The organism is Streptomyces sp. BBFR51 (assembly GCF_044591655.1).
Lineage (GTDB): Bacteria > Actinomycetota > Actinomycetes > Streptomycetales > Streptomycetaceae > Streptomyces.
The window spans coordinates 2,757,384-2,813,989 of record NZ_CP172448.1; the positions used below are offsets into that span (position 1 = coordinate 2,757,384).

Annotated in this window: 48 protein-coding genes and 1 pseudogene (1 of these 49 only partly in view); 26 read left to right on the forward strand and 23 right to left on the reverse strand. The window is 72.3% G+C overall.

Features of this window, described 5'->3' with window-relative positions; all coding sequences use genetic code 11:
- Positions 1-14 precede the first annotated feature (14 nt).
- The 4 genes from dnaG to ACGH7X_RS12610 all read right to left on the reverse strand — a co-directional run bounded on the left by dnaG (position 15) and on the right by ACGH7X_RS12610 (position 5,577).
- Positions 15-1,949 (reverse strand): DNA primase, encoded by a 1,935-nt coding sequence (dnaG, locus tag ACGH7X_RS12595; protein ID WP_399884704.1) that lies wholly within the window; start codon positions 1,947-1,949, stop codon positions 15-17.
- 47 nt (positions 1,950-1,996) lie between these two features.
- A complete protein-coding gene (locus ACGH7X_RS12600) occupies positions 1,997-3,262 on the reverse strand; it encodes an NAD(P)/FAD-dependent oxidoreductase (RefSeq protein WP_399884706.1) in 1,266 nt (421 codons plus the stop codon).
- Between the two features lie 171 nt (positions 3,263-3,433).
- Positions 3,434-4,705: a deoxyguanosinetriphosphate triphosphohydrolase gene (locus ACGH7X_RS12605; RefSeq protein WP_399884708.1), complete on the reverse strand. Its 1,272-nt coding sequence runs from the start codon at positions 4,703-4,705 to the stop codon at positions 3,434-3,436.
- A gap of 38 nt (positions 4,706-4,743) precedes the next feature.
- Positions 4,744-5,577: a sirohydrochlorin chelatase gene (locus tag ACGH7X_RS12610; protein WP_399884710.1), complete on the reverse strand. Its 834-nt coding sequence runs from the start codon at positions 5,575-5,577 to the stop codon at positions 4,744-4,746.
- Between the two features lie 164 nt (positions 5,578-5,741).
- On the opposite strand from ACGH7X_RS12610, the gene ACGH7X_RS12615 reads away from it, so the two are divergent.
- From ACGH7X_RS12615 to ACGH7X_RS12635, 5 genes are all read left to right on the forward strand, one after another.
- Positions 5,742-6,428 carry a vancomycin high temperature exclusion protein gene (locus ACGH7X_RS12615; protein WP_399884712.1) on the forward strand — a complete coding sequence of 229 codons (687 nt, stop codon included), beginning with the start codon at positions 5,742-5,744 and terminating at the stop codon, positions 6,426-6,428.
- Between the two features lie 103 nt (positions 6,429-6,531).
- Complete coding sequence (locus ACGH7X_RS12620; protein ID WP_399884714.1) at positions 6,532-8,640, forward strand: molybdopterin oxidoreductase family protein; 2,109 nt, start codon at positions 6,532-6,534, stop codon at positions 8,638-8,640.
- Between the two features lie 363 nt (positions 8,641-9,003).
- A complete protein-coding gene (locus ACGH7X_RS12625) occupies positions 9,004-10,206 on the forward strand; it encodes an IS110 family transposase (protein ID WP_399882081.1) in 1,203 nt (400 codons plus the stop codon).
- Positions 10,207-10,261: 55 nt separating this feature from the next.
- Complete coding sequence (locus ACGH7X_RS12630) at positions 10,262-11,914, forward strand: M4 family metallopeptidase (RefSeq protein WP_399884716.1); 1,653 nt, start codon at positions 10,262-10,264, stop codon at positions 11,912-11,914.
- A gap of 100 nt (positions 11,915-12,014) precedes the next feature.
- A complete protein-coding gene (locus ACGH7X_RS12635) occupies positions 12,015-12,944 on the forward strand; it encodes a LysR family transcriptional regulator (protein ID WP_399884718.1) in 930 nt (309 codons plus the stop codon).
- Here the strand turns inward: ACGH7X_RS12635 and ACGH7X_RS12640 are convergent.
- From ACGH7X_RS12640 to ACGH7X_RS12650, 3 genes are all read right to left on the reverse strand, one after another.
- Complete coding sequence (locus ACGH7X_RS12640; protein WP_399884720.1) at positions 12,893-13,636, reverse strand: SDR family oxidoreductase; 744 nt, start codon at positions 13,634-13,636, stop codon at positions 12,893-12,895. The two genes, ACGH7X_RS12635 and ACGH7X_RS12640, sit on opposite strands and share 52 nt — an antisense overlap.
- Before the next feature lie 58 nt (positions 13,637-13,694).
- Positions 13,695-14,471, reverse strand: a complete 777-nt coding sequence (locus ACGH7X_RS12645) for an SDR family oxidoreductase (protein ID WP_399884722.1) — start codon at positions 14,469-14,471, stop codon at positions 13,695-13,697.
- Positions 14,472-14,606: 135 nt separating this feature from the next.
- Complete coding sequence (locus ACGH7X_RS12650) at positions 14,607-15,194, reverse strand: NADPH-dependent FMN reductase (RefSeq protein WP_399884724.1); 588 nt, start codon at positions 15,192-15,194, stop codon at positions 14,607-14,609.
- A gap of 291 nt (positions 15,195-15,485) precedes the next feature.
- On the opposite strand from ACGH7X_RS12650, the gene ACGH7X_RS12655 reads away from it, so the two are divergent.
- Together ACGH7X_RS12655 and ACGH7X_RS12660 are read left to right on the forward strand one after the other, a co-directional pair.
- Positions 15,486-16,022 (forward strand): hypothetical protein, encoded by a 537-nt coding sequence (locus tag ACGH7X_RS12655; RefSeq protein WP_399884726.1) that lies wholly within the window; start codon positions 15,486-15,488, stop codon positions 16,020-16,022.
- A gap of 119 nt (positions 16,023-16,141) precedes the next feature.
- On the forward strand, positions 16,142-16,771 hold the full coding sequence (locus ACGH7X_RS12660; protein WP_399884728.1) for a class F sortase: 630 nt from the start codon (positions 16,142-16,144) through the stop codon (positions 16,769-16,771).
- Here the strand turns inward: ACGH7X_RS12660 and ACGH7X_RS12665 are convergent.
- Positions 16,709-17,098, reverse strand: coding sequence for a winged helix-turn-helix transcriptional regulator (locus ACGH7X_RS12665; RefSeq protein ID WP_399896975.1), 390 nt, complete (start codon positions 17,096-17,098; stop codon positions 16,709-16,711). The genes ACGH7X_RS12660 and ACGH7X_RS12665 overlap by 63 nt on opposite strands.
- Before the next feature lie 116 nt (positions 17,099-17,214).
- Here ACGH7X_RS12665 and ACGH7X_RS12670 point away from each other — a divergent pair, with 116 nt between their 5' ends.
- Entirely contained in the window at positions 17,215-18,123 is a 909-nt protein-coding gene (locus ACGH7X_RS12670; RefSeq protein WP_399884730.1) for an NAD(P)-dependent oxidoreductase, read from the forward strand.
- Between the two features lie 14 nt (positions 18,124-18,137).
- On the opposite strand, the gene ACGH7X_RS12675 is transcribed toward ACGH7X_RS12670, so the two are convergent.
- A complete protein-coding gene (locus ACGH7X_RS12675) occupies positions 18,138-18,719 on the reverse strand; it encodes a TetR/AcrR family transcriptional regulator (protein ID WP_399884731.1) in 582 nt (193 codons plus the stop codon).
- Positions 18,720-18,835: 116 nt separating this feature from the next.
- Here ACGH7X_RS12675 and ACGH7X_RS12680 point away from each other — a divergent pair, with 116 nt between their 5' ends.
- Complete coding sequence (locus tag ACGH7X_RS12680) at positions 18,836-19,933, forward strand: saccharopine dehydrogenase NADP-binding domain-containing protein (protein WP_399884733.1); 1,098 nt, start codon at positions 18,836-18,838, stop codon at positions 19,931-19,933.
- Between the two features lie 37 nt (positions 19,934-19,970).
- Here ACGH7X_RS12680 and ACGH7X_RS12685 read toward each other — a convergent pair whose 3' ends face one another.
- Positions 19,971-20,753, reverse strand: coding sequence for a sulfite exporter TauE/SafE family protein (locus ACGH7X_RS12685; protein WP_399884735.1), 783 nt, complete (start codon positions 20,751-20,753; stop codon positions 19,971-19,973).
- A 177-nt stretch (positions 20,754-20,930) separates the two neighbouring features.
- Here ACGH7X_RS12685 and ACGH7X_RS12690 point away from each other — a divergent pair, with 177 nt between their 5' ends.
- The 5 genes from ACGH7X_RS12690 to ACGH7X_RS12710 all read left to right on the forward strand — a co-directional run bounded on the left by ACGH7X_RS12690 (position 20,931) and on the right by ACGH7X_RS12710 (position 26,667).
- Positions 20,931-22,166, forward strand: a complete 1,236-nt coding sequence (locus tag ACGH7X_RS12690) for an NAD(P)/FAD-dependent oxidoreductase (RefSeq protein WP_399884737.1) — start codon at positions 20,931-20,933, stop codon at positions 22,164-22,166.
- Entirely contained in the window at positions 22,166-24,814 is a 2,649-nt protein-coding gene (nirB, locus tag ACGH7X_RS12695) for a nitrite reductase large subunit NirB (protein WP_399884739.1), read from the forward strand. Before ACGH7X_RS12690 ends, nirB begins: the two co-directional genes overlap by 1 nt.
- On the forward strand, positions 24,811-25,179 hold the full coding sequence (nirD, locus tag ACGH7X_RS12700; RefSeq protein WP_399884741.1) for a nitrite reductase small subunit NirD: 369 nt from the start codon (positions 24,811-24,813) through the stop codon (positions 25,177-25,179). The genes nirB and nirD overlap by 4 nt, the downstream gene beginning before the upstream one ends.
- A gap of 59 nt (positions 25,180-25,238) precedes the next feature.
- Positions 25,239-25,823, forward strand: coding sequence for a TetR/AcrR family transcriptional regulator (locus tag ACGH7X_RS12705; RefSeq protein WP_399884742.1), 585 nt, complete (start codon positions 25,239-25,241; stop codon positions 25,821-25,823).
- Positions 25,824-25,899: 76 nt separating this feature from the next.
- Positions 25,900-26,667, forward strand: coding sequence for an SDR family NAD(P)-dependent oxidoreductase (locus ACGH7X_RS12710; protein ID WP_399884744.1), 768 nt, complete (start codon positions 25,900-25,902; stop codon positions 26,665-26,667).
- 10 nt (positions 26,668-26,677) lie between these two features.
- Here ACGH7X_RS12710 and ACGH7X_RS12715 read toward each other — a convergent pair whose 3' ends face one another.
- Positions 26,678-27,610: an oxidoreductase gene (locus ACGH7X_RS12715; RefSeq protein ID WP_399884746.1), complete on the reverse strand. Its 933-nt coding sequence runs from the start codon at positions 27,608-27,610 to the stop codon at positions 26,678-26,680.
- A 183-nt stretch (positions 27,611-27,793) separates the two neighbouring features.
- On the opposite strand from ACGH7X_RS12715, the gene ACGH7X_RS12720 reads away from it, so the two are divergent.
- Positions 27,794-28,252 carry an LAETG motif-containing sortase-dependent surface protein gene (locus ACGH7X_RS12720; protein ID WP_399884748.1) on the forward strand — a complete coding sequence of 153 codons (459 nt, stop codon included), beginning with the start codon at positions 27,794-27,796 and terminating at the stop codon, positions 28,250-28,252.
- 31 nt (positions 28,253-28,283) lie between these two features.
- Here the strand turns inward: ACGH7X_RS12720 and ACGH7X_RS12725 are convergent, their stop codons facing one another.
- Together ACGH7X_RS12725 and ppdK are read right to left on the reverse strand one after the other, a co-directional pair.
- The gene (locus ACGH7X_RS12725) at positions 28,284-29,495 is read right to left on the reverse strand and encodes an acyltransferase family protein (protein ID WP_399884750.1); all 1,212 of its coding nucleotides are present in this window, start codon (positions 29,493-29,495) and stop codon (positions 28,284-28,286) included.
- Between the two features lie 248 nt (positions 29,496-29,743).
- Positions 29,744-32,488, reverse strand: a complete 2,745-nt coding sequence (ppdK, locus tag ACGH7X_RS12730) for a pyruvate, phosphate dikinase (RefSeq protein WP_399884752.1) — start codon at positions 32,486-32,488, stop codon at positions 29,744-29,746.
- Positions 32,489-32,968: 480 nt separating this feature from the next.
- Here ppdK and ACGH7X_RS12735 point away from each other — a divergent pair, with 480 nt between their 5' ends.
- Positions 32,969-34,852, forward strand: coding sequence for a CDP-alcohol phosphatidyltransferase (locus tag ACGH7X_RS12735; protein ID WP_399884754.1), 1,884 nt, complete (start codon positions 32,969-32,971; stop codon positions 34,850-34,852).
- A gap of 48 nt (positions 34,853-34,900) precedes the next feature.
- Here ACGH7X_RS12735 and dusB read toward each other — a convergent pair whose 3' ends face one another.
- On the reverse strand, positions 34,901-36,067 hold the full coding sequence (gene dusB / locus ACGH7X_RS12740; protein WP_399884756.1) for a tRNA dihydrouridine synthase DusB: 1,167 nt from the start codon (positions 36,065-36,067) through the stop codon (positions 34,901-34,903).
- Positions 36,068-36,174: 107 nt separating this feature from the next.
- On the opposite strand from dusB, the gene ACGH7X_RS12745 reads away from it, so the two are divergent.
- The gene (locus tag ACGH7X_RS12745) at positions 36,175-37,620 is read left to right on the forward strand and encodes an MFS transporter (protein ID WP_399884758.1); all 1,446 of its coding nucleotides are present in this window, start codon (positions 36,175-36,177) and stop codon (positions 37,618-37,620) included.
- Between the two features lie 48 nt (positions 37,621-37,668).
- Here the strand turns inward: ACGH7X_RS12745 and ACGH7X_RS12750 are convergent, their stop codons facing one another.
- The 4 genes from ACGH7X_RS12750 to ACGH7X_RS12765 all read right to left on the reverse strand — a co-directional run bounded on the left by ACGH7X_RS12750 (position 37,669) and on the right by ACGH7X_RS12765 (position 44,583).
- Positions 37,669-38,235 (reverse strand): hypothetical protein, encoded by a 567-nt coding sequence (locus ACGH7X_RS12750; RefSeq protein WP_399884760.1) that lies wholly within the window; start codon positions 38,233-38,235, stop codon positions 37,669-37,671.
- A 112-nt stretch (positions 38,236-38,347) separates the two neighbouring features.
- Complete coding sequence (locus tag ACGH7X_RS12755) at positions 38,348-42,868, reverse strand: HAD-IC family P-type ATPase (protein WP_399884762.1); 4,521 nt, start codon at positions 42,866-42,868, stop codon at positions 38,348-38,350.
- A gap of 9 nt (positions 42,869-42,877) precedes the next feature.
- Positions 42,878-43,591, reverse strand: coding sequence for a hypothetical protein (locus ACGH7X_RS12760; protein ID WP_399884764.1), 714 nt, complete (start codon positions 43,589-43,591; stop codon positions 42,878-42,880).
- Positions 43,592-43,677: 86 nt separating this feature from the next.
- Positions 43,678-44,583 carry a helix-turn-helix domain-containing protein gene (locus ACGH7X_RS12765; RefSeq protein WP_399884766.1) on the reverse strand — a complete coding sequence of 302 codons (906 nt, stop codon included), beginning with the start codon at positions 44,581-44,583 and terminating at the stop codon, positions 43,678-43,680.
- 101 nt (positions 44,584-44,684) lie between these two features.
- Here ACGH7X_RS12765 and ACGH7X_RS12770 point away from each other — a divergent pair, with 101 nt between their 5' ends.
- Both ACGH7X_RS12770 and ACGH7X_RS12775 read left to right on the forward strand, forming a co-directional pair.
- Entirely contained in the window at positions 44,685-46,115 is a 1,431-nt protein-coding gene (locus ACGH7X_RS12770) for an MFS transporter (protein WP_399884768.1), read from the forward strand.
- 110 nt (positions 46,116-46,225) lie between these two features.
- Positions 46,226-47,299: a chitinase gene (locus ACGH7X_RS12775; RefSeq protein ID WP_399884770.1), complete on the forward strand. Its 1,074-nt coding sequence runs from the start codon at positions 46,226-46,228 to the stop codon at positions 47,297-47,299.
- Between the two features lie 103 nt (positions 47,300-47,402).
- On the opposite strand, the gene ACGH7X_RS12780 is transcribed toward ACGH7X_RS12775, so the two are convergent.
- A complete protein-coding gene (locus ACGH7X_RS12780) occupies positions 47,403-48,785 on the reverse strand; it encodes a glycine--tRNA ligase (RefSeq protein WP_399884772.1) in 1,383 nt (460 codons plus the stop codon).
- Positions 48,786-48,945: 160 nt separating this feature from the next.
- Here ACGH7X_RS12780 and ACGH7X_RS12785 point away from each other — a divergent pair, with 160 nt between their 5' ends.
- From ACGH7X_RS12785 to ACGH7X_RS12800, 4 genes are all read left to right on the forward strand, one after another.
- Entirely contained in the window at positions 48,946-49,929 is a 984-nt protein-coding gene (locus tag ACGH7X_RS12785) for a metal ABC transporter substrate-binding protein (RefSeq protein WP_399884774.1), read from the forward strand.
- Positions 49,930-49,952: 23 nt separating this feature from the next.
- Positions 49,953-50,726: a metal ABC transporter ATP-binding protein gene (locus ACGH7X_RS12790; RefSeq protein ID WP_399884776.1), complete on the forward strand. Its 774-nt coding sequence runs from the start codon at positions 49,953-49,955 to the stop codon at positions 50,724-50,726.
- 13 nt (positions 50,727-50,739) lie between these two features.
- Positions 50,740-51,642 carry a metal ABC transporter permease gene (locus ACGH7X_RS12795; protein WP_399884778.1) on the forward strand — a complete coding sequence of 301 codons (903 nt, stop codon included), beginning with the start codon at positions 50,740-50,742 and terminating at the stop codon, positions 51,640-51,642.
- Between the two features lie 62 nt (positions 51,643-51,704).
- Entirely contained in the window at positions 51,705-52,124 is a 420-nt protein-coding gene (locus tag ACGH7X_RS12800) for a Fur family transcriptional regulator (protein WP_399884781.1), read from the forward strand.
- A gap of 77 nt (positions 52,125-52,201) precedes the next feature.
- On the opposite strand, the gene ACGH7X_RS12805 is transcribed toward ACGH7X_RS12800, so the two are convergent.
- Genes ACGH7X_RS12805 through ACGH7X_RS12820 form a run of 4 tightly spaced genes read right to left on the reverse strand, consistent with a single transcriptional unit; the run spans position 52,202 to position 54,258 of the window.
- A complete protein-coding gene (locus ACGH7X_RS12805) occupies positions 52,202-53,032 on the reverse strand; it encodes an isoprenyl transferase (RefSeq protein ID WP_399884783.1) in 831 nt (276 codons plus the stop codon).
- Positions 53,033-53,061: 29 nt separating this feature from the next.
- The gene (recO, locus tag ACGH7X_RS12810; RefSeq protein ID WP_399884785.1) at positions 53,062-53,811 is read right to left on the reverse strand and encodes a DNA repair protein RecO; all 750 of its coding nucleotides are present in this window, start codon (positions 53,809-53,811) and stop codon (positions 53,062-53,064) included.
- 22 nt (positions 53,812-53,833) lie between these two features.
- Positions 53,834-54,055, reverse strand: a complete 222-nt coding sequence (locus ACGH7X_RS12815) for a hypothetical protein (protein WP_399884787.1) — start codon at positions 54,053-54,055, stop codon at positions 53,834-53,836.
- Positions 54,052-54,258 (reverse strand): hypothetical protein, encoded by a 207-nt coding sequence (locus tag ACGH7X_RS12820; protein ID WP_229892006.1) that lies wholly within the window; start codon positions 54,256-54,258, stop codon positions 54,052-54,054. The genes ACGH7X_RS12815 and ACGH7X_RS12820 overlap by 4 nt, the downstream gene beginning before the upstream one ends.
- Positions 54,259-54,372: 114 nt before the next feature.
- Between ACGH7X_RS12820 and ACGH7X_RS12825 the strand changes: the two are divergent.
- The 3 genes and pseudogenes from ACGH7X_RS12825 to ACGH7X_RS12835 form a co-directional block, all read left to right on the forward strand.
- Positions 54,373-55,066: pseudogene (locus ACGH7X_RS12825) on the forward strand (Scr1 family TA system antitoxin-like transcriptional regulator).
- Positions 55,048-55,281 carry a DUF397 domain-containing protein gene (locus tag ACGH7X_RS12830; RefSeq protein WP_399884789.1) on the forward strand — a complete coding sequence of 78 codons (234 nt, stop codon included), beginning with the start codon at positions 55,048-55,050 and terminating at the stop codon, positions 55,279-55,281. Before ACGH7X_RS12825 ends, ACGH7X_RS12830 begins: the two are co-directional and overlap by 19 nt.
- Positions 55,282-56,240: 959 nt before the next feature.
- Positions 56,241-56,606, forward strand: partial view of a cupin domain-containing protein gene (locus tag ACGH7X_RS12835; RefSeq protein WP_399884791.1) — the 5' portion only. Its footprint extends 114 nt past the window's final position; the window shows 366 of its 480 coding nt (coding positions 1-366); the start codon lies at positions 56,241-56,243; its stop codon lies off the right edge, out of view.

Here is a 56,606-nt window from a genome sequence, read left to right on the forward strand (position 1 = left end):
CGGCGCGGCCGCCTCTAGAGCGCGGCGGCGCCGTGTTCGCGCAGGGTCTGGTCGTACTGCTGGAGGACCCACAGCTCGTTCTGTACGGCGGCCAGTTCGGCGGGGTCGCCGTGGCCGGAGAGGCGGGTGAGGCGGCCGGTGATGTCGCGGATGCGGCGCTCGACGGCGCGGCGGCGGACGGTGACCAGCTGGGCGCCCGCGTAGACCTCGTCGACGTCCTTCACGCCCCGGTGGAGCATGATCGCCTCGACCGCGAGTTCGGTGACCATGGCGCGGACGGCGTCGTCGGGGGCGGCGTCGCGGACCCGGACCAGGTAGTCGTGCGGGTCCTGGACGCCGAACTCGGCGCCGCCGGCCTCCAGGATCGCCTCGCGTACGGCGGTGTAGGGCGGGGCGGTGAACTCGTCGACGCCGTACGCGTCGAAGGCCGGGGAGACCAGCTCGGGGCGCTGGAGGGCGAGCTTGAGCAGCTCGCGCTCGGTGGCGAAGACCGGGTTGCGGAGGTTGAGCGCCGGGCCGCCCCGGGGGCCGGGACCGGCCTGGCCGGCGTACTGCTGCGGGGCGCCGCCGCTGCCGCGCTGCTGCCGGTCGGGGGCGGGGCCCTTGCCGCCGCGGTCGCGGGCCCAGCGGGCCAGCTGGCCGATCCGCTTGACCACGAACTGGGTGTCGAGGATGCCCAGCATGCCGGCGAGCTGCACGGCCACCTCGTGCTGCGCCCCGCTGTTCTTGATCCGGGCGACGACCGGGGCGGCCTCGTCCAGGGCGGAGGCGCGGCCGGCCGGGGTGTCCAGGTCGTACCGGCCGACGATCTGGCGCAGCGCGAACTCGAAGAGCGGGGTGCGCGGCTCGACCAGGTCGGCGACCGCGTCGTCGCCCTTGGCCAGGCGCAGGTCGCAGGGGTCCATGCCGTCGGGCGCGATGGCGATGTAGGTCTCGGCGGCGAACTTCTGGTCGTCCTCGAAGGCGCGCAGGGCCGCCTTCTGGCCGGCCGCGTCGCCGTCGAAGGTGAAGATCACGCGGGCCGAGCCGTTGTCCATGAGCAGGCGGCGCAGGATCTTGATGTGGTCGCCGCCGAAGGCCGTGCCGCAGGTGGCGATGGCCGTGGTGACGCCGGCCAGGTGGCAGGCCATGACGTCCGTGTAGCCCTCGACGACCACGGCGCGGGACGCCTTCGCGATGTCCTTCTTCGCGAGGTCGATGCCGTACAGGACCTGGGACTTCTTGTAGATCGCCGTGTCGGGGGTGTTCAGGTACTTGGGGCCGTTGTCCGACTCGTAGAGCTTGCGGGCGCCGAAGCCGACGACGTCGCCGCCGATGTCGCGGATGGGCCACATCAGCCGGCCCCGGAACCGGTCGATGGGGCCGCGGCGGCCCTCCTGGGCGAGCCCGGAGAGCAGCAGCTCCTTGTCGCTGAAGCCCTTGCCGCGCAGGAAGCGGGTGAGGTGGTCCCAGCCCTGGGGGCTGTAGCCGACGGAGAAGTGCTCGGCGGCGGCCTGGTCGAAACCGCGGTCGGCGAGGAAGGCGCGGCCGGTGTCGGCCTCGGGGCCGCTCGCCAGCTGCTCCGCGTACCACTGGGCGGCGATCTTGTGGGCCTCGACCAGGCGGATGCGCTCACCGCGCTGGTGGGCGGGGTTGTACCCGCCCTCCTCGTAACGCAGGGTGATGCCGGCCTGGCCGGCCAGGCGCTCGACCGCCTCCGAGAAGGTGAGGTGGTCGATCTTCATCACGAACGTGATGGTGTCGCCGCCCTCCTGGCAGCCGAAGCAGTGGAAGAACCCCTTGCTCGGACTGACCTGGAAGGACGGCGACTTCTCGTCGTGGAAGGGGCACAGCCCCTTCAGGTTGCCGCCCCCGGCGCCTCGCAGCTGGAGGTACTCCGAGACGACGGCGTCGATCGGGACCGCGTCCCGTACCGCCTTCACGTCCTCGTCGTTGATCCGTCCTGCCACGCGTGAAGTCTACGGGGCGGCACCGACATGCTCGGACGGACCGACAGCTATGCGACGAGGCTTTCGAGGGATACGCGCGGGTTCGCCAGTGCCTCCGTGTCCACCGGGGACTTCGAGCGGATCAGCTGCTGGATCGGCTCCGTGACGTCCCACACGTTGACGTTCATCCCGGCCAGCACCCGGCCCTCCTTGACCCAGAAGGCGATGAACTCCCGCTTCGCCGCGTCCCCGCGGATCACCACCTGGTCGTACGATCCCGCCGGCGCCCAGCCGGAGTACTCCATGCCCAGGTCGTACTGGTCGGTGAAGAAGTAGGGCACGCGGTCGTGGGCGAGATCCTTGCCGAGCATCGCGCGGGCCGCGGCCGGGCCGCCGTTCAGGGCGTTGGCCCAGTGCTCCACGCGCAGGCTGGTGTCGAAGAGTGCGTGGTGGAAGGAGGCCACGTCGCCTGCGGCGTAGACGTCGGGGTCCGAGGTGCGCAGGTTCGCGTCCACGACGATGCCGCTGCCCTGGGCGCGGTCGGCGATCTCCAGCCCGGCGGCCTGGGCGAGCGCGGTGCGCGGTGCGGCGCCGATCGCGGCGAGCACGTCGTGCGCGGGGTGCTCCTCGCCGTCGTCGGTGCGGGCGGCCAGCACCATGCCGTCCTGGCCGACGATCTCGGTCAGCTTCACGCCGAAGCGGAACCGGACGCCGCGCGACTCGTGCAGCTCGGCGAAGACGGAGCCCAGCTCCGGGCCGAGGACGCCGTGCAGCGGGGTCGGTCCCGGCTCGATGACGGTGACCTCCGCCCCGTACTCGCGGGCCGCCGCCGCGACCTCCAGGCCGATCCAGCCGGCGCCGGCGATCACGAGGTGGCCGTTGTCCCGGCCGAGGGAGGAGAGGACGCCCTTGAGGCGTTCGGCGTGGGCGAGGCGGCGCAGGTGGTGGACGCCGGCGAGGTCGGTGCCGGGGACGTCGAGGCGCCGGGGCTCGGCGCCGGTCGCGATGAGCAGCTTGTCGTACCTGACGTGGGTGCCGTCGTCGCCGTAGTGGACGGTCTTGGCGGTGCGGTCGATCGCGACGACGGTCTGGCCGAGGTGCAGCTCGATGTCGTGCCGCGCGTACCAGGCGGGTTCGTGCACGAAGACGCTGTCGCGTTCCTCCTTGCCGAGGAGGTAGCCCTTGGACAGCGGCGGGCGCTCGTAGGGGTGGTCGCGTTCGTCGCAGATGAGGATCACCCGGCCGGTGAAGCCCTCCGTGCGGAGTGTCTCGGCCGCCTTCGCGCCGGCCAGGCCGCCTCCGACGATGACGAATGTCTGATCCGCGTCGACCACTTGTTTGCCTCCTCGTCAGGGTTCCGCCACATGCGAGCGTCCCGCACGTGGCGTGGTGCGGGAAGGGGGAGTGACCCGATCAGGCCACGGAGTGGCGCGTTTCGGCGCGCACGTGCCGCGTTCGGGGCCCCTGGGGCCTGTCGGATCACACCCGTCCCGTCGCCAGTGTCATCAATGCCCCGTCAGCCGGGCGTGAAGCGAGCGGGCCGAGGCGTCGGTGAGGGAGCCGATCTGGTCGACGATCACCCGCTTGCGGGCCCGGTCGTCGCCGGCCGCGTCGAACAGGGCGCGGAACTGCGGGTCGAGGCCGTCGGGGGCGCGGGCGGTGAGCGCCTCGGCCAGTTCGGCGACGACGATCCGCTGGTCGGCGCGGAGCGCCTCCTGCTCGGTGCGCTGCATGACGTACCGGACGGCGACCGCCTTGAGGACGGCGCACTCCAGGTGCGTCTCCCGGGGGACGACCAGCTGGGCGGTGTACCGGGTGAGCCGGCCGCCACCGTAGGCGGCTCTGGTGGCGGCCTCGGCGGCGAGGCAGAAGCGGCCGATGAGCTGGCTGGTGGCGTCCTTGAGCCGGGCCTGGGCGACGGCCGAGCCGTCGTACCCGTGCGGCCACCAGTCCTGGGCGAGGAGCCGGTCGAGGGCGGCGGCGAGTTCGGCGTGGTCGGTGCCGACGGGGACGTACCGGCCGACGGCGGCCTCGAAGACCGCCTCGCGCTCGGGGTCGGCGAGCAGGCAGTTCGGGTCGATGTGGCCGGCGTGCAGGCCGTCCTCGACGTCGTGCACCGAGTACGCCACGTCGTCGGCCCAGTCCATGACCTGGGCCTCGAAGCAGGTGCGGGCACCGGGGGCGCCCTCGCGGAGCCACTCGAAGACGGGCCGGTCGTCGTCGTAGACCCCGAACTTGGGCGAGGCCGGGTCGGTGGGGTGGGCGCCGCGGGGCCAGGGGTACTTGGTCGCGGCGTCGAGCGTGGCCCGGGTGAGGTTGAGGCCGACGGAGCCGTCCTCGGTGAACCGCTTGGGCTCGATGCGGGTGAGCAGCCGCAGCGACTGGGCGTTGCCCTCGAAGCCGCCGCAGTCCTCGGCGAACGCGTTGAGCGCCTGTTCGCCGTTGTGCCCGAAGGGCGGGTGTCCCAGGTCGTGCGCGAGGCAGGCCGCCTCGACGAGGTCCGGGTCGCAGCCGAGGGCGGCCCCGAGTTCCCGGCCGACCTGCGCGCATTCCAGGGAGTGCGTGAGGCGGGTGCGCGGGCTGGCGTCCCAGAGGGGGCTGCCCTCCCCCGGCGTCACGACCTGCGTCTTGCCGGCGAGGCGGCGCAGGGCGCCGGAGTGCAGGATGCGGGCGCGGTCGCGTTGGAAGGCGGTGCGACCGGGGCGTTTGTCCGGTTCCGGGGCGTAGCGGGCGACTGACGTGGGGTCGTACGGGGTGGGGGGTGCGGCGCCTTCCATGTCATGAACAGTAAGCGGAAGGTGTGACAGGTGGGGGCCTACGCGTGTGCCGGGCGGGGTTGTCGGGCGGGTGCGGGGCCCGCCGTGGCTGGTCGCGCCCGCTCGGCGGAGCCGCGATTCGAGACCGCCCGCGCCCCTTCGGCAGCGCTGTCGTAGCGGTGCAGCAGCAGGCGTGCCATCGCCGGATGGGTGCCCAGGGGGGCCGACGCGATCCACGGGGCCGCTGCCGCGCACTCCGTCGCGAAGCGGCCCGGGGCCGTGAAGCAGGAGGCGACGGCCACGCGACGGTGGCCCCGGGCCGTGAGGGCGCGTACCGCCTCCGGGACCGTCGGGGACGACGCCGAGGCGTAGGCCGGGAGTACGGGGACGCCCAGGCGGGCGGCGAGGAGGGTGGCCGTGCGGGCGGTGTCGGCCGCGGAGTCCGGGGCCCGGGAGCCGGCGGAGGCGAGGACGACGGCGTGGTCCGGCCCCGCGTGGGCGGGCCAGCCGGCCTCCAGGAGACGGTCCTGGAGGGCGTCCACGAGGAGGGGGTGCGGGCCGAGCGGGGCGGCGACGCGGGTGCGGGCCGGGGACTCGGCAGCCATCTCGGGGATGTCGCGTCCCACGTGGTGACCGCGGCTGAGGAGGAGCGGGACCAGGACGGCCTCCCCGTCACCGAGGGCTGCCAGCGTGTCGGGCAGCAGGGGCGCGTTCAGCTCGATGTGCCCGAGGTGCACCGGCAGGGCGGGGCGCAGGGCGCGGACCCGGTCGAGGAGGGCCCGTACGGTGCTCAGCGCGCGTGGGTCGCGGCTGCCGTGGGCGACGAGGACCAGGGCGGGTGTGCCGCCGGTGGCCGCTGTGCTCCTCTTGCTCATCACTGTCGTCGCCGTCATGCACCGAGGGTGGCGGTGGCACGTTGCCTTTGCGTTGCGTGGATGTCACGGGGATTTTCCGTCGGGCCGCGGTGCGAGGTCCGCCGCGTGTGAGCGTACGGCGAACCGGACGGCGCGCCCGGACGTCCCTGGTGGCAGGAGACCGACCGGGGAGGGACCGTCCGATGCGCCGCCCGAGCTTTCGCAGACCGCGCCTGCCGCGCACCCGCAGGGGGCGGCGGAGGCTGGTCCAGGTGGTCGTGGCCGGGTGCGTGCTGGCGCTGTTGCCGGCGACGTGGATGCGCCTGGTCACCGGCGACCGGCTGCGCACCACGGCCGACGTGCCCCGTACCGAGGTCGCGGTCGTCTTCGGCGCCGGGCTGTGGGACGGGGAGCCCTCGCCGTACCTCGCGCACCGGCTGGACGCGGCGGCCGAGCTGTACCGCGCCGGGCGCATCGAGGTGGTGCTCGTGAGCGGGGACAACAGCCGCGAGGAGTACGACGAGCCGGACGCCATGCGCGCCTACCTCGTGCGGCACGGCGTGCCCGACGGGCGGATCGTCAGCGACTACGCGGGATTCGACACCTGGGACTCCTGTGTCCGCGCGAAGAAGATCTTCGGGGTGGACCGGGCGGTGCTGATCAGCCAGGGCTTCCACATCCGGCGGGCGGTGGCGCTGTGCCAGGAGGCGGGGGTGGCGTCGTACGGCGTCGGGGTCGACGACAAGCACGACGTGACCTGGTACTACGGCGGCGCCCGGGAGATCCTCGCGGCGGGCAAGGCGGTGCTGGACGTGGTCTTCGAGCCGGATCCGCACTTCCTCGGGCCGAGGGAGCCGGGGGTCGCGCGGGCGCTCGCCGACGCGGGGTGACGCGGTCCTCACCGCGGCCCGGCGGCGGCGGGGAGGTCGTCGTCCCCGCCGTGTAACAGGGCGCCGCCCGGTCGCGTAACACGGAAGCCGCAGGCTGGGCGGCATGCAGAACACCGGCCCGCGCAATCCCGCCACCACCCCCACGCACTGCCCGTACTGCGCCCTGCAGTGCGGGATGAATCTGACGCCCGCCGCCGAGGGGACCGTCGAGGTGAGCGAGCGGGCGGACTTCCCGGTGAACCGGGGCGCGCTGTGCGGCAAGGGGCGTACGGCTCCCGCGGTGCTCGCGTCGGAGGCGCGGCTGACCTCGCCGCTGGTGCGTTCCGGCGACGGGGAGCTGGTGCCGGCCTCGTGGGACGAGGCGCTGGACCGGGTCGCCCGCAACCTGGCCCGCACGCGGGCGGCGCGCGGCGCGGACGCGCTCGGGGTGTTCGGCGGGGGCGGGCTGACCAACGAGAAGGCGTACACGCTGGGCAAGTTCGCCCGGGTGGTGCTGGGCACCTCGCAGATCGACTACAACGGGCGGTTCTGCATGTCGTCGGCCGCGGCGGCCGGGACGAGGGCGTTCGGTCTCGACCGGGGGCTGCCGTTCCCGCTGGAGGACATCCCGAGGACCGGCTGCGTGATCCTCGTCGGGTCGAATCCGGCGGAGACGATGCCGCCGTCCCTCAGGTACTTCACGGAGCTGCGCGAGAACGGCGGCACGCTGATCGTCGTCGACCCGCGGCGGACGAAGACCGCGGAGCAGGCCGACCTGCACCTGGCGCCCCGGCCCGGCACCGACCTGGCCCTCGCGCTGGGCATGCTGCACCTGGTGGTCGCCGAGGGGCGGGTGGACGAGCCGTACGTCGAGGAGCGCACGAGCGGCTGGGAGGAGGCGCGGGCCGCGGCGATGGCGCACTGGCCGGAGTACGTGGAGCGGATCACGGGGGTGTCCGTGCCCGAACTGCGGGAGGCGGTGCGGCTGTTCTGCGCGCCCGAGGCGGCGATGGTGCTGACCGCGCGCGGGCCCGAGCAGCAGGCCAAGGGCACGGACACGGTGGGCGCGTGGATCAACCTGTGCCTGGCGACCGGGCGGGCGGGGCGTCCGCTGTCGGGGTACGGCTGTCTGACCGGGCAGGGCAACGGGCAGGGCGGACGCGAACACGGGCAGAAGGCCGACCAGTTGCCCGGCTACCGCAAGCTGACCGACCCGGCGGCGCGGCGGCACGTCGCCGAGGTGTGGGACGTGGACCCGGACTCGCTGCCGGGTCCCGGGCGCAGTGCGTACGAGCTGCTGGACGCGCTGGGCACGGACATCGGGTCGTTGCTGGTGATGGGCTCCAACCCGGTGGTGTCGGCGCCCCGCGCGGCGCACGTCGAGGAGCGGCTGCGGTCGCTGGACTTCCTGGCCGTGTGCGACGTGGTGCTCTCCGAGACGGCGGCGCTGGCGGACGTCGTACTGCCGGTGACGCAGTGGGCGGAGGAGTCGGGGACCACGACCAGTCTGGAGGGGCGGGTGCTGCTGCGGCGGCGCGCGATCACCCCGCCCGAGGGCGTCCGCAGCGACCTGGAGGTGCTGCACGAGCTGGCCGCCCGGCTCGGCGTGGAGAAGGGCTTCCCGACCGAGCCCGAGGAGGTCTTCGAGGAGTTGCGCCGGGCGAGCGCGGGCGGACCGGCGGACTACTCCGGGATCGACTACCGGCGGCTGGCGCGGGAGAACGGGGTGTTCTGGCCGTGCCCGGCGGCCCCGGACGGGGAGGCCGTGTCCCATCCGGGCACCCCGCGCCTGTTCCTCGACCGGTTCGCGACCGGCGACGGGCGGGCGAGGTTCGTGCCCGTCTCGCACCGGCCGAGCGCCGAGGAGCCGGACGACGTGTACCCGGTGCTGCTGACCACGGGGCGGGTGGTGGCGCAGTACCAGTCCGGCGCGCAGACCCGGCGGGTGGACGAGCTGAACGCCGCCGCACCCGGCCCCTTCGTGGAGCTGCACCCGAGGCTGGCGGCGCGGCTGGGGGTGGCCGAGGGCGATCGGCTGGCCGTCGTCTCCCGGCGCGGCCGGGCGGTGGCGCCGGCCCGCATCACCACCGGCATCCGTCCCGACACCGTGTTCATGCCCTTCCACTGGCCGGGCGAGGGACGTGCCAACACCCTGACCAACCCGGCGCTCGACCCGACCTCGCGGATGCCGGAGTTCAAGGTGTGCGCGGTGCGGGTGGAGGCGGCGCGGTAGCCGTCGCCTCGCAGGGTCATCCTCTCCCCTCATGATCTCCACGCCGGCGCTATGGACTTGTCATGTCCGGGGCCTTTGAATCCGAGTCAGTAACCAGGCCCCCGTTATGTTTTCCGCGGTCCTGCAAGAGGGCCGCTGGCCTCCGAGCCCGGCATGACTGTGTCCCCCTGTTGAACCGTATGACCTGGGGGGTGGTGTTCACCGGGCCCGAGAGGTGCCGTCGGAGACGCTGATGAGAGGTCCGGCCACCGTCCGGTCCGGTGCAATACCGGGCAGTTCACGGGCGGCAGGTCTGCATAACGTGGATGCGCGCGTACGACACCGATGCCCAGGCCAGCCGTGCCAAAGGAAGTGGAGAGCACGATGTTCGACACCGGCGACGTGGACGTCTTCCTCGGCCTGGACGTCGGCAAGACCGCCCATCACGGCCATGGACTGACCCCGGCCGGCAAGAAGGTCTTCGACAAGCCCCTGCCCAACAGCGAGCCGAAGCTGCGGGCCGTCTTCGACAAGCTGGCCGCGAAGTTCGGCACCGTCCTGCTGGTCGTGGACCAGCCCGCCTCTATCGGAGCCCTGCCGCTGACCGTCGCAAGAGACGCGGGCTGCAAGGTCGCCTACCTGCCGGGCCTGGCGATGCGGCGGATCGCCGACCTCTACCCGGGCGAGGCCAAGACCGACGCGAAGGACGCCGCGGTCATCGCGGACGCCGCCCGCACCATGCCCCACACCCTGCGGTCCCTGGAACTCACCGACGAGATCACCGCCGAGCTGACCGTCCTCGTCGGCTTCGACCAGGACCTCGCGGCCGAGGCCACCCGCACCTCCAACCGCATACGCGGTCTGCTCACCCAATTCCACCCCAGCCTGGAACGCGCCCTCGGCCCACGCCTGGACCACCAGGCCGTCACCTGGCTGCTGGAACGCTACGGCTCCCCCGCCGCACTGCGAAAAGCCGGACGCCGCAGGCTCGTTGACGGAATCCGGCCCAAGGCCCCGCGCATGGCCCAGCGGCTGATCGACGAGATCTTCGACGCGCTCGACGAGCAGACCGTCGTCGTTCCCGGCACCGGCACGCTCGACATCGTCGTCCCGTCGCTGGCCCGCTCGCTCGCGGCTGTTCACGAACAGCGCCGAGCTCTGGAAGCACAGATCGGGCAGCTGTTGGAGAAGCACCCTCTTTCCCAGGTCCTGATCTCGATGCCGGGGATCGCGATCAGGACCGCTGCCACCTTGCTGGTCACCGTCGGCGACGGCACCAGCTTCCCCACCGCCGCCCACCTGGCCTCCTACGCCGGCCTCGCACCCGCGACAAAGTCGTCGGGAACCTCGATCCACGGCGAACACGCACCACGAGGCGGCAACCGGCAGCTCAAACGCGCGATGTTCTTATCCGCGTTCGCCGCCCTGCACGATCCCGCCTCCCGGACCTACTACGACCGATGCCGAGCCAGAGGAAAGACCCACACGCAGGCTCTTCTCCGCCTCGCCCGACAGCGGATCAGCGTGCTGTTCGCGATGCTCCGAGACGGCACTTTCTACGAACACCGAACCCCACGCCTCGCTTGACGAAAGACATAGAGGCACCCCCAGCGCCGAAAGCGCGCCCGTTCCGAGGAGATCGATGAGCCGAATACGGCACGTCAGCGGTTCCCGTCTCATCATGGCCGGCACCGCCGCCACCACCGCGACCCTCCTGGTCGCCGCCCTCGCCCCCGGCGCCACCGCGGCCGACCGGCCGGCCCCCTCCCCCGCCGCCGCCCTCGACAACGCGGCGGCGGCCCTGCTGGACCACGCCACCGAACTGAACCTGACGGGCGCTCAGGACACCGAGGCCCGCGACGTCATCGTCGACCAGGACGGCACCCAGCACGTGCGCTACGACCGCACCTACCGCGAACTCCCGGTACTGGGCGGCGACTTCGTGGTCCACCTCGGCCCCGACGGCGACTACCGCGGCGCCAACCGTGCGACCCGGACGCCGGTCTCCCTGTCCACCGTCACCCCGAAGCTGTCGGCACCCAAGGCCGCCGACCTGGCCGCGAACGCGCTGCGCGCCGTCAACCCGGGCGAGCTCCTCAAGAAGCTCACCGCCCAACCCGAGCTGGTCGTCGACGCCCTGCACGGCACCCCGAAGCTGGCCTGGCGGACCGACGCGGCCGCGCTGGACTCCCTCGGCAACCCCGTCGCGCGCACCGTGCTCACCGACGCGGGCACGGGCGCCCGCATCGACGCGTGGGACACCATCGAGACGGCGTCCGGCGACGGCGAGTCGCTGTACGGCGGCACGGTGCCGCTGGAGACGACGACGTCGGGATCCGCGTACCAGCTCAAGGACCCGACGCGCGGCGGCACGTACACGGGCGACGCGGAGAACCAGACCGACCTGTGCTTCCTCACCATCTGCCTGGTGCGGGCGCCCGCGACGCTGTTCACGGACGACGACAACCACTGGGGCACGGGGACCGCCGCCGACCGCGCCTCGGCCGCGGTGGACGCGCAGTACGGCACGGACGCCACCTGGGACTACTACAAGGACGTCCACGGCCGCAGCGGCATCGCCGGCGACGGCAAGGGCTCGTACAACCGCGTGCACTACGGCACCCGGTACAACAACGCCTTCTGGGACGACGGTTGCTTCTGCATGACGTACGGCGACGGTGACGGGACGACCTTCGGGCCGCTGGTCTCGCTGGACGTCGCCGGGCACGAGATGTCGCACGGCGTGACCTCGTCGACGGCGGCACTGACGTACTCGGGCGAGTCCGGCGGCCTGAACGAGGCGACCTCGGACATATTCGGCACGCTGGTGGAGTGGCACGCGGGCAACTCCACCGACGCCGGGGACTACCTGATCGGCGAGAACGTCGTCCGGGACGGCTTCGGGCGCGACGCGCTGCGCTACATGGACAAGCCCAGCAGGGACGGCAGTTCGGCCGACTGCTGGAGCACCTCGCTGGGCGACCTCGACGTCCACTACTCCTCCGGCGTCGCCAACCACTTCGCCTACCTGCTGGCCGAGGGCAGCGGCGCGAAGACCGTGGGCGGCGTGGCGTACGACTCCCCCACCTGCGACGGCTCCACCGTCTTGGGGATCGGCCGGGACAAGCTCGGTGACATCTGGTACCGAGCGCTGACGGTCTACATGACCTCGTCCACGGACTACGCGGGCGCCCGCACGGCCACCCTCAGCGCGGCCGGTGACCTGTACGGCACCGACAGTGACGAGTACGCCGCGGTCGGCGCGGCGTGGAGCGCGGTGAACGTGGTGGCCTGACGTCCGGTCCCGACCGGGCCCGTACTCGCTCCCTTACGCTTGCGACGAGACCACGGTGTGGACCGCGGTCCGTCGCGGCACGGGAACGAGGACGGGACCGATGAGCCTTCGCCAGTTCGAGTACGCCCTGGCTGTCGCCGAGCAGGGCTCGGTGACGGCCGCGGCGGAGATGCTGCGGGTCGCTCAGCCCTCCGTCTCCCAGCAGATCCGCGGCCTGGAGCGGGAGCTGGGCGTGGAGCTGTTCTCCCGCACGCCGACCGGTCTGGTGCCCACCGTGGCCGGCCGCGCGTTCCTGCGGGAGGCGGAGGTCGCGGTGAGCGCGGAGCGGCGGGCGCGGGCGACGGCCCGGGCCGGCGCCCACGAGCTGGTGGGCGAGCTGGTGGTCGCGGTGCAGATGGGCCTGGGCACGCGACAGCTGCCCGGCGCCCTGGCCGCGCTGCGCCGCCGCTTCCCGCGCCTCGAGGTCACCGTCTTCGAGGAGCCCAACCCCACCGAGCTGGAGCGGCTGGCCCGCGGTGGCGTGATAGACCTCGCCCTGATGGCCGGGCCCTGCGAGGAGGGCCTGTACGACGGCCACCACCTCGGCGACGAGGAGTTCGTCGTGGTGCTGGCCGCCGGGCACCCGCAGCTCGCCGCCGACCGGGTCGCGCTGCGTGACCTGGAGCGGGAGCCGTGGGTGCGGTTCGACCCCAACAGCGCGCTCGACGGCGTACTGGTGGACGTGCTGCGGGACAACGGGCTGGCCCCGACCACGGTCGCCCGCGTGTCCCAGACGGCGACGGCCGTGCGCTGGGCCGCCCACGGGCTGGGGGTCACGTTCGTCCCGGCCTCCGCCGTGCCTCCCGGACACGAGCACCTCGTGCGCCCGCTGTCCCCGGTCGTCTCCCAGCCCGTCGTCGCCGCGGTGCGGCCCGGCGCGGGCCCGGCGGAGACGGCCCTGCTCGAGTTCCTGCGCCAGGAGACCTGGTACAAGTTCGCTCAGAGCTGGGTGGCGCCTCCGTCCACGGCGAGTTCGGCGCCGGTGGTGTAGGTCGCGTCGAAGGCGAGGAACGCGGCCGCCCGGGCGATCTCCTCGGGGGTGCCGAAGCGGCGCATGGGGTTGTCCGCGACCCGCTCCGCCTTGAATCGCGCGGCCTCCTCGGCGGTCATCTTCGCGTCCAGGGCTCCCGTGTCGACGGGGCCCGGGCTGACCGCGTTGACCCGGATCCCGCGCGGCAGCAGCTCACGGGAGAAGCTGCGGGCCATCGAGCGCAGCGCCGCCTTCCCGGCCGCGTAGACGCTGGTGTCCGCCATGCCGATGGCGTTCGCGACCGAGGTCGTGAGGACGACGCCGGCGCCCGTGCTCAGCAGCGGGGCGAGCTTCTGCACGGTGAACCAGGCGCCCTTGACGTTGATCGCGAACAGCTCGTCGTACGCCTCCTCGGTCGTCGATCCGAAGGGGGTGAGGGCCGCGACGCCGGCGTTGACGAACAGGGCGTCGACCGTGCCGAGTTCGGTCTTCACCCGGTCGGCGAGGGCGTCCAGGTCGGACAGTGAGGCCACGTCGCCCCGGACGCCTGTGGCGTTCTCGCCGAGCCGCTCCCGCGCGGCGTCGAGTGTGGCCTGCGAACGGCCGGTGATCACGACGCGGGCTCCGCCCTCCACCAGCAGTTCCGCCATCGCGAAACCCATTCCACTGCCGCCGCCCGTGATCACGGCATTCTTGTTGCTGTACCTACCCATTTCCGGGTCCCTTTTTTTGCAGGCTTCAGGCTTTTCCAGTTTCACTTCTTCCCGGGGGTCAGCTCCTGGGATATTCCCCGCCGTCCACGGCGAGGTTGGTCCCGGTCACCCAGCCCGCCCTCTCCGACACGAGGAACAGCACCGCGTGGGCGATGTCGTCGGGCCGGCCGTCGCGTCCCAGCGGGGCGGTACCGGTCGCGCCCGGTCCGGCGTCGAGGCTCGCCCAGTACTCCCGGGTCTCCTCTCCGCCGGGGGTGGAGGTCCGGCCGGGACTGACGGTGTTGACCCGGACGCCGGAGGGCGCCAGGGTCGCGGCCAGTCCGGCGCTGTAGTTGTCCAGCGCCGCCTTCGCCGCCTGGTAGTGCAGGAACGGGGGTGCCGGGGGCGCGACCGCGGCCGAGGAGATGTGCACGATCGCTCCCGAGCGCCGTTCCCGCATGCCCGGCACCAGCAGCGAGTTCAGCCGGACCGACGCGAGGAGGTTCAGGTTCAGCGTGTCCAGCCACTCCTCGTCGGGGATGACCAGGCCGTCCTTGTGGGGCCGCGCCCCGCCCGCGTTGTGGACCAGGACGTCCACCCCGCCGAGCTGCTCCCGCGCGGCCGCGGCGAGCGCCTCCGCCCCGGCGCGGGTCCCCACGTCCGCCTGCACGAAGGCGGCCCCCTCCGGCGCCGCGCTCCTCGCCGACCTGGCGGTGGTGAGCACCTCGGCGCCCGCGTCCAGGAGGCGGCGGACAATCGCCGCTCCGATTCCGCGCGTACCGCCCGTGACGAGGGCCCGCTTTCCAGCGAGTTCCCTGCTCTGCGAATTGTCCGACTCGTTTTCCTTCACGGCCATGGCGTTATCCCTTTCACATTCGCATGATTACCCCCACACGGTAGGTCCGGGAATTGAAGGGAGGCAAAGACGAAATTGCAGCAGCAGCCATAGGAAGCCCCTATGGCGCTTCCTGTGGGCGCTTCCTATGGCGCCTCACGCGCCGTCGTAGGGCCGCTTCTCCTTCGCCTCCCGCAGGGCGCGCCCCCACCACACCACCTGGTCGAGCATCGCCTTGGCCGCCGCGTCCGGTCCCGAGGGGTCCCTGAGCCTGCCCTCGTCGTCGAAGGAGGCGCCCGCGTTGTGGAAGGAGACGGTGTCGCGGACGGTGACGGCGTGCAGTTCGGCGAATACCTGGCGCAGGTGCTCCGCGGCGCGCAGGCCGCCGGCCAGACCGCCGTAGGAGACGAGACCGACGGGCTTGGCCCGCCATTCGGTGAAGTGCCAGTCGATGACGTTCTTCAGGCCCGCCGGGAACGAGTGGTTGTACTCGGGGGTGAGCACGACGAACGCGTCGGCGGCCGCCAGTTTCGGGGTGATCTCCGCCAGTGCGGCACTCGCCTGCGGGGTCCGGGCGAAGGTGGTGGGCAGCTCGGTCCCGGCGACGTCCACCACCTCCGGGACCAGGTCGTCGTGGGCCTCGAGGTGGTTCTTGAGCCAGTCGGCGACGACGGGGCCGAAGCGGCCGTGCCGGTTGCTGCCGACGAGCAGGGTCACACGCAGCGGTGCGGTCGTGGTGTCCATACGGGAGAGCCTGATACCTCAACCTTGCTCGAGGTCAAGCCGAGACGCCCGCGGGCTCGTTCGGAGGCACCGGTCACCCGTTCACACCCGCGCCCCGCGCCCCTCCGGATCTTTTCGGAACCGGCCCGCCGCACGCCCGTGACCTGCCCGAACGCTGTCCGGTGCCGGGCGTTCGGGAGCGCGGGAGACACCCGTTCATCCCATTCCCCGCGCGTTCTCGGGGGGCGGGCCGGGTCCGGTGCCACTTTCCTCGGTAGGGCAGGGGCCACCGAAGAGCTCAAAGGAGCACCGATGCGACGTACCGCCCGCCTGCTGACCGGTACCGCGCTCGCCGCCGCGGCCGTCGGTCTGACCACCGCGGCCCCGGTGTACGCCGGGGAAGCCGGCTCCGCCGGCGGCGGTCTGACGGTGTATCCGTCCTCGGTCGTGCCGGGCGAGCGGGCCGTGGTGACGACGCCGGCGTGCGGCGAGGGCGGCTCGGCGGCGGGTGACGCCAGCGCGGTCGGCGCGGGCGCCTTCACGCTGGCGCCGGGCACCGGCGAGGGCGGGGCGAGCGGCCACTTCGAGGTGCCGCCGAGCGCGCAGCCGGGGACGTACGAGATCGTCGCGACCTGTGGGGACGACGAACGGCGGGTGACGGGCGACCTGGTGGTCACGCTGACCTCGGCCGCCGCGCAGGTGTACCCCAGAGGAAGCGTGAAGACGGGGGTCGGCGGCGCTCTTGGCCCCGATCCCGTGCAGACCGCGGCCGGCGTGGCGGCTCTCGCCGTCGCCGCCGCGGGCGGTACCTGGCTCCTGCATCGCCGGGCGAGAGGCGACGGGATCTGACGGGCACCCTCCGCTGCCCGTCCGCCGGTACCGCACTTCCCCACCCCCTCCGGGTCCGACGCCCCTCGCGGCCCGGAGGGGGCAGGGGACCTCCAGGTTTCCGAGGGAGAGGGGACGTCATGCGCAGGGTCAAGGACACCGCGATAGCGGGCGTCACCGTGGTCGCCCTCTGCTGCGGGGCGTGGCTCCTGCTGGGCGGCGCCCACACCGAGGCTCCGCCGCAGCCGTCGGCCGCACAGGCCCGCACCGGCCAGGAGGGCCGGTCCGACCGGGGCGCCGCCGCACCCGCGCTGCCGCCCTCCCCGCCGGACCGTATCCGCATCCCGGCGATCGGCGTGGACGCCCCCTTCGCAGCCCTCGGCCTTACGGCATCCGGCAGCCTGGACGTGCCGCCCGCCGAGAAGAAGAACCTCGCCGGCTGGTACGAGGCCGGCACCACCCCGGGCGAGACGGGCACCGCGATCGTCGCCGGTCACGTCGACAACGCCGAGGGCCCCGCCGTCTTCTACCGCCTCGGCGCCCTCAAGAAGGGCTCCACGATCGAGGTCGACCGGCGCGACGGCGGCGTCGCGGTCTTCACGGTGGACGCGGTGGAGGTCTACGCCGCCGACGCCTTCCCCGACGAGAAGGTCTACGGCGCCGCGAACCGCCCCGAACTGCGCGTCATCACCTGCGGCGGCGCCTACTCACGCAGTACCGGCTACCAGGGCAACGTGGTCGTCTTCGCCCACCTCACCGGCAGCCGGTGAGGGATTCAGTACGTGCGCCTTCCCCCACGCGCCGAGCGGCACCAGCGCCTCGTTGAGGGCGACGCCCCGGGCGGTCAGCGAGTACTCCACACGGGGCGGCACCTCGCGGTACTCCTCGCGGTGCACGATGCCGTCGGCCTCCAGCTCCCGCAGCTGCGCGGTGAGCACCTTCTCGGTGACGCCCGGCAGCGCGCGGCGCAGCGCCCCGAAGCGGTACATCCCCTCGCCGAGGGCCCACAGGATCAGTACCTTCCACTTCCCGCCGATCACGTCGATCGCCGCGTCGACCCCGCAGTGGTACGCCCCCGGCCGCCCTGCCGTCCCCATACCCGTCATACCCGTCACCCCGTCCCTGCCCGCTGCCTGCATGCTTCCGCCGCGGTAACCACCCACTCGCAAGTACGTACTTGAGCGGTCTCCGGCCCCGGCGGAGCCTGAACACCATGACCGACAAGACACCCGCCGCCCGTATTCCGCTCACCGTTCTCGGCGCCGGCGCCATGGGCACCGCCCTGGTACGCGCCTGGCTCGCCGCGGGCCACCCCGTGACCGTCTGGAACCGTACCGCCGCCCGCGCCGAGGCCCTGGCCGCCGAGGGTGCGACGCTCGCCGCGAGCGCCGCCGAGGCGGTGGCCGCGAGCCGCCTGGTGATCGTCTGCCTGCTCGACGACACCACGGTCGGCGCGGCCCTGGACGGGGCCGACCTGACCGGGCGGGACCTGGTGAACCTCACCACCGGGACGCCCGCCCAGGGCCGCGCCCGCGCCACGTGGGCGGTGGAGCGCGGAGCCCGTTTCCTGGACGGCGGGATCATGGCCGTACCGCCGATGATCGGGTCCCCCGACTCCGGCGGCTACGTCTTCTACAGCGGCTCCCCCGACCTGTTCGACGAGCACCGGGACACCCTCGCCGTGCCGGCCGGCACCCGTTACGTGGGCGAGGACGCGGGGTTCGCGGCGCTGCACGACGTGGCGCTGCTGAGCGCCATGTACGGCATGTTCGCGGGCATGGCGCACGCCTTCGCGCTGATCGGTCCGGAGGACATCGCCCCGAAGGACTTCGCGCCGCTGCTGGTGTCGTGGCTCGGCGCGATGTCCGGCTCGGCGCACAAGGCCGCCGACCAGCTGGCGAGCGGCGACTACGGCAAGGACGTCGTCTCCAGCCTGGCGATGCAGGTGGCGGGCAGCGCGACGCTGCTGCGCACAGCGGAGGAGCAGGGGGTGAGCCCCGAGCTGCTGACGCCGTACCTGGCACTGATGGAACGGCGGGTCGCCGAGGGGCACGGGGAGGAGGACACGACGGGGGTGGTGGAACTGCTGAGCCCGCGTCGGGCTGCGGCGGACCGTCCCTAGACGAATGAGTCCGATCAGGCGTGGTTCTCCGTGTCGCCCGTTGCGGTTTCCCGAAACGACGCGGTGGCTGCCTCGAGGCACGTGGCGAAGTCCGCCTGCTCGCCTGCGTCGAGCCACTGGTCGAAGGCGTTCTGGAAGATGAGTGCGGCGATCTGCGCCGCGAGGCGCGCCCTGCGGGGTTCGGTGCCGCGTTCCCGGAGTGCGTCACCGATCGCGGCGGTGACGGCGGCGAATTTGGTGCGCTCGCGCTCCTGGAGCTCCGCGCTGGCGCTGATCACGGCTCGACGCTCGGCGGCGTGCTCGATGTGGGCGGTCAGCTGGACGCCGGCCTCGGCCAGGGCTGCCAGGGCGGTGGACAGCGGGGTCCCGGCGTCGGCGGCGCCGAGGACGGCCTGGTGCAGCGCGACGGGAAGGCGTTCGGAGCCCGCGAAGAGGACCTCGCGCTTGTCGGGGAAGTAGCGGAAGTACGAGCGCCGGGTGATGCCGGCGCGCTCGGCGATCTGCGTCACGGTCACCTGCTCGTAGCCCAGCTCGGAGTACAGCTCCAGTGCCGCCTCGGTCAGGCGTTTCTGCGTTCCCGGGTCCCATCGCGCCATGGTGTGACCCTAACAAATGATGTCTCACTGTGTCATCAGTGCTAGCCTAGGTGATGACACAGTGAGACATCAGGTGGCATCGGTTCTTGGCGGGCCGATCCCCGAGAGGAGCGACCATGACACGCGACGTGGACCATGACGAGCAGACGGGTGCGGTGTGGATCCTGGGCGCCACCGGCCGGATCGGCTCCGCCGTCGCCGGCGACCTGGCCGTCCGGGGGGTTCCGCTGGCCCTGGTCGGACGCGATCGCGACCGCCTGCGCAAGGTCCAGGCGGATCTGGGTAAGGGCGACTTGGTGAAAATCGTGGTCGCCGACACCACCGAAAAGATCGCGGAAGAGATCCGTCGGGAGCGGCCCGCCGTAGTCGTCAACACCATCGGCGAGTACGCCGCCACAGCCCTGCCCCTCGCCCGCGCCTGCATGCCGGACGGGCACTACGTGGACCTTGCCGCCGACCTGACCGCGGTCAGCCGGCTGCTGGACCTGGACCAGGAGGCCGAAGCGGCGGGCAGCACTTTGGTGACCGGTGCCGGATTCGGCGTCCTCGGCACCGAGGCCCTCGTCGTCAAACTCTGCGAAGACCGCCCCACCCCCGCCCGGGTCCGTGTCGATGCCATCGGTTCGGTCGCCATGAAGGCCGGGCCCCTGGGCGCCGCCTTCGCCGCCGGCATGATCGACACGCTGGTCACCGGCGGACGGCTCTACGCGAACGGCCGGCTGGTCGAGACCCGGCTCGGCGGTGACGTCCAGCACCTCACCCTCCCCGACGGACAGAGGGTGAAGACGGCCGGCGCCCCCCAGGGCGAACTCGTCGCCGCGCAGCGGGCCAGCAACGCACCCGAGGTCACGGTCACTTCAGGTCTGGCGCCCACGGGCGCGATCGTACGTGCCCTCCTTCCCCTCATCGGGAAGCTGCTGTCCTTCCCGGCGCTGCGCAACTTCGCCGTCCGCAGGATGGCCGGGGTCAAGCTCAAGGCGACCCCCCGCCCTCGCCCGCACTCCTGGGGCCATGCCGTCGTCACCTGGCCCGACGGAACCCGGCGCGAAGGGTGGCTGCGCGCCGACGACGGTATGGACTACACGGCCAATGTGGCCGCCGAGACGGCTCTGCGCCTCGCTCGCGGCGAAGGCAAGCCCGGCGCCCACTTCCCCGCAGCCGCACTCGGCCCCGACCTGGCAGTCGCCGCCGGCGGCACCTTCGTCCTCAACTGAGGGACGGGTCGCTCCATTCGGAAGCCGCCCAGCAGGGCTACGCCACCCACTGCTCCCACGCCAGGTTCGCCACCAGCGCGAACACCACCGTCAGCAGGACGACGCGGACGAAGCCGCTGCCCTTCTTGAGGGCCGTGTGGGCGCCGAACATGCCGCCTGCCAGGTTGAAGACGGCCATCAGGGCGGCCAGCTGCCACAGAACCGCGCCCTGCCAGGCGAACGTGGCGAGGGCGCCCGCGTTGGTGCAGCAGTTGACGATCTTGGCGGTGGCGGAGGCGGTCACCAGGTCCAGGTGGAGCAGGGCGGTTAGGGCCAGGACCAGGAAGGTCCCCGTGCCGGGGCCGATGAGTCCGTCGTAGAAGCCGATGCCGAGGCCCGCGAGGCCGATCGCGGCGAGGATCTGGCGGCGGGTGGCCGGGCCGGTGGCGGGCGCGGCGCCGAAGGCGGGCCGGAAGATCACGAAGGCGGCGACCGCGAGCAGCACCACCATGATCACCGGCTTCAGGACCTCGGTGCTCATCCCGGCCGCGAAGAAGGCGCCGCCCGATGATCCGGCCAGGGCCGCCAGGCCGATGCGCACGGCCGTGCGGACGTCCACGGGCGCCTTGCGGGCGTAGGTCACCGCCGCGCCCGTGGTGCCGACGATGGCGACCGCCTTGTTGGTGCCCAGCGCGTGCGCGGCGGGTGTCCCGGCGGGCAGGCCGAGGAGCAGGGCCGGCAGGAGCAGCAGGCCGCCGCCGCCGACCACGGCGTCGATCCAGCCGGCCGCGAGAGCGGCGAGGCAGAGCAGAACGACCGTGGTCAGCGATATGTCGGGCATGATCGCGACCCTATGGACGGGATGGATGTGCCGTCCATCGAGATGAGGGACTTCTGAGGTTGCCGCGCACCCGGCCGAGTCCCTCACATCCCTCCCCCACCCCCGCTGAGGGCAGCGTTCCCCGTGGGAAACAGAAGGGATGCGGCCGGGTAACACCCGCACCGCACGCTCGGTGTCATGACCTCGAATACGCGTGTGGTGGTGATCGGCGCCGGACTCGCGGGCGTGACGCTCGTCCGGCGGCTCGGTGAGCTGGGCACGCCCGCGCTGCTGGTCGGCGACGAGGAGCACCGCCCGTACAACAGGGTGCTGCTCGCCGAGGTGCTGGCCGGACGGTACAGCCCCGAGGTGATCGCCCTGCCCGCGCCGGCCGGGCTGACCCGCGCCCGGGTCACCGGCGTCGACCGGGCCGCGCGGACCCTGCGGTGCGCCGACGGGTCGGTGATCGCATACGACACGCTGGTCCTGGCCACCGGCTCCAACGCCGTGCTGCCACCCCTGCGCGGCCTGTTCACCCCGGACCACGAGCTGCCCGAGGGCGTGCACGCGTTCCGGACGATGGACGACTGTCTCGGGTTGTCGAAGGCGGTACGGCCGGGGGTGCGGGCCGTCGTGATCGGGGGCGGGCTCCTCGGAGTGTCCGCGGCCCGCGCGCTGGCCGTGCGCGGCGCCCAGGTCGTGCTGGCCCAGCAGTCCGAGCGGCTCATGGAGCGCCAGCTCGACCCGGGCGCCTCCGCGCTGGTCCGGCGCCACCTGGAGGACCTCGGCGTCGAGGTGCACACCGAGTGCCGGGTACGGGACGTACGCAGCGTCGGCGGGGCGGTGCGGTCGGTGGAGATGGCCGACGGGTACGCCCTCGGCGCCGATCTCGTCGTGCTCGCGTGCGGGGTCCGCCCGCGCGTCGGCCTCGCCCAGGAGGCCGGGCTGGAGGTCGGCAAGGGCGTCCTCGTCGACGACGAGCTGCGCACCTGTGACCCGCACATCCGCGCCGTCGGCGACTGCGCCCAGCACGCCGGACGCGTGTACGGGCTGGCCGCGCCCGCCCTCGAACAGGCCGGCGTGCTCGCCGAGCTGCTCGCCGGGAGCGGCACCGCCCGCTACACCGGCACCCGCTCACTGACCCGGCTCACCCTCGCCGGCCCCGACAGCCCCCTCGGGCCCGGCGTCCCCTTCGACCTCGCCGCGTTCGGCGAGACCGACCCCCGCCCCGGCGACGACGTCGTGCAGCTCGCCGACGCCACCCGGGGCACCTACCGCAAGGTCGTCGTCCGTGACGACCGGCTGGTCGGCGGGGTCCTGGTCGGCGAACTCGGCACCGTCGGCGCGCTGGCGCGCGCCTGGGAGGGAGCAGAGCCGCTCCCGTCCGACGGCGGCCCCCTGCTCCACCTGCTCACCAACGACGGAGGCTCCTGATGACCGCCACCCCGGGGCCCACCCCCACGATCGTCCTCGTCGGCCACGGCATGGTCGGCCAGCGCTTCCTCGAGGCGCTCGCCGAGCGCGGCCTGACCGCCACGCACCGTGTCGTGGTGCTGTGCGAGGAGCCGCGTCCCGCATACGACCGCGTCCAGCTCACCTCGTACTTCTCGGGGAAGACCCCCGAGGACCTGTCGATGACCGACCCGGCCTTCATCGACGCGCACGGCATCGAGCTGCGCGTCGGAGACCCGGCCGAGACGATCGACCGGGAGGCGCGCAAGGTGACCGCCCGGTCGGGACTCGTCGTCGGCTACGACGTCCTCGTCCTGGCCACCGGCTCCTACCCCTTCGTCCCGCCGGTGCCCGGCAAGGACGCCGAGGGCTGCTTCGTCTACCGGACGATCGAGGACCTCCTCGCCATCGAGGAGTACGCCAGGACGCGGGCGACGACCGGCGCGGTGGTCGGCGGCGGACTGCTCGGCCTGGAGGCGGCCGGTGCGCTCAAGGGGCTCGGACTCGCCTCGCACATCGTGGAGTTCGCGCCGCGGCTGATGCCCGTGCAGGTCGACGACGGCGGCGGCGCGGCGCTGCTGCGCACCATCGAGGACATGGGCCTGTCCGTGCACACGGGCGTCGGCACCCAGGAGGTCGTGACCGGCGACGACGGTGCCGTCACCGGCATGAAGCTGTCCGACGGTTCCGAACTCGCCACCGACCTCGTCGTGTTCAGCGCCGGTGTCCGCCCCCGCGACCAGCTGGCCCGGGACTGCGGGCTCGCGGTCGGCGAGCGCGGCGGCATCGGCGTCGACGAGCAGTGCCGCACGGTCACCGACCCGCACGTGTTCGCGATCGGCGAGTGCGCGCTGGCCGCCGACGGCCGGGTGTACGGGCTCGTGGCACCCGGGTACGAGCAGGCCGAGACGGCCGCCGCGACCATCGCGGCCCAGGAGGCGTCCTTCACCGGCGCCGACCTGTCCACCAAGCTGAAGCTGCTCGGCGTGGACGTGGCCTCCTTCGGCGACGCGCACGGCGCCACCGCCGACTGTCTGGACGTCGTCTACTCCGACTCCCGCGCCGGGCTGTACAAGAAGCTGGTCGTCGGCCGCGACGGCACCCTGCTCGGCGGCATCCTGGTCGGCGACGCGGAGGCGTACGGCACCCTGCGCGCCTTCACCGGCTCGGTCCCGCCCGTCTCCCCCGAGTCGCTCGTACTGCCCGCCGGTGCCGGGGGCCCGGTCCAGCTGGGTCCGTCCGCGCTGCCCGACGACGCGGTGATCTGCTCCTGCCACAACGTCACCAAGGGCACCATCCGCGGCGCGGTGACGGAGCATTCCTGCACGACCGTGCCCGAGGTGAAGAAGTGCACCAGGGCCGGCACCGGCTGCGGCTCCTGCGTCAAGGTGCTCGGCCAGCTGGTCACCACCGAGCTGGAGGCGAGCGGCGTCGAGGTCGACAAGGGCCTGTGCGGCTGCTTCGCGCAGACCCGCGAGGAGCTGTACGAGATCGTCCTCGCCCTGCGGGTCACCTCCTACCGCGAGCTGCTGGACCGGCACGGCCGCGAGGGGGCCCGGGGCGGTGAGGGCTGCGAGGTGTGCAAGCCGGCGGTCGGCTCGATCATCGCCTCCCTGGCCCCGGCGATCGGCGCGAGCGGCTACGTCCTGGACGGCGAGCAGGCCGCGCTCCAGGACACCAACGACCACTTCCTCGCCAACCTCCAGCGCAACGGCTCCTACTCCGTCGTCCCGCGCATCCCCGGCGGCGAGATCGCCCCGGAGAAGCTCATCGTCATCGGCGAGATCGCCCGGGACTTCGGGCTCTACACGAAGATCACCGGCGGTCAGCGCATCGACATGTTCGGCGCCGGCGTCGAGCAGCTCCCGGTGATCTGGGCGCGGCTGGTGGACGCCGGCTTCGAGTCCGGGCACGCGTACGGCAAGTCGCTGCGCACCGTGAAGTCCTGCGTGGGGCAGACCTGGTGCCGCTACGGCGTCCAGGACTCGGTGCGCATGGCGATCGACCTGGAGCTGCGCTACCGGGGGCTCAGGTCCCCGCACAAGCTCAAGTCGGCGGTCTCGGGGTGCGCGCGCGAGTGCGCCGAGGCCCAGTCGAAGGACTTCGGCGTGATCGCCACCTCCAACGGCTGGAACCTGTACGTCGGCGGCAACGGCGGCGCCACCCCGCGCCACGCGGACCTCCTCGCGCAGGACCTCTCGGACGCCGAACTGGTCCGCCTGATCGACCGGTTCCTGATGTTCTACATCCGCACCGCCGACAAGCTGGAGCGCACCTCCACCTGGCTGGAGCGGCTCCCGGGCGGCCTGGACCACGTACGGGACGTCGTCGTGCACGACTCGCTCGGCATCTGCGACGAGCTGGAGTCCCTGATGGCCGCCCATGTCGCGCACTACCGCGACGAGTGGGCCGAGACCATCAACGACCCCGAGAAGCTGGCCCGGTTCGTGTCCTTCGTGAACGCGCCCGACACCCCCGACCCGGTCGTGGGCTTCGTGCCCGAGCGCGACCAGATGAAGCCCGACCTGCCGCTGCTGAACATCGGCATGCGGCGCACCGAAGAAGACCTCGAGAACGACCTCGGGAAAGACCTCGAGAAGGACCTCCTGGAAGGAAGCACCCGCCGATGACCCTGGCACCCGAGTCCCTGGCACCCGAGACGACGACCGACCTCAAGGTCCGGCTGCGGCTGACGGACGACTGGTTCACGGCCTGCGACCTCGGCGCGCTGCTCCCCGGCCGCGGCGTGGCGGCCCTGCTCCCGGACGGCGGCCAGGTCGCCCTGTTCCGCGACCGGGACGGCGAGCTGTACGCCATCGACAACCGGGACCCCTTCACCGGCGCGGCCGTCCTCTCCCGTGGCCTGACCGGCACCCACCAGGGCCGCCCCTTCGTCGCCTCCCCGCTCCTCAAGCAGCGCTTCGACCTGACCACCGGGGAGTGCCTGGACGACGAGGCGACGCGGGTTCAGACGTACGAGGTGAAGGCCGCCTGAGACGAGCTACGTCGACCGCTCGTTGACCGTTCGTTCCAGAAAAGTCTAGGCTGCGACGCGTGGCCAGGACCAAGGAGTTCGATCCGGACGCCGCGCTGCGGGCAGCCCTGGAGCTGTTCTGGCGGCGCGGCTACGAGGCGACGTCGATGTCCGACCTCGTCGAGCACCTCGGCATCGGGCGCGCCAGCATCTACGCGACCTTCGGCAACAAGCGCGAGCTGTACCTGAAGGCGCTGGCGCGCTACGAGGAGGGGCTGCTGCCCGACCTGCTCCAGGACCTGTCCCGGCCGGGCCCCGCCCTGCCGGGCGTGCGGTCCCTGGTGCGGCGCTACGCCGTCGAGGCGACCGCCGACGACCTGCGCCTGCGCGGCTGCTTCGTCACCAACACCGCGGCCGAGCTGGCCCCGCACGACGCGGTCGCCGCCCGGCGGGTCGAGCGCAACTGGGACCAGCTGGAGACGGTGCTGCACACGGCGCTGACCCGGGCCCGCGCCGAGGGCGAACTGCCCGCCGGCCGCGATCCGCAGGCCCTCGCCCGGATGCTGCTGGTCCTGCTCCAGGGCATGCGGGTGGTCGGGAAGGCCTCGCCCGACCCGGTCAGGGTGCGGGACGCGGCGGAACAGGCGCTGGCACTGCTCGACTGAGCACGCGAACCCCTCCTCGGAGGGGTGTTTTCATCGGCTCATAACAAACCGATCGGTCAAGAAAAAGGGGAGATTCATGACCACCCAGCGCTTCACCGACAGGACCGCCCTCGTCACCGGTGCGGGCTCCGGCATCGGACGGGCCGTCGCCCTCGCCCTCGCCGCCGAGGGCGCGAACGTCGTCGTCGCCGGACGCGGACGGGGGCCGCTCGACGAGACGGCGGCCCTGATCGAGGAGGCGGGCGGCAAGGCGCTGGCCGTCACCGCGGACGTCACCAGGACCGCCGACATGGAGGCCCTCGTGGACGCCGCGGTGCAGTACTTCGGCTCCCTCGACGTGGCCGTCAACAACGCGGGCGTCTTCCACGGCGGGGCACCCCTGGCCGAACTGCCCGAGGAGGACTGGCGCAGGCAGCTCGACATCAACGTCACCGGCGTGTTCCTCGCCCTGCGGGCGGAGATCCGCACGATGGCCGCCCAGCCGGCCGGCGGCGCGATCGTGAACATCGCCTCCACCTTCGGCCTGCACAAGCGCAGCCCGGGCGCCACGGCCTACGCGGCGGGCAAGGCGGCCGTGTCGGTACTGACCCGGGGCGCCGCCCTGGACCACATCGGCGACGGTGTCCGCATCAACGCCGTCAGCCCCGGCGCCACGGCGACCTCCATGTCCCTGCGGCCGGGCGAGACGGAGGCGGGACGGGCCGAGCGGATGCGCGGGGAGACGCCGCTCGGGCGGGTGTCGGCGGTGGCCGAGGTCGCGGCGGCGGTGCTGTACCTGGCGTCGGACGACGCGGCGTCGGTCGTGGGCACCGACCTGGTGGTGGACGGCGGCCAGACGGCCTGAGCCCTCGGGATCAGGGCCTCAGCGCCTCGTAGGTGACTCCCGTCAGCCGCTCGGAGGCCGCCCACAGCCGCTCCCCCGTCACGTCGTCGGTGGTCCAGGACGCCCGCCAGGACGGTGCGGGCGTCCCGCGCCACATGGCGAACGAGGGGCCGGTGAAGGAGTCGGAGGGGACGCCGGGCGCGGTCGCCGCGTACAGGACGGGCAGCGCGCCCGCCTCGGCGGACTGGGCGACGACCCGGTTGCCGAGCCGCGCGAGGCGCTCGGCGACCCTGCGCCCCTCGGCGCGGGGTCCCGCGGTCTGCAGACCGGTCTGGGCGTATCCCGGGTGGGCGGCGACCGCGCGCACGTCCGAGGCGCCCTCGCGGGCCGCGAGCCGGCGCGCCAGCTCGTGGGTGAAGAGCAGGTTGGCGGACTTCGAGCGGGCGTAGGCACTCCAGCGCCCGTACCGCCGCACGCTGTTGAGGTCGCGCGGATCGACGTTGGCCAGCGCGTGCATGAAGCTGGAGACGGTCACGATCCGGGCGCCGGGGGTGGCGAGCAGGGTGGGCAGCAGCAGCCCGGTGAGGGCGAAGTGGCCCAGATGGTTGACGCCGAACTGCGTCTCGAAGCCGTCCGTCGTCGTGCCGTGGGGCAGCGCCATCACCCCGGCGTTGTTGACGAGGAGATCGACCCGCTCGTACGGCAGCCCGTAGGCGAACTCCCGGACCGAGGCCAGGTCCCCGAGATCCAGCCGCGCCGCTTCCACGGCGGCGCCGGGCACCTCCCCGAGCAGGCGCTGCACGGCAGCGCTCCCCCGTGCCTCACTGCGGCAGGCGAGGACGACGGACGCCCCGTTGCGCGCCAGTTCCCGGGAGATCACGTAGCCGAGGCCGCCGTTGGCCCCGGTGACGACGGCGACGCGCCCGTCCAGGTCGGGGATGTCGCCCGTGTTCCAGCCGGTCATCCGCGGCTCCTTCGCTGGTCCGGACCCGTCTCACCGTACGCGCCCGGCGGCCCTGAGCGGAGAGCTACCGTCCGGTCACGTCACGTTCGCGTCACGAGTCCTTCATATCGCTCCCACATCTCACGCACCTCAATAGCTTCGTCACCTCATATCCGCCCATCCACACCATTCCCGGGACTCTCGATGAACCTGCTCCGCAAGCCCGCCGCCGTGGCCGTCGCCGCGCTGGCCCTGGCCGCCCTGCCGACCGCCGCCGCACAGGCGCACGACGGCGCCCACCCGTTCAAGAACTGCACCGCGGCCTACGACGCCGGGTACTCCAACATCCCGAAGGGCGACCAGCACTACGGCGCGCACCTGGACCGCGACAACGACGGCGTCGGCTGCGACAAGCCCCCCGCCGGCTTCGTGCCCGCGAGCGACAAGGACACCGACGACGGCGCGGACGCCGGCAGCGGGAAGGACTCCGGGAGCGAGACGAGCGGCGGTGCCGAGGCCGCCGGGCAGCAGGGCACCGACCTGGCGGAGACCGGCGGCGACGACAACACGCCGTACATCGCGGCGGGCGGCGCGGTCGTCGTGCTCGCCGGCGGCGCAGTGCTGCTGGCCACCCGCCGGCGCCGGAGCGACGGCGCGGCCTGATCCGGCTCGGGGCCGCCGGGGCGCCGTCCGCTCAGCGGCGGCGCTCCGGCGGCTTGAGGCTGAAGGCGGCGCTGCTCAGCCAGCGCCGCGCGGCCCGGGCCACCGGGCGTTCGACGAACCGCTGCACGAGGTAGGCGAGCGCCACCAGCGCGGCGACGGTGATCCCGACCATCACCCACGGGTCGGCCCGGTCGCCGAAGTGGTGCAGGACGTTGACGCCGATGGTGTCGTGCAGCAGGTACAGCGGGAAGGTCAGCGTGCCCGCGACGGTCAGCCCGCGCCAGCGGATCCAGCTGGTCCAGCCCAGGGCGACCGCGGCGATCAGCAGGAAGAACACCGTGATGACCAGGACCAGCCAGCCGCGCCCCGGCTGCCAGGAGTCCCAGTTCAGGCGGCCCCCGTCGGGTGTCAGCAGGTAGTGCAGCGCCACCAGCCACGACATGGCGACGATGCCCCACAGCAGCGGGGTCGGACGGTAGCGGTACATGAGGTAGAAGGCCATGCCCGCGATGAAGTAGGGGGCGGACGGCGGGTTCACCAGCAGCGTCAGCAGGTGGATGTCGGCACTGGGCGCCAGCACCGCGGCGACCGTCCACAGCCCGCAGTAGATCACCACGCGCTGGTAGGTCAGGCCCTTCCACACCACGACCGCGAAGGTGAGGTAGAAGCACAGCTCGGGCCAGAGCGTCCAGTAGACGGAGTCGAGGTCGTCCACGCCGAGCGGCGTCTGAAGCATCGTCAGGTTGGCGAAGATCACACGCGGGGGCGGTGTCCCGAACGGGTCGTCGGCGATGAAGTAGATCACGCACGCCGAGATCGCGACGGCCGCCCAGTACATCGGGTACAGCCGGGTGACGCGCGAGATGAAGAAGTCGCGCGGGCTGCGCCCCCACGCGCTCATGCAGATGACGAAACCACTGATCAGGAAGAACAGTTCGACGCCCAGCCGGCCGTAGGCGAAGTACCCGTGCGCCCCGGGGAAGACGGTTCCGACGGGACGGCCCCAGATGGTCTCCATCGTGGAGGGCACCTGGCCGACGAAGTGGAAGAAGACCACGGACAGGGCCGCCAGGAACCGGAGACCGTCGAGTGCCGCGAGCCGGTTCCTGCGAACGGGTGGACCGGCCTCGGCGACCCGCTCCTCGGCGCCGGTCCGCGGACCGGGCACTCCGGGGGCGCCTTCGCCCCCGGTCCCGTCCGCGGCGGTCGTGCCGGCCGGTTCCCTGTGATCCGTCTGGGTCATCCAACCACCGTTCCGGGTGCCGGCCGCTGCCCGCCGTCGCGGCCCTCAAACTTCGCTGACAGCTTTGCTGCTGCTCACCACACGGCGATTCACACCGTGGAACGCGTCACAAAAGGCGGCCGGAGGCACGCGAAAGGCGGCACCCCCGCACAAGGGTGCCGCCTTTCGCGTGATCCGGAGCCGCCGCCGATCGGTGAGGGTGGTCGGGTGACAGACGGCGGCTCCGGGGCCTTCGCCCCGCGCGGGGGTCAGCGGTGGTCGCTGCCCCTGGACCGCGAGGCGGCGCGGCCGGCCTCGAGGCGGGCCACCGGGATGCGGAACGGGGAGCAGGAGACGTAGTCCAGACCCACCTCGTGGAAGAAGTGGACGGACTCCGGGTCGCCGCCGTGCTCGCCGCAGACGCCGAGCTTCAGGTCGGGGCGGGTGGCGCGGCCCGCCTTCGCCGCCGAGGCGACCAGGGAGCCGACCCCGTCCCTGTCGATCGTCTCGAACGGGGAGACGCCGAAGATGCCCTTCTCCAGGTAGGCCGTGAAGAAACTGGCCTCCACGTCGTCGCGGCTGAAGCCCCACACGGTCTGGGTCAGGTCGTTGGTGCCGAAGGAGAAGAACTCCGCGGCCTCGGCGATCTGGCCGGCGGTCAGCGCGGCGCGCGGCAGTTCGATCATCGTGCCGATCGACAGCTTGAGCTTGGCGCCGGTGGCCGCCTCCACCTCGGCGATGACCTGGTCGGCCTCGTCGCGGACGATCTCCAGCTCCTGGACGGTGCCGACCAGCGGGATCATGATCTCGGCGCGCGGGTCGCCCTTGGCCGCCTTGCGCTCGGCGGCGGCCTCGGCGATCGCGCGGACCTGCATGGTGAACAGGCCGGGGATGACCAGGCCGAGGCGGACGCCGCGCAGGCCCAGCATCGGGTTCTGCTCGTGCAGCCGGTGCACGGCCTGGAGCAGGCGCAGCTCGTTCTCGTGCGGCTCCTGACGGGACTCGGCGAGCGCGACGCGCACCGACAGCTCGGTGATGTCGGGCAGGAACTCGTGCAGCGGCGGGTCGAGGAGGCGGACGGTGACCGGGAGGCCGTCCATCGACTCGAAGAGCTGGACGAAGTCCTGCTTCTGGAGCGGCAGCAGCTCCTTCAGGGACTCCTCGCGCACGGCCTCCGTGTCGGCCAGGATCAGCCGCTCGACCAGCTCGCGCCGGTCGCCGAGGAACATGTGCTCGGTGCGGCACAGGCCGATGCCCTGGGCGCCGAACCTCCTCGCCCGCAGCGCGTCCTCGGCGTTGTCGGCGTTGGCGCGCACCCGCAGCCGGCGCTTGCGGTCGGCGAAGGCCATGATGCGGTGCACGGCCTCGACCAGCTCGTCGGCGTCCTCGGCGCCCGCGTGCATGCGGCCCTCGAAGTACTCGACGACCGGGGACGGCACAACCGGTACCTCGCCGAGGTAGACCTTGCCGGAGGAGCCGTCGATGGAGACGACGTCGCCCTCCTCGACGACGTGCCCGCCGGGCACGGTCATCCGGCGGCGCTTGGTGTCGACCTCCAGTTCCTCCGCGCCGCAGACACAGGTCTTGCCCATGCCGCGCGCGACGACGGCCGCGTGGGAGGTCTTGCCGCCGCGCGAGGTCAGGATGCCCTCGGCGGCGATCATGCCGTCCAGGTCGTCGGGGTTGGTCTCGCGGCGGATCAGGATGACCTTCTCGCCCGAGCGGGACCACTTGACGGCGGTGTACGAGTCGAAGACCGCCTTGCCGACCGCCGCGCCCGGCGAGGCCGCGATGCCCCGGCCGACCTTCTCGACCTTCGCGTCGTCGTCGAAGCGGGGGAACATCAGCTGCGCGAGCTGGGCGCCGTTGACGCGCTGGAGGGCCTCCGCCTCGTCGATGAGGCCCTGGTCGACGAGCTGGGTGGCGATGCGGAAGGCCGCGCCCGCCGTGCGCTTGCCGACGCGCGTCTGGAGCATCCACAGCTGGCCGCGCTCGATGGTGAACTCGATGTCGCACAGGTCCAGGTAGTGGTTCTCCAGCGTCTCCATGATCTGCATCAGCTGGTCGTACGACTTCTTGTCGATCGACTCCAGCTCCGCCAGCGCGACGGTGTTGCGGATGCCCGCGACCACGTCCTCGCCCTGGGCGTTCTCGAGGTAGTCGCCGTAGACGCCCTGGTGTCCCGAGGCGGGGTCCCGGGTGAAGGCGACGCCGGTGCCGCCCCCTCGCGATGTGGCAGTGGGGCCGAGGTTGCCGAAGACCATGGAGCACACGTTCACGGCGGTGCCGAGGTCGTGCGGGATGCGCTCCTGGCGGCGGTAGAGCTTGGCGCGCTCGCCGTTCCAGGACTCGAAGACCGCCTTGATCGCGAGGTCCATCTGCTCGCGCGGGTCCTGCGGGAAGTCCCGGCCGGCCTCGGTCTTGACGATCTTCTTGAACTTGGTGACGAGCTTCTTGAGGTCGGCGGCCTCCAGCTCGGTGTCGACCGCCACCTTCTTGGCCGACTTCGCCGCCTCCAGCGCCTCCTCGAAGAGGTCGCCGTCGACCCCGAGGACGGTCTTGCCGAACATCTGGATCAGGCGGCGGTAGGAGTCCCAGGCGAACCGGTCGTCGCCGGCCTGCTTGGCCAGGCCCTGCACCGACTTGTCGGAGAGGCCGATGTTGAGGACGGTGTCCATCATGCCGGGCATGGAGAACTTGGCTCCGGAGCGCACCGACACGAGGAGCGGGTCGTCGGCCTGGCCGAGCTTCTTGCCCATCTTCGCTTCGAGGGCGTCGAGGTGCGCACTCACCTCGTCACGCAGTGCCGCGGGCTCCTCGCCGCTGTCGAGGTAGGTCTTGCAGGCCTCGGTGGTGATCGTGAAGCCGGGAGGGACCGGGAGACCCAGGTTGGTCATCTCGGCGAGGTTGGCACCCTTGCCGCCGAGGAGGTCCTTGAGGTCCTTGTTGCCCTCGGTGAAGTCGTAAACGAACTTCGCCGCGTTCGCTACCTGGGGATCTTTGTTTTCCGACACGGGTCTCGACTCCTCGAGGACGCGGTGGCTGCCCTGACGGCGAGGAATGTACCCAGATCAAAGGCACCTGGGTACGTCCACTTGCGCGTCATGCGCCTGTAACCACCCGTCCGCCAGCGGATCGAAAGTCAAGGCTTGGCAAGCGATCCGCCACTTGTGTTTTCACTTCTTGAACGTACGAACTCCCGGACCTTCCGCTCGGCGCTCACTTGAGCGGCATTCCATACGTTTGAGTTCGATCGATGAACGATCAACGCCTGGCACTCAGTGCCACACCTTGGAGAAGTGGAGTCGCTCAAGATCCGCTCATCTGAGCGCCACTCCTATCAGAGGTGGCGAGAATCACGCTGCCACAGGCCGCCGGATTTCACCATGCGGACCGGTGAACGGACCGTCCGCCGCGGACGTACGACACTGCGGCGGGTTCGGCCCCCTCGCCGGGCCCGCCGTCCACCGGGTTTCGTACGGAAGGACCTCCGGGTGCCTGTCTTCACACGCTTTCGCCAGTCACCGACCCCGGCCGAGGAGCCGTACGAACCCGGTGAGCCCGGCGAGAGCGCGCAGGAGCCCGACGAGCCGGTCGAGCCCGACGACCCCGGAGCGGCGATCGACACCGAGAACGCCGCCGAGCCGGAGGAGACCGCCGAGCCGGACAGCGCCGCCGAGGCGCCGCAGGCCGCCGCCGAGCCCGGTCGCCTCGCCCACTGGCGTGCCTGGCGCACCCGGCACCCGCTCGCCGCCCTCGTCGTCCGCCGTACCACGACGGCGCTCTCGGCCGTTCTCGTGCTCGGTGCGCTGCTGCTGCCGAACACCTTCGTGGCCCTGGAGCCCAACCGCTTCGCACGGATCCCGGCGGAGGCGGTCATCGCGGCGGTGCTGCTGCTGTGCCTCCCCCGCACGGCACGTCTGGTCGGAGCGGCGCTGTTCGGGACCGTCCTCGGCGCGCTGACCGTGGTGAACCTGCTCGACATGGGCTTCACCGAGTACCTGGGGCGGGGCTTCAACCTCGTCCTGGACTGGGGTCTGCTCGACGACGCCCAGTCCTACGTGGCGGACTCGATGGGCGGCGCGGCTGCGACCTGGGCCGCCGTGGGCGCCGTCGTGCTGGTCGTGCTGCTGCTGGTGCTCATGGCCCTGGCGGCGGTCCGGCTCGGCGAGCTGCTCGCCGCGAACCGGGAGCGGGCGGCGCGGGGCGCGCTGATGGCGGCCACCGTGTGGATGACCTGCGCGGCGCTGGGCGTGCAGACCTTCGGCGTGCCGGTCGCCACCAGGAGCGCCTCCGGGGCGATGGAGGCGCAGGCGCACCGGGTGGTGGACACGCTGCGGGACGAGGCGGCCTTCGCGAAGGAGGCGAAGGCGGACCGCTTCGGGGGCACGCCCGGCGCGCAGTTGGTGCCGGACCTGCGGGGCAAGGACATGATCTTCACGTTCATCGAGAGCTACGGCCGCAGCGCCATCGAGGACCCGGTGATGGCACCGGGTGTCGACCGGACGCTGGACACGAGCACCGCGGCGCTGGCGAAGGCGGGCTTCCAGGCCCGCAGCGGCTGGCTGACCTCGGCGACGTACGGCGGCAGCAGCTGGCTCGGCCACTCCACGTTCATGTCGGGCCTGTGGGTGGACAACCAGCAGCGCTACCGCACCGTCACGGCCGGGGACCACCTCACCCTCACCAAGGCGTTCCAGAAGACCGGCGACTGGGACACGGTCGGGGTGATGCCGGGGGTGCAGAAGGCCTGGCCGGAGTCGGAGTGGTACGGGCTGGACAAGGTCTACGACGCGTTCGAGGTGGGCTACCAGGGGCCGAAGTTCAGCTGGTCGACCATGCCGGACCAGTACGCGCTGGAGGCCTTCCAGCGGCTGGAGCACGGCAGGAAGCGCGACAAGCCACTGATGGCGGAGGTCATCCTCACCTCCAGCCACCAGCCCTGGGCGCCGATCCCGAAGATGGTCGGCTGGGACGAGGTGGGCGACGGGTCGGTGTACGACGGCATCGAGGCCTCGGGCGTGAAGGCGTCCGACATCATCGCCGACTCGGCCCGCTCGAAGGAGGAGTACGGCAAGTCGATCCAGTACTCGGTCACCGGCCTCACCCAGTGGCTGGAGCGCTACGGCACCGACGACACCGTGCTCGTCTTCCTCGGCGACCACCAGCCGCTCGCCCGCGTCAGCGGCGACAAGGCGAGCCGGGACGTCCCGGTGTCAATCGTCGCCAAGGATCCAAAGGTGCTCGACGCGATCGACGACTGGAACTGGACCGAGGGGCTCAAGCCGGCCCAGGACGCCCCGGTGTGGAAGATGAGTTCCTTCCGCGACCGCTTCCTGACGGCGTACGGCTCCACCCCGCACCCGACCAAGGACTGACCGAGGGACGGTCAGGGACGGGTCAGGGGCCGACGGGTCAGGGGCCGATCAGCCGCCGGAGGTGTCCAGCTCCGCGTCCGCGCCGACGCCCGCGCAGTCGTACGGGTCCTTCAGCCAGCCGTCCGGCAGGACGACCCGGTTGTTGCCGGAGGTGCGGCCGCGGGGGCCGTCGGCGCCGGTGGGCCAGGGCTGGTCGAGGTCGAGTTCGTCGAGCCCGGCGCGCAGCGCCTCCAGGGAGGAGGTGACGGCGAGCCGCTTGCGCATCTCGGAGCCGACGGCGAAGCCCTTGAGGTACCAGGCGACGTGCTTGCGGAAGTCGATGACGCCGCGCGCCTCGTCGCCGATCCACTCGCCGAGCAGCGTAGCGTGCCGCACCATCACGTCGGCGACCTCGCGCAGGGTCGGCCGTACGAAGGCGTCGGTACGACCCTCGAAGGCGGCGACCAGGTCGGCGAAGAGCCACGGCCGCCCCAGGCACCCGCGGCCGACCACGACGCCGTCGCAGCCGGTCTCCCGCACCATCCGCAGCGCGTCCTCGGCGGACCAGATGTCGCCGTTGCCGAGGACGGGGATCTCCGGGACGTGCTCCTTGAGGCGGGTGATGGCGTCCCAGTCGGCGGTGCCGCCGTAGTGCTGGGCGGTGGTGCGGCCGTGCAGGGCGATGGCGGTGACGCCCTCCTCGACGGCGATGCGCCCGGCGTCGAGGTGGGTGAGGTGGTCGTCGTCGATGCCCTTGCGCATCTTCATGGTGACCGGCAGGTCTCCGGCGCCGGTGACGGCCTCGCGGACGATGGCACGCAGCAGGTTCCGCTTGTACGGGAGGGCCGAGCCGCCGCCCTTGCGGGTCACCTTGGGCACGGGGCAGCCGAAGTTCAGGTCGATGTGGTCGGCCAGGCCCTCCTCCGCGATCATGCGGACGGCCTTGCCGACGGTCACCGGGTCGACGCCGTACAGCTGGATCGAACGCGGCGTCTCGGTCGCGTCGAAGTGGATCAGCTGCATGGTCTTCTCGTTGCGCTCGACCAGCGCGCGGGTGGTGATCATCTCGCTCACGAACAGGCCCTTGCCACCACTGAACTCCCGGCACAGCGTGCGGAACGGCGCGTTGGTGATCCCGGCCATCGGCGCCAGCACCACGGGCGGTGCGACGGTGTGCGGGCCGATCCGCAGGGGCGCGGCGGTGGTGTTGGGGGCGGGCGTGGTGAGCGTGGACATTCCTCCATTGTCACGTACGCGGGGCGGTGCCCGTCGCCCCTGTGGACGAAGACCATGTATCGGTAATTAGTTAACCGCACTATCGATATGGGCGTACGATGAAGGCCATGCCCGAGCTGACCCACCGCCGCCGCATGCTCGTGCTCGCCATCTGCTGCATGAGCCTGCTGATCGTGAGTATCGACAACACGATCCTCAACGTCGCCCTCCCCGCCATGCAGCGCGACCTGCACGCGAGCACCTCGGGCCTCCAGTGGGCGGTCGACGCGTACACGCTGGTGCTGGCCGCGCTGCTGATGCTGTCCGGCTCCACGGCCGACCGCATCGGCCGCAAGCGGGTCTTCATGACCGGCCTGGTGATCTTCACCCTCGGCTCGCTGCTGTGCTCGCTGGCGCCGGACCTGTCCTCGCTGGTCGTCTTCCGGATGATGCAGGCGGTGGGCGGCTCGATGCTCAACCCGGTCGCGATGTCGATCATCACCAACACCTTCACCGACCCGCGCGAACGCGCCCGCGCGATCGGTGTCTGGGGCGCGGTGGTCGGCATATCCATGGCCGCGGGACCCTTGGTCGGCGGCGTGCTCGTGGAGTCGGTCGGCTGGCGCTCGATCTTCTGGGTCAACCTGCCGGTGGGCCTCGCGGCCCTCCTCCTCACCCTGCGCTTCGTCCCCGAGTCCCGCGCACCGAAGGCTCGCCGCCCCGACCCGCTGGGCCAGCTGATGGTGATCGTGCTGTTCGGTTCCCTCACGTACGCGATCATCGAGGCGCCGAACGCCGGGCTCACGACGGTGGGGCCGTTCGCCGCACTGGCGGTGGCGGCGCTGATCGGCCTGCTCCGCTACGAGCCCCGTCGCGCCGAACCCCTCATCGACCTGCGCTTCTTCCGGTCGGCGCCGTTCAGTGGGGCGACCGTCATCGCGATCAGCGCGTTCGCCGCGCTGGGCGGTTTCCTGTTCCTGTCCACGCTGTACCTCCAGAACGTGCGCGGACTGAGCGCGCTGGAGGCCGGGCTGTGGATGCTGCCGATGGCCGTCCCGACCTTCCTGTGCGCGCCGCTGTCCGGGCGGCTGGTCGGCAGCCGGGGGCCACGGCTGCCCCTGCTGATCGCGGGCGGCGCGCTGACCGTGAGCGGGGCGCTGTTCGCCGCCTTCGAGGCCGAGACGTCGGACGTCACGCTCTTCATCGGCTACGTCCTGTTCGGCGTCGGCTTCGGCTTCGTCAACGCGCCCATCACCAACACCGCCGTCTCCGGCATGCCCCGCGCCCAGGCGGGGGTCGCCGCGGCCGTCGCCTCCACCAGCCGCCAGCTGGGCCAGACGCTGGGCGTGGCGGTGGTCGGCGCGGTGCTCGCGGCGGGCGTGGGCGCCTCGTCGTACCGCGACACCTTCGTCTCCGCCTCGCGCCCCGGCTGGTGGATCCTGGCCGCCTGCGGCCTCGCGGTGCTCGTCCTCGGCGCCGTCACGACCGGCCGCTGGGCCCACCGCACGGCGGACCGGACGGCGGAGCGCCTGGCGTCGCCGGAGGTACGGGAGGCGGCGGGGACGGGGGCGTGAGCGGGGGCGGGGGCGTGAGCGGGGGCGGGCCGGAAGTCGTCAGTGCCGCTACACCCACTGGAAGTACCGGTCGGCCCAGACCGGTGGCGTGACCTCTTCACCGCCCGCGTCGTCGTAGCCGGCCGCCGCCAGCGCCTCCAGGAAGATCCGGTCGTCGTCCGCGAGGGTCGGGGTGGGTCCCTCGTACGGCTCGAGCAGGATCCGAAGCGGGACGAGGACACACCCTGCGCCCGTGCACAGCTCGTCGAGCCACGTCACGAACGCGCGGCTCAGGCCGTCCGCGGCGCCGGGCTCGCTCCAGTCGCGGCCCGTCCCCGCGGTGACGAAGCCGCCGAAGTTGCTCAGCTCGACCCACAGGCCGGCGTCGGTGTCTGTGCCGGCGTCGGTGTCTGTGCCGGCGTCGGTGTCCTGCGGGGACACCGAGAACACGCCGTACGCACTGGCGTCCTGGTACAGGCCGCTGCTGCCGGACGGCGCGAATCGCTCCTCCAGTGCCGCGGTGAGCCGGGCGAACCGGTGCGCCGCGACCTCGAGGTCGAAGTCGCGGGGGCGTTCCCGTCGGCTCGGGTCGTCGTGTTCACGAAGAAGTGCCCTGATCTCGTCCGGAGGAAGCACCGGCATACCTTTCGGTCGGCGACGACGAATCCGCGCATCATGCTCCCGTGCCCGGTGCCACCACACCGGGTTTCCGCCGCACCGGCCGCCGGGCAGTGCGGTACCCACCGCCTCACCGCACCGCCCGCGGCAACCGCTCCGCCGGCTTCGGCCAGTACTTCACGATCGCGTCCTCCACACCCGGCAGCGCCCGCTGCCCCGCCAGGGCCAGGGCGATCGCCGCGGCCACGCCCGTCCAGGCGACCGGGCCGAGCGGGGTGCAGCCGAAGAGGCGGCTGGCGCCCGGGGTCTGGACGAGGGCGACCAGCGCGGCGGCCGAGCCGAGGGACGTGACCTGGACCAGGCGGCTGTCGCGGCGGTCGGCGAGGGTCTGGGCGAGCTGGGTTCCGACCACCGCGCACAGGGCCATGGTCGTCGAGCGGCGCGCCGTGCCCGGCGTGAACCGGCCGAACAGCCAGGCCGCGGTCGCCCCGAGCGCCGTGGTCAGGGCCCGGTGCCTGATCTGCCGGAGCAGGGGCTCGCCCAGTACCGCCGTACCGAGCGGCGCGCCCGCGTCGGCGGCCTCCTGCTCGGGATCCCCCGTCTTCGTCACGGCGACCGCCATCGCCGGGAACAGGTCGGTGAAGAGGTTGACCAGCAGCATCTGGCGGGTGGACAGCGGGGCGGCGCCGCCCAGCACCGTGCCGAGGATGCCGAAGCCGACCTCGCCCGCGTTGCCGCCGATCAGGATGGCGATGGCGTCGGCGACGCTGTGCCACAGCGCCCGGCCCTCCCGCACCGCCTCCACCAGCACCAGCAGGTCGTCGCCCGTGACCACCAGGTCGGCGGCGTTGCGGGCGGCGGCCGAACCGCGGGCGCTGATGCCGACGCCGATGTCGGCGGCCCGGATCGCGGCGGCGTCGTTGGCGCCGTCGCCGACCATGCCGACGACCCTTCCGGCGTCCCGCAGGGACTCGACGACCTGGAGCTTCTGCTCGGGCGCCACCCGGGCCACCACGTCCGCGTCGCGCAGCATCCGGGAGCGTGCCGTGCGGTCGGCGGCGGCGAGTTCGTCGCCGGTGACGACGACCGCGTCCTCGGGCCAGCCCAGGTCGACGGCGATCGCGCGGGCGGTCTGCGGATGGTCGCCGGTCAGCACCACGGGCCGTACGCCCGCCTCGCGCAGCCCCCGTACCAGCGCCGGGGACGTCTCACGGGCCACGTCGGCCAGCGCGAGCAGTCCGGTGAACTCCAGCTTCGAGGGCTGCTGTTCGAGGACGTCGGCGGCCTTCTCGCCCTTCGCCAGCACCCGCCGCGCCACCGCGATGATGCGCAGCCCGTCGCGGGCCAGCCGCTGCGCCGCCTCGGAGGCGTGCGACGGCAGGCCGGCGCAGGCGGGCAGCACCGTCTCCGGGGCGCCCTTGACCACCAGCACCGCGGGGCCGGTTCCGCCCTCGCGTCCGACGGCGGCGGCGTAGCCGCGGGAGGTCTCGAAGGGCAGTCCCTCGTCCTGCGTCCACTCGGGGTCGTCCCCGGCCGCGTCCAGGACGGCCTCGTCGGTGGCGTGGGTGGGCCGGGCGCCGTCGCCGTTGAGCCGGGGACAGGCGCGCGCGGCGATCCGTACGGCGTCGGCGGCGCCCGGGTCGCCCGCCCGGCGGACCGTGCCGTCGGCGCCCGCGACGCGCGTCAGCCGCAGCCTGTTCTCGGTGAGGGTGCCCGTCTTGTCGAAGCAGATGGTGTCCATGCGGCCGAGCGCCTCCAGCGTGCGCGGGGTGCGCACGAGGACGCCCCGGCGGCTCAGCCTGCGGGCCGCCGCGAGCTGCGCCACCGTCGCCACCAACGGCAGCCCCTCGGGCACGGCGGCCACCGCCACCGACACCCCGCCCGCGACCGCCTGCCGGATCGGCGCCCCGCGCAGCAGCGACAGACCGGTCACCGCGGCCCCGCCCGCCAGGGTGAGCGGCAGCGCCTTGCGGGTCAGCTCCTGGAGCCTGGCCTGCACCCCGGCCGCCGCGGGGGTCCGGGCGGCCAGGGCGACGGCCCGCGCCGCCTCGGTGTGGTCCCCGGTGTCGACCACGACCGCTTGGGCACGTCCGGCCACCACCGTCGTGCCCTCGAAGACCATGCAGTACCGCTCGGCCACGGGGGCGCGGGGCGACGGGTCCACGGACTTGTCCACGGGCAGCGACTCGCCGGTCAGCGCGGACTCGTCCACCTCCAGACCGTCCTCCCACAGCAGCCGGGCGTCGGCGGGCACCACGTCGTCCGCCTTCAGCTCGATCACGTGACCGGGGTGCAGCCGGGCGGCGTCCACGATGCGCGGCTCGGCCTCCACGGCGGTCTCGTCCGGCCCCGAGGCCCGGACGCGCGGCAGCGGCGTTCCCGCGGCCGGGACGGCACCGCCGCCGCCGGACCGCGCAGTGTCGGCGTGCTCCCCCGCCGCGCCGTCGGACTCGGTCGGCCCGCCCGCCCGCGCGGGGCCCTCCGCCAGGCGGGCCTTCTGCTTCTGCTCCGCCAGCAGCCCGGACAGCGCCCGCTCGGCACGCAGCCGCTGGAAGCCGCCGACCAGCGCGTTCAGGTCGAGCGCCCCGACCACGAGCAGCGCGTCCACGACCGACCCGAGGATCGCGGAGGCGGCCGAGCCGACCGCCAGCACGGGGGTGAGCGGGTCGTCCAACTCCCCCCGTACGGCGCGGGCCAGCTGCCACGACCAGCGCACCGGGGCCAGCACCCGGACCCGGCCCGCCCGGTCGGCGACCGCGTGCAGCCGGGCCAACGCCTGCTCCACGGCGGTCGGTTCGGGCTCACGCTCCCGATCGAGCCGGTCCCGTACGTCGTCCGGGTCCAGCGTGTGCCACGCCACCCGGGCCCGGGGGTGCGGGGCGCGGGCCATCGCCACGCCGAGCGCGGCACGCGTCCCGGACAGCAGGGCCAGCGCCGCGCTCGCGTCGACCGGCGCGTGCCGCATCCCCAGCAGCGTCGACATGCCGCCCCTGCGCCTGCTGCGCGCCTCGCCGACCGCCACCAGCAGTCCGGACAGCGCGGCCCCGGACCGGGCCAGCGTCTGGGACCGGTGCCCGATCGCACGGGCCGCGGGCACCGCCCGCAGCAGCCGCCACACGTCGGCGAGCCCCTGCGGCGCGAGCACGTCCGCACCCCAGGCCACCGGACCGTCCGTGTCGGCCAGCGCGACGGCCACGTCCCCGGCGAGCAGCCCCGCCAGCACCGTCCCGTCGTCGCCGGGCAGCGGCCGTACGACGGTGATGACGCCGCCCTCGGCGCGCAGTCCGGCCACCACGTCCCCGAGCGGGCGCCGGGCGCCGACGACCTGGTCGGCGAGGCCGGTGAAGTCGGCCAGCGCCGGGTCCTCGACCATGACCACGCGCAGGCCCGCCCGCCGCGCCGCGTCCAGCACGTCCTCGGTCCACGGGTCCGCGCCCGCGTCCGGCACCCGCAACGCGCTGGGGTGCAGCACGACCGTGCGGGCCATCTCCAGTTGCCGCAGCCGCCCGGGGTCGCGCACGAGCACGCCGGTGCGGGACAGCGCGGCACTCAGGACGGCGTGGAAGGCGGCGGGCCCGTAGCGCGCGGCCTTGGGCGAACCGGCGAGCACCGCCTCCGCCGCCTCCGCCACGTCGTGCTTGACCAGCAGGGTCGCGGCGGCGCCCGCCACGCTGCCCGCCGAGGCGTGGGCGGCGTAGTCCTGGGCCGGGGAGGTGCGCGGCCGCGGGCGCAGGGCGGGTGCGGCGGGCAGGCTGCCCCGGCCCGGCACGCACAGCTGGTCGTGCACGACCTCGAAGGCCGCCGTCCGCGCCACCGCCTCCGTCAACTGGCAGACGCGCAGCGCCCCGTCGAGCACCAGCGAGGTGGGGCTCTGCCCGGCGCCGTGAACGGCCGCGTTGGCGGCGGCCAGCGCCACGTCCATGCGGTGGTCGCCGAGCCGCTCGCGCAGCCAGGCGCGGAAGGCCGGGTTCTCGCGCAGCAGCGTCGCGACGGCGGTGACCAGGCGGGGCGAGGGAGGCAGCCGCAGGCGCGCGCCGGTCACGGCGGCGGCGATGCCCAGCACGTCGGCCCCGAGGGCGGCCGCCGCGACGCGCACCGACGCCGGGTCACCGGGATGGACCGCCTCTTCGACCAGGTCGTCAAGGCCGTCCAGGTCGGCCAGGCCATCCTGGTCCTGCTGGTCCTGCTGGTCCGTACGGGTGAGTCCGTGGCGCTCGGCGATCTCGGTGGCGCGGTCCACGACGCGGTCGGTGAGCGCGTCCTGCGTCGCGGTGACCACCAGCCTGGCCAGGCCGGGGTCCCAGTAGGCGAGCAGCACGTCCGGATGCTCGGCCAGCGCCGCCGCCACCCGCCGCGCCACGTGTTCCGTGCCGCCCGCCCGGCGCACCTCGTCCGTCGCGGCCGGCCGCAGCGCCAGGTGCGCCCGGGGTCCGGCCCGCCAGTCCCGGGTGCCGCCCGGCAGCGCCGCGCGGGCGACCCGTGCCGCCCGCGCCGCGAAGTCGGCGCCGCGCACACCGGCCCGTGCGGTGCCCACCGCCGCACCGGCCGCGGCGCCCACGGCGGGCGCGGTGCCGCGCGCGAGCAGCCGGGGGCCGGCCAGTACGAATCCGGTGACGGCGTCCTGGGAACGCGTCAGCAGCCCGCCGACCACGGCTGTCCCTCAGCCGGACGTGCGGGTGCGCGACGCGGAGCCCGTCTTGCGGCTCCGGCTGCGGCCGCCGCCCGAGGTCGAGGTGGAGGGCCGGCTCGACGACGCCTTGGTTCCCGACTGGCTCTTGGCCCGAGTGGGGGACGCGGTCTTCTTCGCGGGGGACTTCTTCGCGGCGGTGGCCTTGGTGGCGGTGGTCCTCTTCCCCGCAGCCGTCTTGGCGGTCTTGGCGGTCTTGGCGGCCTTCGCCGTCTTCGCCGTCTTCGTCGCAGGGGTCCTGGCCGCAGCCGTCTTCGTCGCGGCCGTCTTCGCCGCGGGCGTCCGGGCAGTGGTCTTCCTGGCTGTGGTCTTCCTGGCTGTGGTCTTGCGCGCGGTGGTCTTCCGGGCCTGTGCCCGGGCGGGCTTCGTGTCGGCGGCGCCCCGCACCGCCCCCGCGCCCTCGCCCGTCGCCGCGCTCCCGTTCCTGCCCTGTCCACGCTGCTGGGTCAACCAGGCCACCGCCGCCCCGGTGGCGGCCACCGGCCACTCCACCAGTCCGGCGACGCCCAGCACCCCGGCCCCCGTGTAGACGATCACCCGCCGCCCGCGCGGTGAGACGGCCCCGATCCTGTCCAGCGCGCCCTCGGCGGCCCTGCCGACCGTCCCGGCGCCCGGCACCTTCCGCACCACCGAAGCGGCCGCGTGCAACGGCATCGGGAGTGTCCGCGCCGACTTCTGCTCAGCCATGACTGTTCGTCCTCGCCCTGTCCGTGCTGTGGAAACCCTGGGAACATCACCTTCCGCATTTCTCCGGGTTCCCGCACCTCGGGCGCTCACCCGGGCGGCGTCGGCCGGCGCTCCAGGGCGATCGCGTGCAGCTTCTCCAGGCGTTCCCGGGAGACCTCGTCGGCGGGTGCGTAGGTCACCATCCGGGCGCCGGGTTCCGGTCCGAGCCACAGGTCGGTGTGGTCGACGCGGATGCGGCCGACGTACCGGTTGATGAACTCCTTGCGCTTGCTGCGGTGGGCGACGACCTCGTGGCGTTCCCAGACCTCGCGGAAGTCGGGCGACTGGGTGCGCAGCCGTTTGAGCAGCACCTTCCAGGCGGGCTCGGCGAGATGACCGGCCATCGTCGCGCGGAAACGGGCGGCCATCAGCCGCTGGGTCTCCTCCAGATTGGTGATCGACGACCGCCAGTCCGGGTCGGTGAAGGACAGGATCATGCAGTTGCGGTCCTCGGGCGGCACCGCCTCCAGGTCGCACAGCAGCAGCCCGTACGTGCGGTTGTGGGCGAGGATGTCGTACCGGCTGTTCTGCACGCAGGCGGGGTACGGCTCGAACTGCTCCAGCAGGGCGCGCACCGCCGGTGTGATCGCCGGGCAGATCCTCGCGGGCGTCGGGTCGACGGTCCCCGCGAGCTGGAAGAGGTGGGCGCGCTCGGAGGGGTCGAGCAGCAGCGCGCGGGCGAGGGCGTCGAGGACCTGCACGGAGACCTGGATGTCCCGGGCCTGCTCCAGCCAGGTGTACCAGGTGACGCCGACGGCCGAGAGCTGGGCGACCTCCTCGCGACGCAGCCCCGGTGTCCGGCGCCGGCGCCCGCGGGGCAGTCCGACCCGCTCGGGGGCGATGCGCTCGCGGCGGCTGCGCAGGAAGGCGGCGAGTTCGTGCCGCCGGATCTCCGAGCCGGCGTCCCGGGGCGGGGACTGCGCGGCCGTCTCCTGACCCGTCGTCGTCGTCATGCCTCCAGAGTGCCGCGTTCCGGATCCTGTTGCCAGGTACTCCTTCTACCAGGACAAGAAGACTCTGGTACCACCCTGGAAAGGGTCGCAGGCTCGACCACGTGACCGAAACCATCACTTCACGATCCGTCCGTCCGGCCACCGGAGCGCCACCCGCGCTCGGCGGTCTCGGACTCTTCACGGTGCTGCTGGCCGCGGCACTCCCGCTCATCGACTTCTTCATCGTCAACGTCGCCCTGCCCACCATCGGCGCGGACCTGTCCGCGGGCGAGGCGGTCCTGGAACTGGTCGTCGCCGGGTACGGGGTGGCGTACGCCGTCCTGCTGGTCCTCGGCGGCCGGCTCGGCGACCTGTTCGGCCGGCGCCGGCTGTTCCTGGGCGGCATGGCGGCCTTCGGGCTGACCTCCCTGGCCTGCGGTCTCGCGCCGGACGCCTGGACGCTGGTGGCGGCGCGGGTGGCGCAGGGTGCCTCGGCCGCCGCGATGCTGCCGCAGGTGCTGGCGACGATCCAGGCGACCACGACCGGTCCCCGGCGCGCGAAGGCCATGGGCCTGTACGGGGCGACGGCCGGCCTGTCGATGGTGGCCGGGCAGATCCTGGGCGGCGTCCTCGTGGCCGCCGACATCGCGGGCACCGGCTGGCGCTCCGTGTTCCTGGTCAACGTCCCGGTCGTCCTGGTGGGCCTGTTCCTGGCCGCCCGCGCGGTCCCGGAGACCCGCTCCGCGCGCCCCGAGCCGGTGGACGTCCCCGGCACCTTCCTGCTGGCCGCCTCGATCCTCACCCTGCTGGTCCCGCTCACCGAGGGCCGCGCGGCGGGCTGGCCGCTGTGGACGTGGCTGTCGCTGGCGGCGTTCCCGTTCGTGGCGGCGGCGTTCTACGCGGTGGAGCGCGGCGCGGACCGCGCGGGCCGTACGCCCCTGATCCCGCCGAGCCTGTTCGCGATCGTCCCGCTGCGGCGCGGCCTGCTGCTGCTGGTGCCGTTCTCGATCGGGTTCAGCGGCTTCATGTTCGTCATCGCGGTGGCCCTGCAGCAGGGCGCGGGCCGGGGCCCGGTGGCCGCGGGCCTGGCCCTGGCACCGCTCGCGGTGGTGTTCTTCCTCTTCTCGCTGGCCGGCCCCAGGCTGGTCGCCCGCTACGGCACGCGCGTCGTGCCGACGGGCGCCGTGCTCCACGCGCTGGGCCTGGGCCTGATCGCGCTGGCCGCCTGGCGCTCCTGGCCCGACCTCGGCATCGTCGAACTCCTGCCGGGTGCGGCGGTCGCCGGTGCGGGCCAGGCGCTCCAGCTCCCCGTCACCGTGCGGGTCGTCCTCTCGGAGGTCCCGGCCGCGCGGGCGGGCGTCGGCGCCGGTGTCATGACCACCACTCAGCAGGCCTCGCTGGCCCTGGGCGTGGCCACCCTGGGCACCCTGTTCCTGTCGCTGACCCCGGGCATGGGCATGCGGGACGCCCTGGTGGCAACGCTGCTGGTCCAGGTGGCGCTGGTGGTGCTGACCGGTCTGCTGGGCCTGCGCCTGCCGCGGACGATCGACTGAGCCGCGCCGAGGAACGCACCGTTTCTGGTCCAGACCTCTTGACGAAAGGTCTGGACCACATCACTGTCATGCCTACGACACCTCACCGCACCCCCACCGGGAGGCCCGGCATGATCCGCCGCAAGGTCCGTCTACTGGCCGCCGCACTCGCGGCCACCGTCCTGACCCCCCTGGGGGTCGCCACCGCGTCCGCCGCCCCCACAGGCGCCGCACCCGCCCCCGCCGCGGACACCTGCGCCGTGAAGTCGAAGCCCGCGGGCAAGGTCCTCCAGGGCTACTGGGAGAACTGGGACGGCGCCGCCAACGGCGTCCACCCGCCCTTCGGCTGGACCCCGGTCACCGACCCCCAGATCGCCGCCCACGGCTACAACGTGCTCAACGCGGCCTTCCCGGTCATCCGTTCCGACGGAACGGCCCTGTGGGAGGACGGCATGGACGCGGGCGTGAAGGTGGCGACGCCCGCGGAGATGTGCGCGGCCAAGGCGTCCGGGCAGACGATCCTGCTCTCCATCGGCGGTGCGACGGCCGGCATCGACCTCAACTCGACCGCCGTGGCGGACCGTTTCGTCGACACGATCGTGCCGATCCTCAAGGAGTACAACTTCGACGGGATCGACATCGACATCGAGACCGGCCTGACCGGCAGCGGCGACATCGGCCAACTCTCCACGTCCCAGGCCAACCTGATCCGCATCATCGACGGCGTCCTCGCCCGCATGCCGGCCGGCTTCGGCCTCACGATGGCCCCGGAGACCGCCTACGTCACCGGCGGCAGCGTCACCTACGGCTCGATCTGGGGCGCGTACCTGCCGGTCATCAAGAAGTACGCCGACAACGGCCGCCTGTGGTGGCTGAACATGCAGTACTACAACGGCAGCATGTACGGCTGCTCCGGCGACTCCTACTCGGCCGGCACGGTCCAGGGCTTCACCGCCCAGACCGACTGCCTGGACAAGGGCCTGGTCATCCAGGGCACGACGATCCGCGTCCCCTACGACAAGCAGGTTCCGGGCCTGCCCGCCCAGCCCGGCGCGGGCGGCGGCCACATGTCACCGTCCCTGGTCTCCGAGGCCTGGAACCACTACAACGGCTCCCTCAAGGGCCTGATGACCTGGTCCCTCAACTGGGACGGCTCGAAGAACTGGACCTTCGGCGACAACGTGAAGTCCCTGCAGAACCGCTGACGCGAAAACGCCCACCCTCCAGCCGACCGAGTCGGGTGGCGGGTGGGCATAGGCCCGGGGGTCCCGGGGGCGGAGCCCCCTGGTACCTCAGCGGACCGGACGTTCAGCAGCCAACCAGCCGAGACGCGAGGTACCCCTCGATCTGGTCCAGCGACACACGCTCCTGCTTCATCGTGTCCCGCTCGCGGACGGTCACCGCGTTGTCGTCGAGCGTGTCGAAGTCCACCGTCACACAGAACGGCGTCCCGATCTCGTCCTGACGCCGGTACCGCCGCCCGATCGCGCCCGCGTCGTCGAACTCGATGTTCCAGTTCTGCCGCAGCGCCTGCGCGAGCCCCTTCGCCTTCGGCGACAGCTCCGGGTTGCGGGACAGCGGCAGCACGGCGACCTTCACCGGGGACAGCCGCGGGTCGAGCCGCAGCACGGTGCGCTTCTCCAGCTTGCCCTTGGCGTTCGGCGCCTCGTCCTCGATGTACGCGTCGAGCAGGAAGGCGAGCATCGCCCGCCCGACACCGGCCGCCGGCTCGATGACGTACGGCGTCCAGCGCTCGCCGGCCTCCTGGTCGTAGTAGGAGAGGTCCTGGCCCGAGGCCTTGGCGTGCGAGGAGAGGTCGTAGTCCGTCCGGTTGGCGACACCCTCCAGCTCGCCCCACTCGCTGCCGCCGAAGGAGAAGCGGTACTCGATGTCCGCGGTGCGCTTGGAGTAGTGGGAGAGCTTCTCGGCCGGGTGCTCGTACCAGCGCATGTTCTCCTCGCGGAGACCAAGGCCCGTGTACCAGTTCCAGCGCTGCTCCATCCAGTACTCCTGCCACTTCTCGTCCTCGCCCGGCTTGACGAAGAACTCCATCTCCATCTGCTCGAACTCGCGGGTGCGGAAGATGAAGTTGCCGGGCGTGATCTCGTTGCGGAAGGACTTGCCCATCTGGGCGATGCCGAACGGGGGCTTGCGGCGCGAGGTGGTCTGCACCTGGGCGAAGTTGGTGAAGATGCCCTGGGCGGTCTCGGGCCGCAGGTAGGCGACGGAGCCGCTGTCCTGGGTCGGGCCGAGGTGGGTGGAGAGCAGGCCGGAGAACTGCTTGGGCTCGGTGAAGGTGCCCTTGTTGCCGCAGTTGGGGCAGTTCAGGTCGGCGAGGCCGTTCTCCGGAGCCTTGCCCTTCTTCTCCTCGTACGCCTCCTCCAGGTGGTCCGCGCGGAACCGCTTGTGGCAGGAGGTGCACTCGGTCAGCGGGTCCGTGAAGGTGGCGACGTGACCGGAGGCCACCCAGACCTCGGGGGCCAGGATCACGGAGGAGTCGAGACCGACGACGTCCTCGCGCGAGGTGACCATGTAGCGCCACCACTGGCGCTTGAGGTTCTCCTTGAGCTCGACACCCAGCGGACCGTAGTCCCAGGCGGCGCGCTGACCGCCGTAGATCTCACTGCACGGGAATACGAAGCCACGGCGCTTGCTCAGGCTGACGATGGTGTCGATCTTGTCGGCGGCCACGGTGCTCTCTTCATTACGACGACGGGCGACGAAGCGAGATGCTTCCAGAGAATGCTTCAGGTTACCGGCGTGGGCCGCCCCTCGGCCAAATCGGGGCCTCCGAGCTGCGGAATCGCCCGCTTGTTGACAACGGTTTCCATATTTGTTGAAAATGAGTGTCATGAACGTACGACGACGCCACATATCCGGCATAGCAGTCACCGCGGCCGCCACTCTCGGCCTCGGGACCCTCTCGGCCTGCTCCAGCGACAGCGCTGCGGCGGGCAACACCGACAAGTTCGACGTCGTCGCGTCGTTCTATCCCATGGCCTACCTCGCCGAGCAGATCGGCGGCGACCACGTCAGCGTCACCAGTCTGACCGAGCCCGGCCAGGAGCCGCACGACCTGGAGATCAGCGCCAAGCAGCGCGCGCAGCTCGAGGAGACCGACGCCGCTCTCTTCCTCAAGGGCCTCCAGCCCTCCGCCGACGAGGCCATCGCCCAGTCCGGCGCCAAGACGAAGATCGACGCGGCCACGCTGACCACCCTCGAGGAGCACAGCTCCGAGGTCGGCGGCCACGCGGCCGAGCACGAAGACGAGCACGCCGAGGACGAGCACGGCCACGACCACGGCGAGGAGGGCGGCAAGGACCCCCACATCTGGCTCGACCCGGTCAAGTACGCCGAGGTCGCCGAGGGCGTCGGCAAGGCCTTCGAGAAGGCCGACCCCGACCACGCCGCCGACTACAAGAAGAACACCGCGGCCCTGGTCGAGAAGCTCGGCGGCCTGAACACGAAGTTCGAGACCGGTCTGAAGGACACGAAGACCAAGGTGTTCATCACCACCCACGCGGCCTTCGGCTACCTCGCCGAGCGCTACGGCCTGACCGAGGAGGCCATCAGCGGCCTCAGCCCCGAGTCGGAGCCCAGCGCGGCGCGGGTCAAGGAGCTTGAGAAGATGGCCAAGGCCGACGGCGTCTCCACGGTCTTCTACGAGACGCTCGTCAGCGACAAGACCGCGAAGACGGTCGCCAAGGACGCGAACCTCAAGACGGACGTCCTCGACCCGATCGAGGGCATCACCGACAAGTCCCGCGGCGACGACTACTTCCAGGTCATGGAAGCCAACCTCAAGGCCCTGCAGACGGCCCTGGGAGCCAAGTGATCAACCCACCGGAGGGCGGCGGCATGAGCGAGCCCGTCAACATCATCTCGCTGCGCGGCGTCCGCGCCGAACTCGGCTCACGCCCCGTCCTGCGCGGCATCGACCTCACCGTGCGCCGCGGCGAGGTCGTCGCGCTGCTCGGCGCCAACGGCTCGGGCAAGTCCACGGCCGTGCGCTCGGTCATCGGCCAGGTGCCGGTCACGGCCGGGGAGATCGAGCTGTTCGGCACCCCGCGGCGCCGCTTCCGCGACTGGGCGCGCGTGGGCTACGTCCCGCAGCGCACCACGGCCGCGGGCGGCGTCCCCGCCACGGTGACCGAGGTCGTCTCCTCCGGGCGCCTGTCCAGGGCCCGCTTCGGCATCCTGCGCAAGGCCGACCACGAGGCCGTGCGCCGGGCCCTCGAGCTGGTCCGCATGGCGGACCGGGCCAAGGACTCCGTGGACGCCCTCTCCGGCGGCCAGCACCAGCGGGTGCTGATCGCCCGCGCGCTCGCCGCCGAACCCGAACTGCTGATCATGGACGAGCCGATGGCGGGCGTCGACCTGGCCAGCCAGGAGGTGCTGGCCGAGACGCTGCGCAAGCAGGTCGAGGCCGGCGTCACGGTCCTCCTCGTCCTGCACGAGCTGGGCCCCCTGGAGCCGTTGATCGACCGGGCCGTGGTCCTGCGTGACGGCTGCGTCCTGCACGACGGCCCGCCCCCGAAGGCGGTGGGCCAGCACGCGCTGCCCGGCCACGACCACGTGCACCCGCACGCACCGGCCGGCGCCGAACCGATCCGCACCGGCCTGCTGAGCTGAGAAGGCGACGACTGTGGAAATCCTGAACTACGCCTTCATGCAGCGGGCCCTGCTGGCGGCCGTCCTGGTCGGCATCACCGCCCCCGCCGTCGGCATCTACCTGGTCCAGCGCCGCCAGGCCCTCATGGGCGACGGCATCGGCCACGTGGCGATGACCGGCGTCGGCCTCGGCTTCCTGCTCTCCTGGTCCCCGGTGTGGATGGCGACCCTGATCTCCGTCCTCGGCGCGGTCCTCATGGAGCTGATCCGCTGGTACGGCAAGACCCGCGGCGACATCGCCCTCGCCATGCTCTTCTACGGCGGCATGGCCGGCGGCGTGATGTTCATCAACCTCGCGCCGACCGGCTCCAGCGCCAACCTGACCTCGTACCTCTTCGGCTCCCTGTCGACGGTGAGCGAGTCCGACGTCACCGCGATCTGCGTGCTGGCCGCCTTCGTGGTCCTCGTCACCCTCGGCCTGCGCCGCCAGCTGTTCGCCGTCAGCCAGGACGAGGAGTTCGCCCGGGTCACCGGCCTGCCGGTACGCGCGCTGAACCTGCTGACGGCCGTCACGGCGGCGGTCACGGTCACCGTCGCGATGCGCGTCGTCGGGCTGCTGCTGGTCTCCGCGCTGATGGTGGTCCCGGTGGCCGCCGCGCAGCAGCTCACCCGCAGCTTCGCGGCCACCTTCGCGATCGCCGTCGCGCTCGGCGTGACCGTGACGATCGGCGGCACGGTGACGTCGTACTACCAGGACGTGCCGCCCGGCGCGACGATCGTGCTGCTCACCATCGGCGCGTTCGTCCTGCTGACCGCGCTTGCGGCACCGCTCGCCCGACGACGCGCGCGGGCACTCACCGCGGCGCAGCCCGCCGCGGATCCGGCGGAGTGCAAGATTCCGGCCACCCGGGGGGCCACCGACGAGGTCGGCGTCTGACCGCGGGCGAACCGGGCTGGCACAATGGCCCGGCAAGCCGCCGAGACGTGAGGAGGAATCCAGTGACGACCGCTGGACCGCCCGTGAAGGGCCGCAGCACCCGGCAGCGCGCCGCCGTGTCGGCGGCCCTCCAGGAGGTCGAGGAGTTCCGCAGCGCTCAGGAACTCCACGACGTACTCAAGCACAAGGGCGACTCGGTCGGGCTCACCACCGTCTACCGCACCCTGCAGTCCCTCGCCGACGCCGGCGAGGTCGACGTCCTGCGCACCGCCGACGGCGAGTCCGTCTACCGCCGCTGCTCCACCGGCGACCATCACCACCACCTGGTCTGCCGCGCCTGCGGCAAGGCCGTCGAGGTCGAGGGCCCCGCGGTGGAGAAGTGGGCCGAGGCCATCGCCGCCGAGCACGGCTACGTCAACGTCGCGCACACGGTGGAGATCTTCGGCACCTGCGCCGACTGCGCGGGTGCCTCCGGCGGTTGAGCGGCTGGGCCGGGGCTGCGCCCCGGGCCCCCTTGTCGGCCTGAACGGCCTCGTCCTCAAACGCCGGACGGGCTGAATTATTCGGTGCGGCCTTCCATGGCCAGCAGCTCCTCGTTGGGGATGGCGCCGCCGAAGCGGCGGTCGCGGGAGGCGAACTCCAGGCAGGCTCGCCACAGGTCGCGCCGGTCGAAGTCGGGCCACAGGACGTCCTGGAAGACCATCTCGGCGTACGCGCTCTGCCAGAGCAGGTAGTTGGACGTCCGCTGCTCGCCGCTCGGCCGCAGGAACAGGTCCACGTCCGGCATGTCCGGGTAGTACAGGTACTTGGCGAGGGTCTTCTCGTTCACCTTCGACGGATCGAGCTTCCCGGCCCGGACATCCTCCGCGAGGGCCTGCGCCGCGTCGGCGATCTCGGCGCGCCCGCCGTAGTTCATGCAGAAGTACAGCGTGAGCCTGTCGTTGTCCTTGGTCTGCTCCTGCGCGACCTGGAGCTCCTTGGCCACCGACTTCCAGAGCCTGGGCATCCGGCCCGCCCAGCGCACCCGCACCCCCAGCTCGTCGAGGGTGTCACGGGACTTGCGGATGAAGTCGCGGTTGAAGTTCATCAGGAAGCGCACCTCGTCCGGCGAGCGCTTCCAGTTCTCGGTGGAGAAGGCGTACAGCGAGATGTTCCCGACGCCCATCTCGATCGCGCCCTGCAAGACGTCCATGACCTGCTCGGCGCCGACCTTGTGCCCCTCGGTGCGCGGCAGCCCGCGTTCCTTGGCCCAGCGCCCGTTGCCGTCCATGACGATCGCCACATGCTCCGGAACCAGCTCGCCGAGCCTCGGAGGCCGCGCGCCGGACGGGTGCTGCTCCGGCGTCCTGTACTCCCGGCGCTGCCGCCCCAGAATCCCGCGTACAGCCATGTGTCTCTCGTCTCCTCGTACTGTTCTTTCTAGGACTTCTCGACGTACCGCAGGGAGCGCAGGCCGCGCTCCAGGTGCCAGTGCAGGTACGCGGACACCAGTCCGCTCCCCTCCCGCACGTACCGCGGCTCGCACGTGTCCGCCGTGCCCCAGTCTCCCGTGAGCAGCGCCCCGAGCAGTTCCAGGGCCTGCGGCGAGGGTACGACGCTGCCGGGCACCCGGCAGTCGCCGCAGACGGAGCCGCCCGAGCCGACCGAGAAGAACCGGTTCGGACCGGGCATGCCGCACTTCGCGCAGTCCCCGAAGGTCGGGGCGTACCCGTTCACGGCCAGCGAGCGCAGCAGGAACGCGTCGAGAACGAGGTTCGGCGCGTGCTCGCCCCGGGCGAGGGTCCGCAGCGCGCCCACGAGCAGCAGGTACTGCTGCACCGCCGGCTCGCCCTCGTGGTCGGTGAACCGCTCCGCCGTCTCCAGCATGGCGGTCCCCGAGGTGTACCGCGCGTAGTCGGTGACGATCCCGCCGCCGTACGGCGCGATCGTCTCGCTCTGCGTGCACAGCGGCAGCCCGCGCCCGACCAGCTCACTGCCCTTCGAGAAGAACTGCACGTCCACGTGCGAGAACGGCTCCAGCCGCGCCCCGAACTTCGACTTCGTCCGCCGCACCCCGCGCGCCACGGCGCGTACGCGTCCGTGACCGCGCGTGAGCAACGTGATGATCCGGTCCGCCTCACCCAGCTTCTGGGTGCGCAGCACGATGCCGTCGTCGCGGAACAGACTCATGCCGACCATTCTCGCGCATGCTTCAAGGCACCTCGCCCCGGCTTCGCGCGTTGGTGTACGCCATCGCCGCGCTGAGCCGCTCGGACGGGGTGGCGTGGCGTACGTCACCCGGCGCGGCGTCCCACTCCCGGCCCCCGCCGTACGGCCGCATCTGCACGTACGGCCCCTCGTACCCCATGACGATCCCGACCCGGCCGCTGCGGGTGTCCACCGCGTGGGCCCCGACGGGCGGCGTCGTCATCATCGCAGCGCCGCCGCGAGTCGCTGCGCGGTCTCCACGGAACACCGGCCCAATTCGACGAGTGGACAGGGTGCCTCCCGCGCAAGACTCACCGGGTCGAGCCCGAGAGAGGGAAGAGTAATTCCTGCCTCCGCGAGCGCCGCGCGCAATTCTTTCACCGTGTCCTCCGCTCCTTCGACGCAGAGCGCCGAGTGTCGTGCCTCCACCGCTTTCCCCTCGCTTTACGGTTTCACTCTTCGTGTCCCCAGAATGCCGCGCCGCGTCTACACTCGGCAGGAGTATGTGCACTACAAGTAGGGGTCAGTGCAGGGGGGTTGGTTATGGCCAATGGTTCACGGCAAGCCGCGTGGGAGTTCTTCGGAACAGAACTGAAACGTCGGCGAGAGGACGCGGGAATCACCCAAGTCGAGCTGGGTGCACGGGTATTCGTTTCCGGGGGCTACATCGGTCAGTTCGAACAGGCAATTCGGAAGCCGCAGCTGGATGTGGCCCAGAGGATCGACGAGGCGCTACAAACCGACGGTATTTTCGATCGGCTGTGCCGGAAGCTGATTGATGATCCGAGGTATGCGGATTACTTTCGACGAGATCGTCACGGCTCGCCTGGAGCGGTCGCAGGTCCTGGACGACGCTACACGGCCCGAGTATTGGGTGACGTTGCACGAGAACGCGCTGCGGATTCCGGTGGGCGGCGCACAGGCGACGGCGGCCCAGCTGGAGCACGTGGTACGGCTGATGCGGGAGCGCGCAGCGGTGGTGACCGTGCTGTCGTACGGGGCGGGGGCGCATGCGGTCATGAACGGGGCCCTGAAGCTGATGGAGTTCGAGGACGCGCCTCAGGTCGCCTATACAGAGACGTCGTTTTCGGGAACGCTGGTCGACGACCCGGCCGTGGTGAAGCGGGCGCAGCGCGCATACGATCTGCTCAGGGTCGCCGCGCTGTCGCCGGAGGCGTCCCTGGCCCTGATCGAATCGGCGGCGGAGGACTTCAGACGATGCGCGAGTACGACCTGAACCACGCACGCTGGCGCAAGAGCAGCCACAGCAACGGCGAGGGAGGCGACTGCGTCGAGGTCGCCGAGGGAGTCACCGGGGTCGTACCCGTCCGGGACAGCAAGGTGACCGGTGGCCCGGTGGTCGTCGTCGGGTCGGTGGCCTGGACGGAGTTCATACGGACCGTGGGGGCCGCCCGCTTCCTTGCCAGTGTCGTGCCTCCGCGACCCGAGTAAAGGGCGCTGCGCGTCGCCTTCGGCGATGGCCCTGCGGGCCACCCTTGACTCGGCTCGCTCCAGCACGAGGGAGAAGCGAGCGAGCGGCCCGGAAAGACGGGTGGCCGAGGCACGCCGGTCCCTTCCGTCGGCCGCCCGGTCCCGGGCGTAAGGGGCGCGCTCGCGCCTCGCATGCACGCCGGGCCGTCTCAGCGGCTTTCGCCCGGAGGGGGAGACGATCGGACACTCCGTCCCACTCCCTCCCCCACCCCACCTGCCCATTCGCCCCACACACCCGGGACACACCGTCCAATCACCGCCCCCACCCTCCCCACCCCAGACCACCCTCCGAAAACGGCGAACAAATCCGCCGATTTGTTCGCGACTTTCGACATGGGCCCCCACCCACCGCTCGCCATCCACCACCCACCGGCCGTCAGCCACCACCCACCGGCCGTCAGCCGTAAGCCAGCCCGGCGTGCAGGCGAGGCGCCCACGCGTGCCCCGCACCACCGACCCACCGTTCGCCGCTAAGCCGACCCGGCGTGCAGGCGAGGCGCGAGGGCGCCCCGCACCACCCTCCGGCCGGAAGCCGCTGAGCCGTGGCGGCGTGCTGGCGAGGCGCCGACGCGCCCTCACCCCGCCCACTGGCCAACCCGCCCAAGGGACCGGCCCACCCGGGACACCCACGCTCCCCCGGCCGCCCGCACGCTTCTCGCCCGTGCTGGAGCGAGCCGGGTCAAGGGTGACCCGAAGGGTCATCGCCGAAGGCGACGCGCAGCGACAGCGGAGCGCCCTTGACGCGGGTCGTGGAAGCACGACACTGACCAAGAAGCGGGCGGCCCCACAGCCACTCCTCCAACACGCGGTACTCCGACCTACGACTCACGTCCCCGTCCCTCTCGATCTTTCGAACGATGACCAAAACGCCTGCGGTCAGTCAGAGTTGCCTCTCAGACTTACGAAGAAGGGGGCACACCATGTCGTACCCGGAGCCGCGCTACCTCGGCGAGAAGGGCGAGATCAACGCCGTGTTCAGGGCGGCCGACACTCCGCCCGACATCGTCTCCCCCGGCGGCACGACCACCCACTACCTCGCGAGCCACGCCTCCACAGGCGGTGAGTTCGGGCTATACAAGGTGGACATGGGGCCCAGGGCGCCCGGCGCCAAGACGCACTTCCACCGGGGCATCTCCGAGTCGTTCTACGTCCTGTCGGGAGAGGTGGAGCTGTACAACGGCGAGCGCTGGGTCACCGGCCGCCAGGGCGACTTCCTGTACGTCCCGGTCGGCGGACTGCACGCCTTCAAGAACGACAGCGACGACCCCCTGTCCATGCTGATGCTC

Bases quoted from the DNA above. Each gene is read 5' to 3' on its own strand.
- ACGH7X_RS12605 (WP_399884708.1), bottom strand. From the start codon at position 4,705: ATGGAAGGCGCCGCACCCCCCACCCCGTACGACCCCACGTCAGTCGCC.
- ACGH7X_RS12610 (WP_399884710.1), bottom strand. From the start codon at position 5,577: ATGACGGCGACGACAGTGATGAGCAAGAGGAGCACAGCGGCCACCGGC.
- ACGH7X_RS12615 (WP_399884712.1), top strand. From the start codon at position 5,742: ATGCGCCGCCCGAGCTTTCGCAGACCGCGCCTGCCGCGCACCCGCAGG.
- ACGH7X_RS12620 (WP_399884714.1), top strand. From the start codon at position 6,532: ATGCAGAACACCGGCCCGCGCAATCCCGCCACCACCCCCACGCACTGC.
- ACGH7X_RS12625 (WP_399882081.1), top strand. From the start codon at position 9,004: ATGTTCGACACCGGCGACGTGGACGTCTTCCTCGGCCTGGACGTCGGC.
- ACGH7X_RS12630 (WP_399884716.1), top strand. From the start codon at position 10,262: ATGAGCCGAATACGGCACGTCAGCGGTTCCCGTCTCATCATGGCCGGC.
- ACGH7X_RS12635 (WP_399884718.1), top strand. From the start codon at position 12,015: ATGAGCCTTCGCCAGTTCGAGTACGCCCTGGCTGTCGCCGAGCAGGGC.
- ACGH7X_RS12640 (WP_399884720.1), bottom strand. From the start codon at position 13,636: ATGGGTAGGTACAGCAACAAGAATGCCGTGATCACGGGCGGCGGCAGT.
- ACGH7X_RS12645 (WP_399884722.1), bottom strand. From the start codon at position 14,471: ATGGCCGTGAAGGAAAACGAGTCGGACAATTCGCAGAGCAGGGAACTC.
- ACGH7X_RS12650 (WP_399884724.1), bottom strand. From the start codon at position 15,194: ATGGACACCACGACCGCACCGCTGCGTGTGACCCTGCTCGTCGGCAGC.
- ACGH7X_RS12655 (WP_399884726.1), top strand. From the start codon at position 15,486: ATGCGACGTACCGCCCGCCTGCTGACCGGTACCGCGCTCGCCGCCGCG.
- ACGH7X_RS12660 (WP_399884728.1), top strand. From the start codon at position 16,142: ATGCGCAGGGTCAAGGACACCGCGATAGCGGGCGTCACCGTGGTCGCC.
- ACGH7X_RS12665 (WP_399896975.1), bottom strand. From the start codon at position 17,098: ATGGGGACGGCAGGGCGGCCGGGGGCGTACCACTGCGGGGTCGACGCG.
- ACGH7X_RS12670 (WP_399884730.1), top strand. From the start codon at position 17,215: ATGACCGACAAGACACCCGCCGCCCGTATTCCGCTCACCGTTCTCGGC.
- ACGH7X_RS12675 (WP_399884731.1), bottom strand. From the start codon at position 18,719: ATGGCGCGATGGGACCCGGGAACGCAGAAACGCCTGACCGAGGCGGCA.
- ACGH7X_RS12680 (WP_399884733.1), top strand. From the start codon at position 18,836: ATGACACGCGACGTGGACCATGACGAGCAGACGGGTGCGGTGTGGATC.
- ACGH7X_RS12685 (WP_399884735.1), bottom strand. From the start codon at position 20,753: ATGCCCGACATATCGCTGACCACGGTCGTTCTGCTCTGCCTCGCCGCT.
- ACGH7X_RS12690 (WP_399884737.1), top strand. From the start codon at position 20,931: ATGACCTCGAATACGCGTGTGGTGGTGATCGGCGCCGGACTCGCGGGC.
- nirB (WP_399884739.1), top strand. From the start codon at position 22,166: ATGACCGCCACCCCGGGGCCCACCCCCACGATCGTCCTCGTCGGCCAC.
- nirD (WP_399884741.1), top strand. From the start codon at position 24,811: ATGACCCTGGCACCCGAGTCCCTGGCACCCGAGACGACGACCGACCTC.
- ACGH7X_RS12710 (WP_399884744.1), top strand. From the start codon at position 25,900: ATGACCACCCAGCGCTTCACCGACAGGACCGCCCTCGTCACCGGTGCG.
- ACGH7X_RS12715 (WP_399884746.1), bottom strand. From the start codon at position 27,610: ATGACCGGCTGGAACACGGGCGACATCCCCGACCTGGACGGGCGCGTC.
- ACGH7X_RS12720 (WP_399884748.1), top strand. From the start codon at position 27,794: ATGAACCTGCTCCGCAAGCCCGCCGCCGTGGCCGTCGCCGCGCTGGCC.
- ACGH7X_RS12725 (WP_399884750.1), bottom strand. From the start codon at position 29,495: ATGACCCAGACGGATCACAGGGAACCGGCCGGCACGACCGCCGCGGAC.
- dusB (WP_399884756.1), bottom strand. From the start codon at position 36,067: ATGTCCACGCTCACCACGCCCGCCCCCAACACCACCGCCGCGCCCCTG.
- ACGH7X_RS12745 (WP_399884758.1), top strand. From the start codon at position 36,175: ATGCCCGAGCTGACCCACCGCCGCCGCATGCTCGTGCTCGCCATCTGC.
- ACGH7X_RS12760 (WP_399884764.1), bottom strand. From the start codon at position 43,591: ATGGCTGAGCAGAAGTCGGCGCGGACACTCCCGATGCCGTTGCACGCG.
- ACGH7X_RS12765 (WP_399884766.1), bottom strand. From the start codon at position 44,583: ATGACGACGACGACGGGTCAGGAGACGGCCGCGCAGTCCCCGCCCCGG.
- ACGH7X_RS12775 (WP_399884770.1), top strand. From the start codon at position 46,226: ATGATCCGCCGCAAGGTCCGTCTACTGGCCGCCGCACTCGCGGCCACC.
- ACGH7X_RS12785 (WP_399884774.1), top strand. From the start codon at position 48,946: ATGAACGTACGACGACGCCACATATCCGGCATAGCAGTCACCGCGGCC.
- ACGH7X_RS12790 (WP_399884776.1), top strand. From the start codon at position 49,953: ATGAGCGAGCCCGTCAACATCATCTCGCTGCGCGGCGTCCGCGCCGAA.
- ACGH7X_RS12805 (WP_399884783.1), bottom strand. From the start codon at position 53,032: ATGGCTGTACGCGGGATTCTGGGGCGGCAGCGCCGGGAGTACAGGACG.
- recO (WP_399884785.1), bottom strand. From the start codon at position 53,811: ATGAGTCTGTTCCGCGACGACGGCATCGTGCTGCGCACCCAGAAGCTG.
- ACGH7X_RS12815 (WP_399884787.1), bottom strand. From the start codon at position 54,055: ATGATGACGACGCCGCCCGTCGGGGCCCACGCGGTGGACACCCGCAGC.
- ACGH7X_RS12830 (WP_399884789.1), top strand. From the start codon at position 55,048: ATGCGCGAGTACGACCTGAACCACGCACGCTGGCGCAAGAGCAGCCAC.